Origin of the sequence: Variovorax boronicumulans (genome assembly GCF_019352895.1) — a bacterium.
Taxonomy (GTDB): Bacteria; Pseudomonadota; Gammaproteobacteria; order Burkholderiales; family Burkholderiaceae_C; genus Variovorax; species Variovorax boronicumulans_A.
In genome coordinates, this window is sequence record NZ_JAAAFX010000004.1 from 1,077,858 (window position 1) to 1,134,082 (window position 56,225).

Genomic DNA, 56,225 nt, shown 5'->3' on the forward strand with positions numbered 1-56,225 from the left:
CCCCAGGCCCGCGGCGTGATGGACGGCCTGCTGATGTCGCAGCCCGACATGCCCGATGCGCTGTACGCCAGCGCGCTGCTGGCCTCGGACGCCGGCGACCCGGTGGCCGGCCTGCAGTACCTCGAGCGCGTGCCGGCCGCCACCCGCACCCGCGACATGACCCAGCTGCAGCGCAAGCTCTGGGCGCAGGGCCAGACCCAGCAGGCGCTGGCGCTCGCACGCCAGGGCCAGACCGCGGTGGCGCGCAACCTGCTCGCGCAGACCGAGGCCACGCTGGGCCGCGAGATCCCGGCCGACATCTGGGGCGACCTGGCCACGGCCTACGCCGAGGTCGGCGACGCGCCGCGCGCGCTGGCCATGAGCCGGCAACTGCTCGCGCGCGGCCCCAACCCGAGCATCGGCGACCGGCTGCTCTACGCCTCGATCCTGATGAAGACGCAGCAGGACGTCGAGCTGACCGCCGTGCTGCGCCAGCTGCAGGCCACGCAGATGACGGCCGCGCAGCGCACCGACTTCGACAACCTGCGCAGCGCCTGGAGCGTGCGCCAGGCCGATGCGCTGCGCGAAGCCGGCAACCTCGAAGCCGCCTACAGCGCGCTGGCACCGGTGCTGGCCGAGCGGCCGTCCGACGTGGGCGTGATGGGCGCGCTGGCGCGGCTCTATTCCGCCGCACGCGACGAGCGCCAGGCGCTGGCGCTCTACCAGCGCGTGCTGCAGCGCACGCCGATGGACCTCGACACCCTGCTGGCCGCGGCCGCCAGCGCCAGCGCGCTCAAGGAACACGGCGATGCCGAGAGCTATGTGCTGGCCGCGCTCAAGCAGGCGCCCGACCAGTCGCGCACGCTGGCCGCCACCGGCCGCGTCTACCGCAACGCCGGCGACAACGCGCGTGCCGAGCAGTACCTGCGCGCGGCCGTGATGGCCGAGAACCGGCTGGCCAGCGGCCAGGCCCGTTCGCCGGTGCCGGGCAGTGTCAACGCGCCCGCGGCCAACCCCTTCGCCGGCATGACCGGCGGCGCGCCCTCGGCCGCCGCCGTGCTGAGCGGCCAGGCGGTCGCGGCGCCGCAGCCGGTCGCGTTCCAGGGCGGCGGCGGGGCCCTGCCCTTTGCCGGCGCCCAGGGCGGCCAGTTGCCGCCGCTCGCCGCGCAGGGCTACGCCGGCCCGCCCGCCACCTACGGCAACGTCAACGCACCCGGTGGCACTGCAGGCCTGCCCTGGAGCGAGCCCGCCAGCACGGCCCGCGCACCCGCCACCGGCCGCGCCGCCACCACGGCCAGCAACAACGCCGCACGCCGCACGGCCGCGGTCCCCGCGACGCGCAACGCCCCGGTCAACGCGCCGGCCGCGCCCTTCTATCCGCTGCCCGCGCAGGCCGGCAGCGCGCAGGCCGGTGGCTACGCCCTGCCGCCGCCGCAGCGCGGCCAGCCGCTGATCAACGAAGGCGACTGGAACGGCGCGCTGCGCAACAGCTCGCAGCCGCTCGATCCGCTGCGCTCCGAACTGCAGGCGCTCGAGACCGAGCACGCCACCACCATCACCGCCGGCACCGTCTACCGCAACCGCGCGGGCGAGGCCGGCCTGAGCCAGCTGGCCGACCTGCAGGTGCCGGTGCAGGCCCGCATCCCGGTGGGCAGCGGCAAGATCGTGGTCACGGCCACGCCGACGGTGATCGATGCCGGCCGCGTCCAGGCCGACTATTCGTCGCTGAGCCGCTACGGCGAAGGGCCGCTGGGTGCCCTGGCGCAGACGCAGGGCTATGCCGCACCGCCGGGCTCGCAGAACGCGAGCGGCGTGGGCCTGAGCGTGGGCTACGAGAGCAAAACCCTCAACGCCAGCATCGGCACCACGCCGCTGGGCTTCGAGGAGACCAACGTGATCGGCAACCTCGGCTACACGGCCGCGCTCACCGACACCTTCTCGCTCAAGGGCAACCTCACGCGCCAGCCGATCACCGACAGCCAGCTGTCCTTTGCCGGCACCAAGGACACGCTGAGCGGCGAGCGCCGCGGCGGCGTGGTCGCGACCGGCGGGCGCATCGACGCCACGCGCGACGACGGCACCTACGGCCTCTACGGCTACGGCTCCTACCACGTGCTCACCGGCACCAACGTCGAGGACAACAACCGCACCGAGCTCGGCGGCGGGCTGTACATGCACATCCTGCGCGGCGCCGGCTCGACGCTGACCGCCGGCCTGAACCTGGGCGTGATGGCCTACGACAAGAACCTGAGCTACTTCACCTTCGGCCACGGCGGCTACTTCAGCCCGCAGCGCTATGTGAGCGTGGCCTTCCCGGTGGACTGGAGCGGGCGCAGCAACCGGCTGTCGTGGCGCGTCAACGCCTCGCTGGGCGTGCAGTCCTTCACCCAGGACGACGCGCCCTACTTCCCGACCGACCCGCTGCGCCAGCGCGCGGCCTACGTGGCGGCGGCCGCGGCCAAGGAACTCAACCTCACCAACGCCAACTTCACCGGCATGTACGCGGGCGAGAGCCACACCGGCTTTGCCTACAACTTCGCCGGCATGCTCGAGTACCAGCTCGCGCCGCAGCTCTACCTGGGCGGCGCACTGGGGCTGAGCAACGCGCAGAACTACCGGCAACTGACCGGCAGCATCTACCTGCGCTACCTGTTCGGGGGCTCGAACTTCCTGGGCAATGCGTCGGCGACGCCGAGCTTCAGCCCGCTGAATTCGCCCTACACGCCGCTGCTGTGAAGTGTGGCCGGCCGCCTGCGCGGCCGGTCATTGCGTGCGCGCATCGATGGGCTGATGCCATCACGCGCAGTCGGCTGCGCGGCCCCAGAGCGGCGCGCGTTCGTATTCGGCGATCCAGGCCGGCACCAGCACCGGCTCCATCGGCCGGGCGATGCCGTAGCCCTGGCCCAGCGTGCAGCCCAGCGCCATCAGCGCCTGCCCATGGGCCACCGACTCCACGCCCTCGGCGATGGCCTTGCGCCCCAGCCCGCGCGCCAGCAGCAGGATGCCCCGGACGATGGCCTGGTCCTCGGTGCTGTCGATCACGCCGTTGACGAAGGACTGGTCGAGCTTGAGCGCCGCCACCGGCAGCCGGCGCAGGTAGGTCAGCGACGAATAGCCGGTGCCGAAGTCGTCCATCGCGACCGGCACGCCCAGCACCTTGCAGGCTTCGATGAAGACCGCGACGGTGGCGAAGTCCTTGATGGCGGTGGTCTCGAGGATCTCGAGCTCCAGCACGCCGGGGTGCAGCTGCGGATGGCGCGCCAGGTGCTCGGCCAGCCGCTCGATGAAGTCGGGGCGCTGCATGTGGCGCGGGCTGATGTTGACGCTGACCGAGGTGCTGACGCCCGCCACCTGCCACGCGGCCGCCTGGCGCAGCGCCTCGCCGATGGCCCAGTCGCCCAGTTGCTCGATGAGTTCGTGGTCCTCGACCAGCGGAATGAAATCGGCCGGCTGCAGCGCCCCGTGCTTCGGGTGCTGCCAGCGGATCAGCCCCTCGAAGCCGATCACGCGGCCGCAGCGCATGTCCACCTTGGGCTGGTAGGCCAGCCAGAATTCGTTGCGGGCCACGCCCTCGACGATGTCGCGTCGCAGCGCCAGGCCCTCCTGCTCGTCCAGCGCCTGGCTCGCATCGAAGAAATGCAGCTGCCCGCCGCCCGCGCGTTTGGCGAAGAACACCGCATGCTGCGCATGCTGCAGCATCACTTCGGTGGGCTGCTCGGTGTCGGCCATGAGCGCCACGCCGACGCTGGCGTGCAGCCGGGCCGAACGGTTCTGCAGCCGGTACGGATGGGCCAGCCGCGCCAGCACCTGCTGGATCAGGTCCTCGCACTGCACCCGGCTGCCGAGTGCCACGACCAGCGCGAATTCGTCGCCGCCCACGCGCGCCACGATGGCATCGTGCGGCAGCGCGGCCTTGAGCCGGCGCGCCACCTCGCGCAGGATGGTGTCACCGCCCATCGGGCCGAACTGCTCGTTGATGTCGCGGAAACGGTCGATGTCGAGGTAGCAGACGGCCAGCAGCCGGCCGTCGTCGAGGCGCAGGCGCTGGCGCAATTCGTCGACCTGCGGAATCCGGTTGGGCAGCCGCGTCAGCGCGTCGCGGCGCGCCAGCAGTTCGAGCCGCTGCGCCCGCACGCTGCGGCCCGCCGGGCTGAAGCTCCACAGGGTGCAACGGTCGTCCATCCGCTCGCCGCGCATGTCGACCACCAGGCTGCCGCCGTCGCGCATGTGCAGCACGAAATGGCGGCTGTCGGCGGCACCGCGCGCCGGCACCAGCAGTTCGGCGGCGGATGCGCCGTCCTCGTCGAGCGGCAGCCCGTGCAGGTCGGAAAACGGCAGGTCCGTGAGCGCGCCCTGCGGGTAGTCCAGCAGTTCATGCGCGTCCTCGTCCGCCCAAAGGATCTGCCCGTCGCAGATCTTCAGATGGCCGGCGAGCAGACGGGTGGGCATGGCAGGAACACGAGTGGCGGCACGACGAGGGATGGAAAAATAAGAGCGGCGAAGGGTTCGAAGGGGCCTATTGTTGTCTCAAACCGGCGCGGGGGTGGCACGGCGCGCGTCAACGACGGCGCTCCACGCCCTGCGCATCGTAGTGCACCGCCTTGGCCCGGTACATCGCCTTGTCCGCCCGCAGCAGCGCGCTCTCGAGGGAGTCGCCGAACTCGCAGGTGGCCATGCCGATCGCCAGGCTCAGTGGCTGGCCGCTGCGCCCCGCGTAGAACTGGTTGTTGAGGTCGACCATCGACAGGATGCGTTCGCAGGTCACCTGCGCGCCGCGTTCGTCGGTGGCGGGCAGCAGCACCGCGAATTCGTCGCCGCCGACGCGCGCCGGCCAGGCCGGCGCCTCCACGGCCTTGCCCAGCACTTCGCCGACGCGGCGCAGCATCGCGTCGCCGGCCGCATGCCCGGCGTCGTCGTTGATCTGCTTGAGGCCGTTGAGGTCGATCGACAGCACCGACACCGGCCAGGGCCCCTTGCGCGTCAGGCGGTTGAGCTCCTCGGTGTAGAAGGTGCGGTTGCGCAGCTGCGTGAGCACGTCGTGCTTGCCCAGGTATTCCAGGTAGGCCTCGGCCTTCTTGCGGGCCGTGATGTCCATCAGCGACACCAGCACCAGGTCCCACTCCGCGAGGTGGTCCTCCAGCACGCTGAACTGCATGTGGATGTTGATGAGTTCGCCGTTGAGCGAGTAGTTGATCACCTCGCGGTGCTGCTGCGTCTTGCCGGCCCACAGGTCCTGCAGCTGCTCGGAGAAGGAGTCCTGCATCTCGTCGCGGAACACGCGCGAGATGTTCTCCAGCAGCATCTTGCGGCTGTCGGCGGCGAACATGCGCAGCGTCTCGCGGTTGACGTCGATGACGCGGATCTCCTGGATGCAGCGCGTGATGAACTCCGGGTGCACCTTGAGGAAGGTGTTGAAGTCGGAGATGCCGCGCGCGCGGATGTCATCGAGGAGGCGTTTCACGGCGCTGAAGTCCTCGACCCACAGCGACACCGGCGAGTGGTCGAACAGGCCGCTCGCGTACTGCGAGCTCTGCGCGCGCTCGCGCTCCGCGGTCACGCGGGCCGTGATGTCGTCGAGCGACACCAGCACGCGGCCCCAGCTGCCTTCGTGGCCCGGCAGGATGCGCACGCGCAGCTGCACGTCGAGCCGGCGGCCGTCGAGCGCGTAGTTGACGGTCTGGTTCTCGACCAGCAGCTCGCCGCGCCACAGCTGCTCGAGCTCGTAGATCACGCCGTCGGCCATGTCGCCGCGGAAGATCCGCCCGAGGTTGGCGAGCAGCTCGTCCTGGTCGGCCGCGGCAAACACCCGCAGCGTGGTTTCGTTGACGCGCAGCACCTTGAGCGCCGCCATGCAGGCGCCGACGCGCTGCCGGTCGGCCTTCAGGTAGGCGGCCAGATCCTCCACGCCCTCGGCGCGCCAGCGGTCGAAGAGCTGCCGCAGCCCGCTGTAGTCCTCCAGCCAGAGCGACACCGGCGCCAGGTCGAACATGGATTCGAAATCGGTCGAGAGAGACATGTCTTCTTTCGGGAGGCTTCAGACCGGCGCGCGATCGGCCAGCGGCGGCCGGCGCACGCGCGTGACCCAGTTGAAAAGCGGGGTGGCCATCAGGGTGCTGAGGATCGCCATCAGCACCAGGATCGAGAACAGGCCGGGCAGGATCACGCCCGCCTGCAGGCCGATGTTGATGATGATCAGCTCCATGAGCCCGCGCGCGTTCATGAGCGAGCCGATGGCCATCGCGTCGCGGTTGCTCTCGCCGGAAGCACGCGCCGCGGCCCAGCAGGCCAGGCCCTTGCCGCAGAACGAGGCCGCCAGGATCGCGACGGCGGCCAGCAGGATGCCCGGCGCCATCAGCACCGCCATGTGGGTGTTGAGGCCCGAATAGGTGAAGAACAGCGGCAGCAGGAAGATCACCACGAAGGGCTGCAACTGCGCGCGCAGCTTTTCGGTGAGCGCACCGCGCGGCAGCACCACGCCCAGCAGGAAGCCGCCAAAGACCGCGTGGATGCCGATCGCGTCCATCGCGAAGGCGCTCAGCGCGAACAGCACCAGCACCGTGGCCAGCAGGGTCGAACTCAACGGCGCATCGGGGCGCACATGGGCCGCCAGGCGCTGGAGCAGGCGCGAGCCCACGAAGATCATGAACAGCGCATAGAGCACGCCACCGCCGATCGCGGCATAGGCGCCGCCCCAGGCGCCGCCGAAGCTCGCCAGCACGATGGCCAGGATGCACCAGGCGGCCGCATCGTCGACCGCGCCAGCCGTCAGCGCCAGCGTGCCCAGCGAGGTGCCGGCCAGCCCGCGCTCGTGGATGATGCGCGCCAGCATCGGGAAGGCCGTGATGGCGATCGCGGCTCCGAGGAAGAGCGAGGCTTCCAGCGCCTTGGCCTTCGGCGAGAACAGGCCGGGCACGGTCAGCAGCCAGGGGATCAGCGCGAAGGCCAGCAGGAAGGGCACCACGATGCCCGCGGCCGACACCGAGGCGGCACTGCGGAAGCGGCTCTTGAAGTGGTCGGCCCGGAATTCGGTGCCGACCAGGAACATGTACATCCCCACGCCCAGCTGCCCGCCGACATAGAGCATGCCCAGCGTTTCCTTGGGGAACAGCGCGCGCTGCAGCTCGGGGAACAGCCAGCCCAGCAGCGAGGGCCCGAGCGTGACGCCGGCGATCATCTCGCCCACCACCTGCGGCTGGCCCAGCTTCTGCGCCAGCCGGCCCACCAGCTGGCAGACGGTGATGATGACCGCCACCTGCAGGAAGAAATAGACGGAAAGCTGGGTCGTGGGCATCGAGCGGTCTGGTTCTGTGGACGTTTATGAAATGGGCGTCCGGCGGCGATTATGGGCGCCGCATTCAAGAATCGGGCCGCAGCCCGGTGGCAACTGTGGGATGGCGCAGACGCACCCGCAGCTCCCGCCGCAGCCGCGTGTTGTCCAGCCGCCGCGATTCGCCCATGAAGCTCAGCAGCGAGGCCGGCAGCTGTTCCCGGGCCGCATCGCGCGCGATGCGCGGCGGACGGGGCATGCCATAGAGGTCGGCCGCCAGGTCGAAGTAGTCGCCCATCTTCAGTTCGGTGTCGTCGCTGGCATGGAAGGCCCGCTGCGTGCCGCCGCGCCACAGCGCCGCCACGCAGATGCGCGCCAGGTCGTCGGCATGGATGTGGTTGGTGTAGACGTCGTCCTCGCTGTGCAGCACCGGCGTCCCCTTGCGCAGCCGCTCGTGCGGGGTGCCGCCGACCCGGTCGGGCGCGTAGATGCCCGGGATGCGCAGGATGCGCGTGGCCACGCCCGCGCGGCCGAGCCAGCGCACCGCCTGCTCGGCATCGACGCGGCGCTGAGCGCGCGCGGTGCCGGGCCGCAGCGCACGGGTCTCGTCGATGCGCGCGCCGCCGCAGTCGCCGTAGACGCCGCTGGTCGAGCCGTAGACCAGCGCGTCGGGCAGCGAACGCAGGCGCAGCGCACGCACAAGCGCCAGGGTGCGCGGATCGCGCGCGCCCGAGGTGGTGGGCGGCGGCGCCAGGTGCAGCACCCGCGTGCCCAGCCCGGCCAGCCGGCGCAGGGCCTGCGGCGCATCGAGATCGGCCACCAGCGGGCGCAATCCGGCGGCCCGCAAGGCCGGCACACGCTCGGCCGAGGAGGTCACGGCGATCAGCTGGACACGGCCGCGCAGCAGGGCCGCGGCACGCATGCCGACGTCGCCGCAACCGACGATCAGGAGGCGCTGTCGGCGGAAGCGCGCAGGCAGCGCGCCGGGAGGGTTGTTGATTGAGGGCAAAATCCGGGCTTCCGCGTAGAGACGAGCTCCAAGAATACCCATGACCAGCGCATCGCCGCACGATTCCGGCTTCCAGATCACCGTCGAGCCCAGTGGACGCCAGTTCGTGGCCCAGAGCGACGAAACCATCCTTGCGGCCGGCATCCGCCAGGGCATCGGCCTGCCCTATGGCTGCAAGGACGGCGCCTGCGGCTCCTGCAAGTGCCGCAAGCTCTCGGGCGAGGTCACGCACGGCCCGCACCAGAGCAAGGCGCTGAGCGCCGAGGAAGAGCTGGCCGGCTTCGTGCTGACCTGCTGCGCCCGCCCGACCAGCGACGTGATGCTCGAATCGCGCCAGGTCACCGAGGCCGGCGCCTTCCCGATCCGCAAGATGCCCTCGCGCGTGCTGTCGCTGGGCAAGCAGTCGCACGACGTGATGCTGGTGCGCCTGCAACTGCCGGCCGGCGAGCCGATGCAGTTCCATGCGGGCCAGTACGTCGAGTTCATCCTGCGCGACGGCGCCCGCCGCAGCTACTCGATGGCCAACGCGCCGCACACGCTGGCCGTGCCCGGCACCGGCATCGAGCTGCACATCCGCCACCTGCCCGGCGGCAAGTTCACCGACCATGTGTTCGGCGCCATGAAGGAAAAGGAAATCCTGCGCATCGAAGGGCCCTACGGCAGCTTCTTCCTGCGCGAGGACTCCGACAAGCCGATGGTGCTGCTGGCCTCGGGCACCGGCTTCGCGCCCATCAAGGCGCTGATCGAGCACATGCAGCACAAAGGCATCGAACGCCCGGCCACGCTGTACTGGGGCGGCCGCCGCCCCGAGGACCTCTACATGGACGCCTGGGTGCGCGAGCAGGCCGCGGCCATGCCGCACCTGCGCTACGTGCCGGTGGTGTCGAACGCCGTGCCCGAGGACAACTGGACCGGCCGCACCGGCTTCGTCCACCGCGCGGTGCTGGAGGACTTCCCCGACCTGTCGGGCCACCAGGTCTACGCCTGCGGCGCGCCGATCGTGGTCGATTCGGCCAAGCGCGACTACCTGGCCGAGGCCGCGCTGCCGGAAGAGGAATTCTTCGCCGACGCCTTCACCACCGAAGCCGACAAGGCCCAGCCCTGAGCGCAGCGCGCCGCCCTTCACCGACCCGAGACAAAGACAACAACATGCACACCCGACACTTCCTCTGCACCCTGCTCGCCGGCGCCACCGTGCTGAGCGCCTTCCACGCCGGCGCGCAGCAGCGCCCGATCCGGCTGATCGTCCCGTATGCCGCCGGCGGCCCGATCGACGTCACGGCGCGCGTGCTGGCCGAGCGCGTGAAGGAGTCGCTGGGCACGGTGATCATCGACAACAAGCCCGGCGCGGGCGGCAACATCGGCGCCGATGCGGTGGCCAAGGCCGCGCCCGACGGCCTGACCATCGGCATCGCCGCGACCGCCACCAACGCGGTCAACCCCTGGCTCTACAGCCGCATGCCCTACAACGCGGCGACCGACTTCGCGCCCATCACGCAGATGGTGCGCGTGCCCAACGTGCTGGTGATGAATGCCGAGATCGCCCAGCGGTTGAAGATCAACACCGTGCCCGAACTGATCGCCTACGCCAAGGCCAACCCGGGCAAGCTCAACTACGGCAGCGGCGGCAACGGCAGCGCGGGTCACCTGGCCGGCGAGATGTTCAAGCAGCAGGCCGGCATCTTCGCGGTCCACATCCCCTACAACGGCGGCAACCCGGCGCAGCTGGCGCTGCTGTCGGGCCAGGTCGACTTCAACTTCGACAACCTCGCGACCGCGGCGCCGAACATCCGCTCGGGCAAGCTCAAGGCCATCGCCGTGACCACCGCGCAACCCAGCGCGTCGCTGCCCGGCGTGCCTGCGGTGGCGGCCACGCTGCCGGGCTTCGCGATCGACACCTGGTGGGGCCTGGTGGCGCCCGCCGGCACGCCGCACGAGGTGCTGGCCAAGCTCAACCACGCCTTCGTGGCGGCACTGAACTCGCCCGAGACCAAGACCCGCTTCGCCAACCTGCTGGCCGAACCGGTGTCGAACACGCCCGAGCAGTTCGGCGCATTCATGAAAAGCGAGTTGGCGAAGTACGAGAAGGTCGTGAAGGCGACGGGAGCGAAAGTAGACTGACCCCCGAGGGGCGCGCGCACTGCGTGTCGCAGCGCCTTCCCCCTTCCGGGGGCTACACCGGCGGCCCGGCAAAGCCGGTTCCGCAGCACTGGGATCTCCCCCGAGGCTTGCGCACTGCGTGTCGCTGCGCCTTCCCCCTTCCGGGGGCGACACCAGCGGCCCGGCAAAGCCGGTTCCGCGGTGTCCCTGGAAAAAGCAAAAGCCGCCCTCGGGCGGCTTTTTCATTCGCCCAGGTAGGCAGCCCGGACCTTGGGATCGTCGAGCATGACCTTGGCGTCGCCGCTCATGGTGATCAGCCCGGACTCCATCACATAGCCGCGGTCGGCGATCTGCAGCGCGCGGCTCGCGTTCTGCTCGACCAGCAGCACGGTCACGCCCTGGTCGTAGACGTTCTTCACCACCTCGAAGATCTTGTCGACCATGATCGGCGACAGGCCCATCGAAGGCTCGTCGAGCAGCAGCACCTTGGGGCGCGCCATCAGGGCGCGGCCCATGGCCAGCATCTGCTGCTCGCCGCCCGACATGGTGCCCGCCAGCTGGTCCTTGCGCTCGCGCAGCCGCGGGAAGATCGTGAACATGCGCTCGATGTCGGCCGCGATGCCGCCCTTGTCGTCGCGGATGTAGGCGCCGATCTGCAGGTTCTCGGTGATCGTCATGCGCGTGAACACGCCGCGGCCCTCGGGCACCATCACCAGCCCCTCGCCCACCAGGTCCCAGGCACCGCGGCCCTTGATGCTGCGGCCCAGGAATTCGATGTCGCCGTCGAGGAAGGGCAGCGTGGCGGTGATGGCCTTCATGGTGGTGGTCTTGCCGGCACCGTTGGAGCCGATCAGCGACACCAGCTCGCCCTCGTGCACCTCGAAGTCCACGCCTTTCACGGCCTGGATGCCGCCATACGCGACCTTGAGGCCGCTGACTTTCAGAAGCACCTTGCCCGCGGGCCTGGCGGTGGTCGGCACCGCCACGGGGCTGATCGTTTCGCTCATGTCAATGTCCTCCGGTGCCGAGGTAGGCCTCGATCACCTTTTCGTTCTTCTGCACCTCGGCCGGCGTGCCTTCGGCGATCTGCTTGCCGTAATCGAGCACGGTGAGCCGGTCGCACAGGCCCATCACCAGCTTCACGTCGTGTTCGATCAAGAGGATGGTGCGGTTGTCCTTGCGGATGCGGCTGATGAGCTCGCGCAGCATGATCTTCTCGGTGGCGTTCATGCCTGCGGCGGGCTCGTCGAGCGCGATGAGCTGCGGGTCGGTGGCCAGCGCGCGTGCGATCTCGAGACGGCGCTGGTCGCCGTAGCTCAGCGTCCGGGCCTTGTAGTCGGCGAACTTGCCGATGCCCACGTAGTCGAGCAGTTCGTGCGCGCGCTGCGCGATCGCGGCCTCCTCGGCCTTGAAGCTCGAGGTGCGCAGGATCGCGCCGATCACGCCCGAATGGGTGCGCACATGGCGCCCGACCATCACGTTCTCGAGCGCCGTCATGTCGGCGAACAGCCGGATGTTCTGGAAGGTGCGCGCGATTCCGGCCTTGGCCACCTCGTGCACCGCCGAAGGCTGGTAGGGCTTGCCAGCCAGTTCGAAGGTGCCGCTGTCGGGCGTGTAGAGCCCGGTGATCACGTTGAAGAAGGTGGTCTTGCCAGCGCCGTTGGGGCCGATCAGGCCGTAGACCTGGCCGCGCTGGATCTTGATGCCCACATCGGACAGCGCCTGCAGGCCGCCGAAGCGCTTGGAGATGCCGCGGACCTCGAGGATGGTTTCAGTCATTGGAGCTTCCTTCCTGCCATCTCAGGGATTGATCGACATCGGACGCGAAGGCGAACCGGGCACCGCATCGGCCGGGCTGTCGACGCCCGGAGCCTCGATCGGCGTGACCGGCGTGGCATCGCTGCCCTTGCGCTTGAGCGACTTGCCATGGTCGGGCGAGGGCCAGAGGCCGCGCGGGCGCACCAGCATGATCACGATCATCGCCAGCGCGATGAAGAGCTGGCGCAGGATGGAGGCGTCGAGCCGGCCGTCGGTCATGGCCTGCAGCGGGCCGGCCACGTAGCGCAGCACCTCGGGCAGCGCCGCCAGCAGCACCGCGCCCAGGATCACGCCCGGCAGGTGGCCGATGCCCCCCAGCACCACCATCGCGACGATCATCACCGACTCCATCAGGCTGAAGGACTCGGGCGACACGAAGCTCTGGAAGGCCGCGAACATCGCGCCCGACATGCCGCCGAAGCTCGCGCCCATGCCGAAGGCCAGCAGCTTGAGGTTGCGGGTGTTGATGCCCATCGCCTTGGCCGCGATCTCGTCCTCGCGGATCGCCATCCAGGCCCGGCCCACGCGCGAGAGCTGCAGCCGGTGCGAGATGATCACCGTGACGATCACCAGCGCCAGGAACAGGTAGTAGTAGAGCGAGACCGAGGAGATCGTGTAGTCGCCCAGCTTCAACGGCTTGCCCAGGTTCAGGCTCCAGAAGTGCACCGGGTCGATCGCGTCCAGGCCCTTGGGACCGTTGGTGATGTTGTAGGGATGGTCCAGCGTGTTGAGGAACACGCGGATGATCTCGCCGAAACCCAGCGTGACGATCGCCAGGTAGTCGCCGCGCAGCCGCAGCGTCGGCGCGCCCAGCAGCACGCCGAACACCCCGGCCAGCCCCAGTGCCAGCGGGATCACGATCAGCAACGAGGTGTGCAGCCCGTTGGGGAACATCGCCTTGAAGGCCGGGAAGGTCTCGGTCAGGTGCGGCGAACCCATCAGCGCGTAGAGGTAGGCCCCGATGGCGAAGAAGGCCACGTAGCCCAGGTCGAGCAGGCCGGCGTAGCCGACAACGATGTTCAGGCCCAGCGCCAGCAGCACGTAGAGCAGCGCGATGTCGACGATGCGCACCCAGGCATTGCCCTGGGTCTGCAGCAGCAGCGGCAGCGCCAGCAGCGCGAGCGCCGCGATGAGGAAGACGATGAGGTTCTTGCTTTTCATGATGGCTGTTCCTCAGGCTCGGTCCGCCACGCGCTCGCCCAGCAGGCCCGAGGGCCGCACGGTCAGCGTCAGGATCAGGATGACGAAAGCGAAGATGTCGCTGTGCTGGCTGCCCAGCACGCCGCCGGTGACCGTGCCCAGGTAGCCCGCGCCGATGGCCTCGATCAGGCCCAGCAGGATGCCGCCGACCACCGCGCCGGCCAGGTTGCCGATGCCGCCGAAGACCGCGGCCGTGAAGGCCTTGAGGCCCGGGCCGAAGCCCATGGCGTGCTGCGCGATGCCGTAGTTGGAGGCGTACATCACGCCGGCGATGGCCGCCAGCACGGCGCCGATGATGAAGGTCGCCGAGATCACCATGTCGGGCCGGATGCCCATCAGCGCGGCCACCCGCGGGTTCTCGGCCGTGGCGCGCATCGCGCGGCCCAGCTTGGTGTAGTTCACGACCCAGGTCAGGATCGCCAGCGACACCGCGGTCACGACCAGGATCATGATCTGGGTGGGCGAAATCGAGGCACCGGCCACCACGATCGACTCGCTGGGCAGCAGCGTCGGATAGGCCTTGTTGGTGGGACGCCAGATGATCATGGCCAGCGTCTGCAGCAGGATCGACATGCCGATGGCGGTGATCAGCGGTGCCAGCTTGGGGCTGTTGCGCAGCGGCCGGTAGGCCACCTTCTCGATCACGAAGTTGAGCGTGGCCGCCACCACGCAGGCGATGATCAGCGCGATCAGCAGCATGAGCCAGCCCGGGAGCCAGGGCATCGATTCCCGCATCATGCCGATGATGGTCCAGCTGGTCAGGGCCCCGACCATCAGGACTTCGCCGTGCGCAAAGTTGATCAAGTTGATGATGCCGTACACCATGGTGTAGCCCAAGGCTATCAAGGCATACATGCTGCCGAGGACCAGACCGTTGATGATCTGCTGCAGCAATATTTCCATAACGAGCGTCCCTATGTGATGGCACCTTTGGATGGCGCTTGCGCTTCACGGCGGCCCCGGATGGGCCCCGTGGCTTCATCTAGCAAAAAACCCGCCAACAGGTAGCTCCCGACGGGTTTGGCCGGATTGTAGTCACGGGTTCGGGCCGAATCGGCGCCCCCCTGCCCGGTGCTTTACCCATTGACTTCGGGGTGTTCACAGAGGTCATCGGCGCGTTTTGCGCCCAGCCGAAGGCGCGGCGCTCAGTTGTCGGCGTCGGTGTTGCGCTTTTGCAGGCTGCGCAGTTTTTCGGCGATGCGGATCTCCAGACCCCGCTCTACCGGCCGGTAGAAACCGGGCGACGCCATGCCCTCGGGCAGGTAGGTCTCGCCCGCGGCGAAGCCGTCTTCCTCGTCGTGCGCGTAGCGGTAGCCCTTGCCGTAGTCGAGCTCTTTCATGAGCTGGGTCGGCGCATTGCGCAGGTGCATGGGCACCGGCCGGGTACCGTCCTTCTTGATGAAGGCCTTGACCTCGTTGTAGGCCTTGTAGACCGCGTTGGACTTGGGCGCCACCGCGAGGTAGATCACGCATTCGGCCAGTGCCAGCTCGCCCTCTGGCGTGCCCAGCCGCTCGTAGACCTCGGCGGCATCGAGCGCCAGCCGCAGCGCGCGCGGGTCGGCCAGGCCGATGTCCTCGCTGGCCATGCGCACCAGCCGGCGCGCCATGTAGCGCGGGTCGGCACCACCGTCGAGCATGCGCACGAACCAATACAGCGCAGCGTCCGGGTCGCTGCCGCGCACCGATTTGTGCAGCGCGCTGATGGTGTCGTAGAACTGCTCGCCGCCCTTGTCGTAGCGCCGCATGCGCTCGCCGAGCACACGCAGCAGCCATTCGTCGGTGATCTGCGCGAGCTTCTCCGCGCCCGCGGCGACCGCCAGCGTTTCCAGCGTGTTGAGCAGCCGGCGCGCATCGCCGTCGGCATAGGCCACCAGGCGGTCGATGGCGTCTTCCTCGATCGCCGGCACCGCGTCGATGGCCTGGGCCTTGGCAACGATCTGTTTCAGGTCTTTCTCTTCGAGCGACTGCAGCACATACACCGCGGCACGGGACAGCAGCGCCGAGTTGACCTCGAAGGATGGGTTCTCGGTCGTGGCACCGATGAAGGTGAACAGCCCCGACTCCACATGCGGCAGGAAGGCGTCCTGCTGGCTCTTGTTGAAGCGATGCACCTCGTCGACGAAGACGATGGTGCGACGCTGCTCGAGGCCGTCGCGCGCCACGGTGGCGCGCTCGACCGCCTCGCGGATGTCCTTCACACCGCCGAGCACCGCGCTGATGCTCAGGAACTGGGCGTCGAAGGCATCGGCCATGAGCCGCGCGATGGTGGTCTTGCCGGTGCCCGGCGGGCCCCAGAGGATGCAGGAATGCGGCTGGCCGGATTCGAAGGCGATGCGCAACGGCATGCCCGGGCCCAGCAGGTGCTGCTGGCCGATCACTTCGGCCAGGGTCTTGGGGCGCAGCCGTTCGGCAAGAGGAGGCAGGGAGGAAATGGCCATGACAGGGTCAGCATTCTCGCCGCGGCGACCACGTCACGGCGGCTGCCGCACAAAGCCTGTTCAGGGCTTGAGGACGTCGGCGCCGGCCGGCGCCTTGAAGACGAAGGTGCCCGCGGGCAGGGCCGGGTTGACCTCCACCTTGCTGAACTTGAGCACCGAGCGCTGGCCGAAGCTGTCCTGGATCTCGAGCGCCGCCAGCGCATCGCCCTGGAAGCCGACCTGGATGCCCTGCAACTGGCCGTCCTTGGTCTTGGGCGTGGCCTTGACCCATTGCAGGCCGTCGCGCTCGGGGGCCGATTCCAGCGTGAAATCGGCCTGCAGCGCGCGCAGGTCGGGCGCGGCCGCGATCAGTGCGGCCGGGGTCGAACCCAGGGCCTGGGCCTGCGCGCGCTGCGTGACCTGGTTGAGGTCGACGTCGTAGAGCCAGAGGTTCTTGCCGTCGGCCACGATGGTCTGCGCGAAGGGCTTCTGGTAGTCGAACTTGAACTGGCCCGGGCGCTGGAAGGCGAAGGTGCCGGTCGACACCTTGGCGCGCGCGGGCTCGCCCTCCCGGGTCGGCGCCGTCACGGTCTGCGTGAACTCGGCCCGTCCGGACTTCACGTTCTTCACGAAGGCTTCGAGGCTTTCCATGCCGCCGGCCCAGACGCTCAGCGTCGCGCCCGCCATGCCGAGGCCGATCAGTGACTTCTTCAAAAACAACAACATCCCGCTCCGTTCACTCGGTGCGCGCAGGCACCAGGATTTCGCGCTGGCCGGCACCACTCATGGCGCTGACCAGCCCGGCTTTTTCCATGTCCTCGACCAGCCGCGCCGCGCGGTTGTAGCCGATCTTCAGGTGGCGCTGCACCAGCGAGATGCTGGCCTTGCGGTTCTTGAGCACGACCTCGACCGCCTGGTCGTACATCGGGTCCTTCTCGGCATCGCCACCTTCACCCAGTAGATCGCCCTCGCCGTCGACGGTTCCGCCTTCGAGCACGCCTTCGATGTAGTCGGGCTCGCCCTGGCTCTTGAGGTAGGCCACCACGCGGTGCACTTCCTCGTCGCTCACGAACGCACCATGCACGCGGATCGGCAAGCCCGTACCGCTCGGCATGTAAAGCATGTCACCCATGCCCAGCAGCGCCTCGGCGCCCATCTGGTCGAGGATGGTGCGGCTGTCGATCTTGCTCGAGACCTGGAATGCGATGCGGGTCGGGATGTTGGCCTTGATCAGGCCGGTGATCACGTCCACGCTGGGCCGCTGGGTGGCCAGGATCAGGTGGATGCCGGCGGCGCGCGCCTTCTGCGCGAGGCGGGCAATGAGTTCCTCGATCTTCTTGCCGACCACCATCATCAGGTCGGCCAGTTCGTCGATCACCACCACGATGTGCGGCTCGCGCTTGAGCGGCTCGGGATCGTCGGGCGTCAAGCTGAAGGGGTTGTAGATGAACTCCTCGCGCGCCTTGGCCTCGTCGATCTTCACGTTGTAGCCGGCCAGGTTGCGCACGCCGAGCTTGCTCATGAGCTTGTAGCGGCGCTCCATCTCGGCCACGCACCAGGTCAGGCCGTGGGCGGCCTGGCGCATGTCGGTGACCACCGGCGCCAGCAGATGCGGGATGCCTTCGTAGACCGACATCTCGAGCATCTTGGGGTCGATCATCAGCAGGCGCACGTCGCGCGCCTCGGCCTTGTAGAGCAGGCTCAGGATCATCGCGTTGATGCCCACCGACTTGCCCGAACCGGTGGTGCCGGCCACCAGCACGTGCGGCATCTTGGCCAGGTCGGCCACCACCGGGTTGCCGATGATGTCCTTGCCCAGGCCCATGGTCAGGAAGGACTTGCCTTCGTTGTAGACCTGCGAGCCCAGGATCTCGCTGAGCTTGATCGACTGGCGCTTGGCGTTGGGCAGCTCCAGCGCCATGTAGTTCTTGCCGGGGATGGTCTCGACCACCCGGATCGACACCAGCGACAGCGAGCGCGCCAGGTCCTTGGCCAGGCCGACGATCTGCGAGCCCTTGACGCCGGTGGCGGGTTCGATCTCGTAGCGCGTGATCACCGGGCCGGGCGAGGCCAGCACCACGCGCACCTCGACGCCGAAGTCCTTGAGCTTCTTCTCGATCATGCGCGAGGTCATCTCGAGCGTGTCGCTGGAGACGGTCTCCTGGCGCAGCTGCGCCGCGTCGAGCAGGTCGACCTGCGGCAGCTTGCTGTCGGGCAGTTCGCGGAACAGCGGCTTCTGCCGCTCTTTGGCCACGCGCTCGCTCTTGGGCACCTCGGCCAGCGCGGGCTCGATCTGCACCGGCGGCGACGCGGGCCGGCGGCGCGGCCGGGGCTCGGCCGCTTCGTCGAGCATCGGCTCGTTGGCCCGGGGATCGTCCAGTGCACCGACCTCCTCGCGCTCGCGCGCCGCCTGGCGACCCAGCTTGATGTCTTCGGCGATCTCGCGCTTCTCGCGGCGCGACTCGAACAGCGAATAGACCCGCTCGCCGATGCGCTCGGCGATGTGGCTCCAGGAAAAACGGAAGACCAGCGCCGAGCCGATCACGCCGGCCGCGATCGCGATCAGCGCCGAACCGGTGAAGCCCATCCACTTCACGCTCATCGGGCCGACGAAATAGCCCAGCACGCCGCCGCCATGACCGGGCAGCCGGAATTCGAGCCGGTAGAGGCGCGACCATTCGAGCATCGCGCTGGCGCACAGCAGCAGCACCAGGCCGAACCAGAAGGCCAGGCGGCTGCGGTTGAAGCGGCCCAGGGGCGCGGGTGGCGTCCCGCCACCGGCCTCGCCGCCGCGCAACCAGCCGGCCAGCGACGACAGCCAGACCCGCAGCCCTGCCGCCAGGCACCACCAGACCGAATACCCGGCCAGGAAGTAGCTGCCGTCGGCCACCCAGGCGCCGATGCGCCCGCCCCAGTTCTTGATGTCGCCGCCGGTGCCGGAGGTGGACCAGGCCGCATCGGAGGGCGTGAAGCTCAGCATGGCGATCAGCCAGAAGAGCAGCACCACGAAGCCCGCGATCAGCGTGATCTCGTGGGCGAAGCGCATGGCGCGCAGGCGAACCGGCGGCGGCTCACCGGAATTGGAGGACTGGAGTGTGTTCAGCGAATAGGTCATGTATGGCGCAACGCCCCATCGGCGAAAAGTATCCGCGGGCGCATGGAGCCTACAACGGAAAACGCCACGGTCCGAGCAGGAGCGTGGCGGTTACACACGGGCACAGCGAGGCTGAACGGGCCTTTGCCCCTCGGGGACTCACGCCAGCGAGGCGAGCCGTTCCTTGACGATCATCGAGCCATCAACTTGTGTCTGAACGAAACCACGCTCTTCGAGGTCCTTCATGACGCGACTGACCATCTCGCGCGAAGCGCCGACCATCTTGGCCAGGTCCTGCCGGGAGATCTTGTCGCGGATCTTGAGGTTGCCCTGGCCGTCGTCGACCGCGAACTCGATCAGCGAGCGCGCGACGCGCCCGTAGACGTCCATCAGCGCCAGCGATTCGATCTTGCGGTCGGCGTGGCGCAGGCGCTGCACCAGGCCGCGCATGATGTTGTACGACATCGAGGAGTTCTCCGGCAGGCAGCGGGAGAAGGCATCGCGGTCGAGCATCAGCACGTCGGTCTGGACCTCGGTGCGCACGGTGGCCGAATGCGGCTCGTCGTCGATCAGGCTCATCTCGCCGATGTAGTCACCCGGCTGCAGCGTGGCCAGGATGACCTCGCGGCCCCGGCTGTCGGTGCTCATCACCCGGGCCCGACCGGTCAGGATGATGAAGAGAGAATCCGACTTCTTGCCCTGCTCCACCACCATCTCGGCGCGCTTGAAACGCTTCTTGACGATGGCATCGGCAATGCTGGCCGATTGCGTCGGCGTCAGGGCCGCGAACAAAGGCACACGCCTGAGCAATTCAAGATTGGACAGCATCGACATTCATCAGTCCCCGTAGAGCGCGCGATTTCAAATCTATCGATTAATACAATCGCACGCATTGAAAACGCCTCCCACCGGAGGCGGCCCTGCAAGTGATACTCCTAGGCTATCACCCCTCAAAATGTACACCCTGATACAGGAAGAACGCCAAGTTTTCCACATATGACGTCGCCAACACACGCAAAGGTCCTTATCCTGGGCTCCGGCCCCGCCGGCTACACGGCCGCCGTCTACGCCGCCCGGGCCAATCTGCAGCCCCTGCTGATCACCGGCATGGCCCAGGGCGGACAGCTCATGACCACGACGGAAGTCGACAACTGGCCGGCCGACGTCCACGGCGTGCAGGGCCCCGAACTGATGCAGCGTTTCCTGGAGCATGCCGAACGCTTCAAGACCCAGATCGTGTTCGACCACATCAACAAGGTCGACTTCAGCCAGCGCCCGTTCACGCTGACCGGCGACAGCGGCACCTACACCTGCGACGCCCTGATCATCGCGACCGGCGCCTCGGCCAAGTACCTGGGCCTGCCCTCCGAGGAAGCCTTCATGGGCCGCGGCGTCTCGGGCTGCGCGACCTGCGACGGCTTCTTCTACAAGAACGAGGAAGTCTGCGTGATCGGCGGCGGCAACACGGCCGTGGAAGAAGCGCTGTACCTGTCGAACATCGCGAGCAAGGTCACGCTGGTGCACCGCCGCGACAAGTTCAAGGCCGAGCCGATCCTGGTCGACAAGCTGCACGAGAAGGTGGCCGAAGGCAAGATCGAACTCAAGACCCACAACACGCTCGACGAAGTGCTGGGCGACAGCACCGGCGTGACCGGCATCCGGCTCAAGAGCACCGAGACCGGCGCCACCGAGGACCTCACGCTCAAGGGCTGCTTCATCGCCATCGGCCACCACCCGAACACCGACATCTTCGAAGGCCAGCTCGACATGAAGGGCGGCTACATCGTCACCCGCTCGGGCCTGCAGGGCTTCGCCACGATGACCAGCGTGCCCGGCGTGTTCGCCGCCGGCGATGTGCAGGACAACATCTACCGCCAGGCCATCACCAGCGCCGGCACGGGCTGCATGGCGGCCCTCGACGCCCAGCGCTTCCTCGAGCAGGAATAGGCTTGTTTTTCGGCGCGAAGGCGGCCCCGTCTTCGCGCCGAAGCACAACAGCAGGCGCAAAAGCCGCGCTGCGCTATAATCTCAGGCTTTGCCGAAATCTGCGCACGTTGAAAAACGTCGACGTGTGAGCGGCAGCCGGGGTACCGCCACCCGTTTCTGGCGAGGTCAAGCTGCAAAACATCCCGCAACGCCCTGTTGTGTGCGAGCCCTCCTGCTTCAGGCAAGGCTCCATGGGTGCCAGCTGTTTATGAAAGAAGTGTCCACATGGCACGCGTATGTGACGTCACGGGCAAAGGCCCGATGGTCGGGAACAATGTTTCCCACGCCAACAACAAAACCAAGCGCCGGTTCCTCCCGAACCTGCAATACCGTCGTTTCTGGGTCGAAACCGAAAACCGTTGGGTTCGCCTGCGGGTTTCGAGCGCTGCACTGCGCCTGATCGACAAGAACGGCATTGATGCCGTGCTCGCAGACCTGCGCGCACGCGGCCAAGCTTAAGGAGCTGAATCATGGCAACGAGCAAAGGCGGACGCGAGAAGATCAAGCTGGAATCCACCGCGGGTACCGGTCACTTCTACACCACGAGCAAGAACAAGAAGACGATGCCTGAAAAGATGTCGATCATGAAGTTCGACCCCAAGGCACGCAAGCATGTCGAATACAAGGAAATCAAGCTGAAGTAATTCAGCCTGAAGCCCACGAAAAACCCGCTGTGATCCAGCGGGTTTTTTTGCGTCTGCTTTGGCGGCGGTTTTGCTGTCTGCGCTTCGGAGAAGCCAGGGGAGCAGTGAGGCGATCCAGCCCTGGCCCCCTGCCGCCACGGCCCATCAGGAGCCGCATCCGCCGCACGCTTCGCCCCAGCAGCCGCCAATGAAAAAGCCGGCTCGCAAGCCGGCTTTGAAGCAGAGGCGCAGAACGCTCAGCCGCGGGCGGCGCGCAGGCGAACCGAGAACTCGTGCAGCGCAGCGATGCCGCTGGCCTCGGCGCGGTGGCACCAGGCGGCCAGGTCGACGGCCAGCTGCTCGCGCGATTGCGAGGTGTTGAGCCATAGCTGACGCAGCTCTTCGCGCATCGTCACCATCTTGTCGAGCACCGGATGTGCCTCGCGGGCCTGCACCAGGTTCGGCTTGGCGGCCGCCGGCACCTTGTCGTCGTCGCGGTGCAGCCAGCGGTTCGCGGCCTTGAGCACCGACAGGTCGGCGCCCTTGGCCTTGAGCTGCGCGAGCTCGTCCTTGACGGTGCTGCGCATGCCGCGGGCATAGCCGGCCATGACTTCGTAGCGGTTGGCGATCACGGCCTCGAGCGTCTTCTCGTCGGCCACCGGGCGCACCTCGCCGATCAGCATCTTCGGCGGCACCTTCTTGACCTTGGCCCAGCCGATGGCCTGGAAGGCCTGGATGTAGAGCCAGCCGATGTCGAACTCGTACTTCTTGACCGAGAACTTGGCCGAGGTCGGGTAGGTGTGGTGGTTGTTGTGCAACTCTTCGCCGCCGATGATCAGGCCGATCGGCGAGATGTTGCGGCTGGCGTCCACCGCCTCGAAATTGCGGTAGCCCCAGAAGTGACCGATGCCGTTGACCACGCCGGCCGCCCAGAACGGGATCCAGAGCATCTGCACGGCCCAGACAGCCGCGCCGGCCGCGCCGAACAGGCCGAGGTTGATCACCAGCATCAGGCCCACACCCTGCCAGCTGAAGCGCGAATACAGGTTGCGCTCGATCCAGTCATCGGGCGTGCCATGGCCGTAGCGCGCCATGGTTTCCTTGTTCTTCGATTCCTTGCGGTACAGCTCGGCGCCGCGCCACATGACTTCGTCGATGCCCTTGACCTGCGGGCTGTGCGGATCTTCCTCGGTCTCGCACTTGGCGTGGTGCTTGCGGTGGATGGCGACCCATTCCTTGGTCACCATGCCCGTGCCCAGCCACAGCCAGAAGCGGAAGAAATGCGAGGGGATGGGCCCCAGATCCATGGCCCGGTGCGTCTGCGTGCGGTGCAGGAAGATCGTCACACCGGCGATGGTGATATGCGTGGTGACGAGCGTGTACAACACGATCTGCCACCATGCGATGTCCCACAAGCCGTGTCCGAGCCAGTCGATGGCCGCGCTCAGGACGGCAGAGTCAGGAAGCAACATTGAATTCGGTACTCCATGGCCGCACGAAGGTGCAGCCTCCAGGTAACCTGTGATTTTAAGGGTTGGGCCCCTCAAAGAGGCCTAAATCCTTGATGCCACAGGCGTTTTCCCCTACTTTGGAGTGCCGAACCTAGCCCCGGTTCCCTATTTCCGTGTCCAGACGGCCGCGAAGAAGCCGTCGGTCGCATGCCGGTGCGGCCAGAGCCGCAGGTAACGGGTGGCGCCCTCGCCGCCGGCCCCCAGTTGCTCCGCGCCGGCCACCTTCAGGTCCGTCAGCAGGGCCGTCGCCTCCTGCGGCTCGAAATCCGGGTTGGCGGCACTGAAGGCTTCGGCAATGGCTTCGTTCTCCTCGGGCAACACGCTGCATGTTGCGTAGACGAGACGGCCGCCCGATTTCACGAGCCGCGCGGCGCTCTGCAGGATCGCCGTCTGCTTGGCGGTCAGTTCCTCGACCGACTTCGGCGACTGGCGCCACTTGAGGTCCGGGTTGCGCCGCAGCGTGCCCAGGCCGGAACAGGGGGCATCGACCAGCACCCGGTCGATCTTGCCGGCCAGGCGCTTGATGCGCTCGTCGCGCTCGTGCGCGATGGCCGCCGGATGAACATTCGACAGCTTGCTGCGCGCCAGCCGCGGCTTGAGCGCGTCGAGCCGGTGCGCCGAGGTGTCGAAGGCGTAGAGCCGGCCGGTGTTGCGCATGGTGGCGCCGATCGCCAGCGTCTTGCCACCGGCGCCGGCGCAGAAGTCCACCACCATCTCGCCGCGCTTGGCATCGAGCAGCAGGGCCAGCAACTGCGAGCCTTCGTCCTGCACCTCGACCGCGCCGCGCGCGAAGGCGTCGAGCTTGGTCAGCGCCGGCTTGCCGTCGATGCGCAGGCCCCACGGGGAAAAGGGGGTGGGCAGGGCTTTGATCGACGCCAGCGCCAGTTCCTTCTGAACGTCGGGGCGCTTGTCGTGCAGCACGTTCACGCGCAAGTCGAGCGGGGCCGGCTGCTGCAGGCTCTCGACCAGGGGCCAGAACTGGTCGCCCAGCTGCGCCTTGAGCGGCGCGACCAGCCACTCGGGCAGGTTGTGGCGATGGCGCTCGAGCAGATCGTCGGGACGGACCGCGTCGCAGTTGTCGAGCCAGCGCTTTTCGGTGTCGTTGAGTGCGCTCTTGAGGAAATCGCGCGGGCCGTGAAAGCCCAGGATCGCCATGCGGCGCTCCTTCGAGCCGGTGCCCGAGGGGGACAGGTGGTCGAACAGCAGCTTCTTGCGCAGGACCGTGAAAACGGTCTCTGCCAGGGTGGCGCGCTCGCGCGGGCCGAACTCGCGGTGCTCGCGGAAAAATCGGGAAACGACCTGATCGGCCGGGTGATCGAACTTCAAGACAAGGCCGACCAGATCGGCGCAGGCTTCCAACAGGGCTTTGGGGTGCATGCCCCGATTGTCTCAGCCGCGGGACCTCGCCTGCTTCCAGGCCGGCCGCGCGCACGAAAATGCGTGCATGAACGACACCGACCTGCCGCCCCTGATCGAAACGCCACCCGGGCGCTACCGCCACTACAAAGGAGGCGAATACGACGTCGTCGGCACCGTGCGGCACAGCGAAACCCTCGAGCCGATGACGCTCTACCGCGCGCTCTACGGCCAGCGCGGCCTGTGGGTGCGCCCGGCCGCCATGTTCGGGGAAGAGATCGTCTTCGAGGGGCGTGCGCAGCCCCGCTTCCGCAAGATCGACTGAAGCCGCCGGGGCGTGCTCAGCCGCAACGAACGGCGGTCACGCGGCTGCGCGCATCGACCTCGAGATTCAGGCGCGCGGCATTGAACTCCAGGGTCACGGCCTGACCGGGCCTGAGCACGCGCGACACCGTCGCGTTGGCGCGGGTGCGGGCGGCGGCTTCGAGCTGCGGCGACAGCGTCTGGCCCACCGCGAACCGGGCACCCGCGGCGCTGCACTCGGGCTGCGGCACGGGCGCGGGCACCGGTGCCGGCCTGGCCACCACCGGCGCCTCGACCACCGGCGCAGGCGCCGGCGCGGGCGCCGCACAGGCGGTCAGCAGGCCGATCGCCAGGGCGGCGATGGAAAAACCGATCGTTCTTCGGGTCATTCGGGCACTCCCTGAAAAACCGGATTGTGTCATCGGGACTGCGCCAGCCAGCGGGCGATCGCACGCGGATAGAGCCGGTGCTCCTGCGTCAGCACGCGTGCGGCCAGGGCCTCGGGCGTGTCGTCGGCGAATACGGGCACCACGGCCTGGTCGACGATCGGGCCATGGTCGAGCACGGCCGTGACCTGGTGCACCGTGGCGCCCGCCACGCGGCAGCCCGCCTCGAGGGCGCGCCGGTGCGTGTCCAGGCCCGGAAAGGCCGGCAGCAGCGAGGGATGGATATTGAGCAGCCGCCCCTCGTAGCGCGCCACGAAGCCCGGCGTGAGGATGCGCATGAAGCCTGCGAGCACCACCAGCGCCGGCGCATGGACATCGATGGCTTCGGCCAGCGCCGCATCGAAGGCCTCGCGCGTCGCGAAGGCCTTATGCGACAGCACCGCCGTGGCGATGCCCTCGGCCTGCGCGAAAGCCAGTCCGCCTGCGTCGGCCTTGTTGCTCACGACGGCGGCGATGCGCGCGTCGAAGCGCTCGGCCCAGCGTTCTTGGGCCGCCGCGCGCACGATGGCGGCCATGTTGGAGCCTCCGCCCGAAATCAGGATCACGATGTTTTTCATGGGTCGCGGGATTATCCGTGCGCCTGCACCGCGGTCCTGGCGTGCCCGGTTGTCGCAGCGCGGACACCCGAATCACGCACGACCGTGCTAAAAAGTCGGATTCCGGAGACACGCCGCCCTCCTCGCGGCGACGGAATCAACCATTCGAGGCAAGCATGGATTTGAGCTTCACACCCGAAGAACAGAAGTTCCGCGAAGAGGTTCGCGCCTGGGTCAAGGAAAACCTTCCGCACGAGATTTCGCACAAGGTGCACAACGCGCTCGAACTCACGCGCGACGATCTGCAAGGCTGGGCCAAGATCCTCGGCAAGAAGGGCTGGCTGGGCTACGGCTGGCCGAAGGAATTCGGCGGCCCCGGCTGGACCGCGATCCAGCGCCACCTGTTCGAGGAAGAGACCGCACTGGCCGGCGCGCCGCGCATCATCCCCTTCGGCCCCGTGATGGTGGCCCCGGTGATCATGGCCTTCGGCAACGCCGAACAGCAGAAACGCTTCCTGCCCGGCATCGCCAGCGGCGAAGTCTGGTGGAGCCAGGGCTACAGCGAACCCGGCTCGGGCTCCGACCTGGCGTCGGTCAAGACCAAGGCCGAGCGCCAAGGCGACAAGTACATCGTGAACGGCCAGAAGACCTGGACCACGCTGGGCCAGTACGGCGACTGGATGTTCAACCTCGTGCGCACCAGCAACGAAGGCAAGCCGCAGACCGGCATCAGCTTCCTGCTGCTCGACATGAAGTCGCCCGGCGTCACGGTGCGCCCGATCAAGCTGCTCGACGGCGGCCATGAAGTGAACGAAGTGTTCTTCGACAACGTCGAAGTGCCGGCCGAGAACCTGATCGGCGAAGAGAACAAGGGCTGGACCTACGCCAAGCACCTGCTCTCGCACGAACGCACCAACATCGCCGACGTGAACCGCGCCAAGCGCGAGCTCGAGCGCTTGAAGCGCATCGCCAAGAGCGAAGGTGTCTACGACGAGCCGCGCTTCCGCGACGAGGTCGCCAAGCTCGAGGTCGACATCGTCGCGCTCGAGATGATGGTGCTGCGCGTGCTGTCGGCCGCCACCTCGGGCAAGAACTCGCTCGACGTCGCAGGCCTGCTCAAGATCCGCGGCAGCGAGATCCAGCAGCGCTACAGCGAACTGATGATGCTGGCCGGCGGCCCGTATTCGCTGCCGCTGATCCGCGAAGCCATGGAAGCCGGCTGGCAGGGCAACTTCCCGGGCGGCAACCCGGCGCTCGCGCCGCTGACGTCGACCTTCTTCAACATGCGCAAGACCACCATCTACGGCGGTTCGAACGAAGTGCAACGCAACATCGTCGCGCAGACGGTCCTGGGCTGAGGAGACACGAACATGGACTTCAATTTCACCGACGACCAGGAACAGCTGCGCGACGCGGTCCGCAAGTGGGTCGACAAGGGCTACGACTTCGAGCGCCGCCGCGGCATCGAGGCCAAGGGCGGCTTCTCGCGCGAGGCCTGGGACGAACTGGCCGAACTCGGCCTGGGCGGCCTGTACATCTCCGAAGACGACGGTGGCCTGGGCATGGGCCCGGTGGCCGGCATGGTCGTGATGGAAGAACTGGGCCGCGGCATCGTGCTCGAGCCCTTCGCGCAAACGCTGATCGCGGGTGCGGTGCTCGGCGGCTATGCCGACGGCAACCTCAAGGACAACTGGCTGCCGCGCATCGCGGGTGGCCAGGCCATCGTGGTGCTGGCCTACCAGGAGCGCAAGGCGCGCTACCGCCTCGACGTGTGCGAGGCCACGGTCGTGAAGTCGGGCAGCGGTCATTCGCTGACCGGCGCCAAGAGCCTGGTGGCGGTGGGTGACGAGGCCGATGCCTTCATCGTGCCCGCCAAGGTCGACGGCAAGATCGCCCTGTTCCTGGTCGAGCGCAGCGCCAGCGGCGTCGAAGCCCGCGGCTACGGCACGCAGGACGGCAGCCGCGCGGCCGAGGTCGTGTTCGACAAGGCCGATGCCGCGCTGATCACGGCCGACGGCCTGGCTGCGCTGGAGTACGCGGTGGACGTCGGCATCGCCGCCACCTGCGCCGAAGCCGTCGGCGTGATGGACAAGACCGTCGCCCTGACCATCGACTACATGAACCAGCGCAAGCAGTTCGGTGTGGTGATCTCCAGCTTCCAGGCGCTGCGCCATCGCGTCGCCGACATGAAGATGCAGCTCGAACTCGCACGCTCGATGAGCTACTACGCGACGCTCAAGCTCAACGCACCGGCCGACGAGCGCCGCCAGGCGCTGGCGCGCGCCAAGTACCAGCTGGGCACGTCGATGCGCTATGTGGCCGCGAACTCGGTGCAGCTGCACGGCGGCATCGGCGTGACCGACGAATACATCGGCAGCCACTACTTCCGCAAGCTCACGCAGCTGGAACTGACCTTCGGCGACACGCTGCACCACCTGGGCGAAGTGTCGGCCCGCATGCAGGACACGGCCGGCGTCTTCGCCTGACGGTCTTTCCCTCTTAGCATCCAACGCCCGCCCGCTTCTGCGCCGGCGGGCGTTTTCACGTGGACCCCAGCCCCAGGAACGCAACATGCCATCCCGCCGCACCCTCCTCGCCATGGCCGTCCTCGGGACCGCCGCCACCGCCATGCTGACCGCCTGCGCAACGTCCTCCCCGCCATCGACCACCGAACGCCCGCCGATCGTCTTCATGCACGGCAACGGCGATTCGGCCGCACTGTGGCAGACCACGCTCTGGCGCTTCGAATCCAACGGCTGGCCGCGCGATCGGCTGTTCGCGGTCGACCAGCCCACGCCGCTGGCACGCGACGACGATGCCGTGGCGCAGCCCGGCCGCAGTTCGAGCGCCGAATCGGCCGCCTTCCTGAAGGCCGAGGTCGACCGGGTGCTCAAGGCGACCGGCGCCAGCAAGGTGGTGCTGATCGGCAACTCGCGCGGCGGCAACACGATCCGCAACTACGTGCAGAACGGCGGCGGCGCGGCCGTGGTGAGCCACGTGGTGCTGGGCGGCAACCCGGCGCACGGCATCTGGGCGGTCAGGGGCTTCCGCGAGAACAACGAGTTCTCGGGGCTCTCGCGCTTCATGCAGCAGCTCAATGCGCCCAAGGGCCCGAACGGCGACGAGGTCACGCCGAGCGTGAAATGGCTGACCCTGCGCTCGGACAACAACGACAAGTACGCGCAGCCCGACGGTGCGTGGATCGGCGCGCCGGGCCAGCCGACGAACATCGGCTTCGACGGACCGGCGCTCAAGGGGGCGACCAACCTCGTGCTGCCGCGCGCCGACCACCGCGAGGTCTCGTTCTCGCCGGCCGCCTTTGCCGCCACCTGGCAGTTCCTCACGGGCGAGGCGCCACGCAGCACGGCCATCGCGCCCGAAGCCAGTGTGGTGCTCGGCGGCCGCGTGCTCAACGCGGAGAACCTGCCGCTGGCCGGTGCGCAGCTCGCCATCTACGCGGTCGACCCGGCCACGGGCGTGCGGCGCGGCGAGGCGGTGCACCGCCAGGACATCGGCGCCGACGGCCGCTGGGGCCCCTTCGCCGCACGCGGCGACACGTTCCATGAGTTCGCCGTCAGCGCCGCGGGCGGCGTGACCCACATCTACCGCAGCCCCTTCCCGCGCAGCAGCAGCGTGGTCCACCTGCGCCCCGAACGCCTCGCGGCCGCCGACAGCGGCGCGAATGCGGTCGTGGTCTTCACGCGGCCGCGCGGCTACTTCGACGTGCAACGCGACACCCTGCGCTTCGACGGCCAGAGCCCGCCGGCCGGCGTGCCGCCCAAGGGCGCGGGCGTGTCGAGTTCCAGGCTGCGCATCGCGGCGGATGCGCCGCAACGCGCGGTCAGCGGCGAGTTCAACGGCGAACGCATCGCCGGCCAGACCTGGCCCGCGGCACAGGGCCATGTGACGGTGCTCGAACTCACCTACTGACGCCATGGACGCCACCCCGACGCCCTGCCTGCTGCAGACGCGCGACGCGCGCGGCGTGGTCACGCTGACGCTGAACCGGCCCGCGGCCTTCAACGCGCTGTCGCAAGCCCTGATCGAGGCGCTCGAGCAGGCGCTGGACGGTATCGCAGAAGACGAGCAGGTGCGCGCGGTCGTGATCGCCGGCGCCGGCAAGGCCTTCTGCGCCGGGCATGACCTCAAGGAGATGCGCGCAGAGCCCTCGTTGAACTACTACCAGCAGCTGTTCGAGCGCTGCGGCGCGATGATGCTGCGGATCCAGCGCCTGCCGGTGCCCGTGATCGCGCGCGTGCACGGCATCGCCACCGCGGCCGGCTGCCAGCTGGTGGCGATGTGCGACCTGGCGGTGGCCGCGAGCGATGCGCGCTTCGCGGTCAGCGGCGTCAACGTGGGCCTGTTCTGCGCCACGCCCAGCGTCACGCTGTCGCGCAACCTGGGGCGCAAGGCGGCCTTCGAGATGCTGGTGACGGGCGAGTTCATCGGCGCCGAGGAGGCCCGGGACAAGGGGCTGGTCAACCGCGTGGCGCCGCCCGAGGCCCTCGACGCCGAGGTCGAATCGCTGGTCGCGAGCATCGTCGCCAAGCCGCGCATCGCGCTGGCGCTCGGCAAGGGCCTGTTCTACCGCCAGCTCGAAACCGGCATCGAGGCTGCGCTGGCCGACGCCAGCCAGACCATGGCCTGCAACATGATGGACGAGAGCGCGCTGGAAGGCGTGCAGGCCTTCATCGAGAAGCGCCCGCCCGACTGGCGCTAGCTGTCGTGCAGCCGCGAACTCTGCGGCAGGTGCGCCATCAGGAACTCCATCTGGTCCGCCAGGATGCGGCGGTTGCGCAGGATGAAGTCCTCCCAGAGGCTGGGCACGTAGGGCGTGTAGAGCAGCGGCATGTTGGCCTGCTCGGGCGTGCGGCTGCTCTTGCGGTGGTTGCAGGGCTTGCAGGCCGTGACCACGTTCATCCACACGTCGATGCCCTGCTGCGCGAAGGGGATGATGTGCTCGCGCGTGAGTTCGTCCTCGTGGAAATGGCCGCCGCAATAGGCGCAGACATTGCGGTCGCGCGCGAACAGCTTGCTGTTGCTCAGGCCGGGCCGCTGCGTGAACGGATTGATGCGGGGCACACCCTTGGTGCCGATGATGCTGTTGATCGCGATCTGCGACTGCAGGCCGGTGACCGCATTGTGGCCGCCACGGAAGACCGCCACCTGCGCGCCGACCTCCCAGCGCACCTCGCCCGCCGCGTAGTGGAGCACCGCCTCTTCAAGCGAAATCCACGACTGGGGCAGCCCTTGGGCCGACAGCTTCAAGACCTTCACACACGCCTCCTGACAACAGGGAAGAACACGGAGAGACCCGGACCACGGCAGCACCCCGGAGGGCACGCACCGCGACGCACTGCGTCACAATATACCGGCTTTGTGACAACACGCCCTGCCGTGGCCCCATTCCGCGGGCTTGCAGCGCTCTCAAAAACAGATCGATCCATGCAGGTTTTTCGCGGATTCCGGCATCCTGGCGTGGCTTCGGCCTGCGCCCTCACCATCGGCAATTTCGACGGCGTGCACCGTGGCCACCAGGCCATGCTGGCGCTGCTGCAGACCGAAGCGCGCCAGCGCGGCCTGCCCAGCTGCGTGCTGACCTTCGAACCCCACCCGCGCGACTACTTCTCGGCGCTCACCAAGCAGCCGGCGCTGGCGCCCGCGCGCATCGGCACGCTGCGCGACAAGCTGGGTGAGCTGGCGGCCTGCGGGGTGGCGCAGACCATCGTGCTGCCCTTCGACGCCCGGCTGGCCGCGCAATCGCCCGAGGAATTTATCCGGAACGTGCTGATCGAGGGCCTGGGCACGCGCTACGTGCTGGTGGGCGATGACTTCCGCTTCGGCGCCAAGCGGGCCGGCGACTACGCGATGCTCGACGCCGCCGGTGAACAACATGGCTTCGACGTGGCGCGCATGAACAGCTATGAAGTCCGCGGGCTGCGGGTGTCGAGTTCGGCGGTGCGCGAGGCGCTGGCCGAGGGCCGCATGGCCGACGCCCAGACCCTGCTGGGCCGGCCCTACGCCATCTCGGGCCATGTGGTGCACGGCCGCAAGCTGGGGCGCGCGCTGGGCGCCACCGCGCCGGGCCAGGACGACGGCTTCCGCACGCTCAACCTGCGCTTCAAGCACTGGAAGCCGGCCGCCAGCGGCATCTTCGCGGTGCTGGTGCACGGGCTGGCCGAGCGCCCGCTGCAGGGCGTGGCGAACCTCGGCGTGCGCCCCTCGCTGGACCCGAACGACGTCAACGCGGGCCGCGTGCTGCTGGAAACCCATTGCCTCGATTGGCCCGCCGAACTGGGGCGAGAAGGCGGCTACGGTAAAATCGTCCGCGTGGAACTGCTGCACAAACTGCACGACGAATTGCGCTACACCAGCCTCGAAGCCCTCACCGCGGGCATCGCCAAGGATGGCGACGACGCACGCGCCTTCTTTGCGTCCACCCACCGTCAGACCACGCGCGACCGAATTTAAAGCGGAACCGTCTTCCGCCGCGCGCGGCCGCCCTTGTGTCACATCGGCGCCGCACCCTCCCCCGATTCTTCGAGCGCTGCCCCGCAGCGCAGACACCTGGAAACCCCATGGCTGACAACAAAACCGCAGGCGGCACCGATTACCGCGCCACCCTCAACCTGCCCGACACCCCCTTCCCGATGCGCGGCGACATGTCCAAGCGCGAGCCGGGCTGGGTCAAGGAGTGGGAAGACCAGGGCCTCTACAAGCGGCTGCGCGACGCCCGCATCGGCAAGCCGAAGTTCATCCTGCACGACGGCCCGCCCTACGCCAACGGCCAGATCCACATGGGCCATGCGGTCAACAAGATCCTCAAGGACATGATCACCAAGGCGCGCCAGCTCGAAGGCTTCGACGCGCTCTACGTGCCCGGCTGGGACTGCCACGGCCTGCCGATCGAGAACGCGATCGAGAAGAAGCACGGCCGCAACCTGAGCCGCGACGACATGCAGGCCAAGAGCCGCGCCTTCGCGACCGAGCAGATCGCGCAGCAGATGGCCGACTTCCAGCGCCTGGGCGTGCTGGGCGAGTGGGACCACCCGTACAAGACCATGGACTTCGCCAACGAGGCCGGCGAGCTGCGCGCCTTCAAGCGCGTGATCGAGCGCGGTTTCGTCTACCGCGGGCTGAAGCCCGTGTACTGGTGCTTCGACTGCGGTTCCTCGCTGGCCGAGTTCGAGATCGAGTACGCCGACAAGAAGTCGCAGACCATCGACGTGGCCTTCAAGGCGCACGAGCGCGCCAAGGTGCTCGAAGCCTTCGGCCGCCCCGATGTGCTGGGCGACATCTTCGCGGTCATCTGGACCACCACCGCCTGGACCATCCCGGCCAACCAGGCCATCAACCTGAACCCCGAGCTCGAGTACTCGCTGGTCGACACCGAGCGCGGCCTGCTGATCCTGGCCAATTCCCTGGTCGAGATGTGCATGACGCGCTATGCGCTCGACGGCAAGGTGCTGGCCACGGTCAAGGGCGAGGCACTGGGCGGGCTGGAATTCGAGCATCCGCTGTACGACGTGGATGCCGGCTACCAGCGCCTGTCGCCGGTCTACCTGGCCGACTACGCCACCGCCAGCGACGGCACCGGCCTGGTCCACTCGTCGCCCGCCTATGGCGTGGACGACTTCAACTCCTGCATCGCCCACGGCGTCGCCTACGACGACATCCTGAACCCGGTGCAGGGCAACGGCACCTACGCCCCGGACTTCCCGCTGTTCGGCGGGCAGCACATCTGGAAGGCCGTGCCGGAGATCATCGCCGCGCTGCGCGACGCCAACCGCCTGCTGGCCACCGAGGGCATCACCCACAGCTACCCGCACTGCTGGCGCCACAAGACGCCGGTGATCTACCGCGCCGCGGCGCAGTGGTTCATCCGCATGGACGAGGGCGAAGGCGTGTTCACCAAGGACAAGGCGCCCAAGACGCTGCGCCAGACCGCGCTCGACGCCATCGAGCAGACCAGCTTCTACCCGGAGAACGGCAAGGCGCGCCTGCACGACATGATCGCCGGCCGGCCCGACTGGTGCATCTCGCGCCAGCGCAGCTGGGGCGTGCCGATCCCCTTCTTCCTGCACAAGGATTCGGGCGAGCTGCATCCGCGCACCATGGAGATCCTCGACCAGGCCGCCGACATCGTCGAAAAGGGCGGCATCGAGGCCTGGAGCCGCGTCACGACCGAGGAGATCCTCGGCGCCGAGGACGCGCCCAGCTACACCAAGAGCACCGACATCCTCGAGGTGTGGTTCGACTCCGGCTCGACCTTCTATCACGTGCTGCGCGGCACCCACCCCAACGTGCACCACGACGTCGGCCCCGAGGCCGACCTGTACCTCGAAGGCCATGACCAGCACCGCGGCTGGTTCCATTCGTCGCTGCTGATCGCCTCGGCGCTCGAGGGCCGCGCGCCCTACAAGGGCCTGCTGACGCACGGCTTCACGGTCGACAGCCAGGGCCGCAAGATGAGCAAGTCGCTGGGCAACGGCATCGACCCGCAGGAGGTCAGCAAGAAGCTGGGCGCCGAGATCATCCGCCTGTGGGTGGCGGCCAGCGACTACTCGGGCGACATCGCGGGCGACGACAAGATCCTGGCGCGCGTGGTCGATGCCTACCGCCGGATCCGCAACACGCTGCGCTTCCTGCTGGCCAACACCAGCGACTTCGACATCGCCAAGGACGCGGTGCCGCTCGACCAGCTGCTCGAGATCGACCGCTACGCGCTGGCGCGCGCGGCCGAGTTCCAGGCCGAGATCCTGGCCCACTACCAGGTCTACGAGTTCCACCCGGTGGTGGCCAAGCTGCAGATCTACTGCTCCGAAGACCTGGGCGGCTTCTACCTCGACGTGCTCAAGGACCGGCTCTACACCACGGCACCCGGCTCGCAGGCGCGCCGCAGCGCGCAGACCGCGCTGTGGCACATCACGCAGGCGATGCTGCGCTGGATGGCGCCCTTCCTGAGCTTCACCGCCGAAGAGGCGTGGAAGCTGGTGGGCACGGGCGCGCCCGGCACCTCGATCTTCACGCAGGTCTACAGCGACCTGGGCACGCCCGACGACGGCCTGCTGGCCAAGTGGACGCGCATCTGCGAGATCCGCGACAGCGTCAACAAGGAGATCGAGACGGTGCGCGCCACCGGCCAGGTCGGCTCCTCGCTGCAGGCCAACGTGGTGCTCACCGCCACGCCGGAAGACCATGCGCTGCTGGCCTCGCTGGGCGAAGACCTGAAGTTCGTGTTCATCACCTCGGCCGTCACGCTGGTGGCCGGCGACGCACCCTCGGTGCTGGTCACGCCCAGCGCCGACACCAAGTGCGAGCGCTGCTGGCACTGGCGTGCCGACGTGGGACACGATGCGGCGCACCCGACGCTGTGCGGCCGCTGCACCAGCAACCTCTACGGCGCCGGCGAAGCGCGGAGCGTCGCCTGATGGCCCGCGCCGTCACCGCCAAGCGGGGTGCGGGCAAGAGCCTGGCCAACAGCATCTGGCCCTGGCTGGGCCTGGCGCTGGTGCTGTTCATCCTCGACCAGTTCACCAAGACGCTGATCCTGGGCTACTACCGGCTCGGCGACTGGACCCAGATCACCGGCTTCTTCAACATCGTGCGTGCGCACAACACCGGCGCGGCCTTCTCCTTCCTGGCCGACAGCTCGGGCTGGCAGCGCTGGCTGTTCACCGGCATCGGCCTGGCGGCTGCGGTGTTCATCGTCTGGATGCTGAAGTCGCACGCGGGCCAGAAGCTGTTCAGCTTCGCCATGGCCTGCATCCTGGGCGGCGCCGTGGGCAACGTGGTCGACCGCATGATGCACGGCTACGTGGTGGACTTCCTGGACTTCCACCTCGCCGGGCGCCACTTCCCGGCCTTCAACGTGGCCGATGCGGCGATCACCATCGGCGCCATCTGCCTGATCCTGGACGAGCTGCGGCGCGTCAAACGCGGCAAGTAAGCCATCTCCCTTCGCTTCTCACGAAAACCGCGTCGACCCTCCTAGGGTTTACGCGGTTTTCTCGTTCGTCATCACAGGGTCATACTGCCGTGGTGCAATGTAATCGATTACATATCGCCACCACAGATGAACATCCAGATCGTTGCCGAACGTGCCGGCGTCTCCGTCGCCACGGTTTCACGTGCATTCAATTTCCCGGACAAGGTCGCGCCCGCCACCCGTGAGCTGGTCGAGCGCGTGGCCAAGGAGCTGGGTTACCTGCCCAACGCCAGCGCCCGCACGCTGCGCACCCAGCGCAGCCGCGTGCTGGGCGTGGTGCTGCCCACGCTGCTGAACCCGACCTTCGCCGAATGCCTGCAGGGCATCGCCGAGGCTGCGGCGGCCGGCGGCTATGCGATCATCCCGGTCACCACCGGCTACGAGGTCGAGGAGGAGCAGCGCTCGGTCCACCAGCTGCTGGCCGGCAATGTCGACGGGATGATCCTGGTGGTCTCCAACCCCTCGAACTCGGTCGCGCTGCAGCGGCTGCACGGCGCGGCCGTGCCCTACGTGCTGGCCTACAACCGGCACCCGGCCCATCCCTGCGTCTCGGTCGACAGCGAGCGCGCCTCGGCCGAGGTGGTCGAGCGGCTGGTGCGGCTGGGCCACCGGCGCATCGCCATGGTCAGCGGCACGCTGGCCGCGTCCGACCGCTCGCAGCAACGCTTTCGTGGCTACCTCCAGGGCATGGCCGACGCCGGCCTGGACGCGCTGCCGCTGCTCGAGGTGCCCTTCGTCGAGACGGCGGTCGAGGCCGTGCGCCACTACCTCGAGGCCGCGCCGCGCCCCAGCGCCCTGTTCTGCTCGAACGACCTGCTGGCGATCCGCTGCATCCGCGCCGCGCACCGCAACGGCCTGCGCGTGCCGCAGGACCTGGCGGTGGTGGGCTTCGACGGCATCGCGCTCGGCGAGGACCTGACGCCCGCCCTGAGCACCGTGACCCAGCCCAACCACGACATCGGCCGCCATGCGGTGGAACTGCTGGTGAAGGCGCTGGCCGCCGGCACCGCGCCCGGCGCCGACGCCAGCCTGCTGCTGCCCCATGCCTTCCGCGAAGGCGAGTCCTATGCGGCGGCGCCGGCCTGACCTCTTTCGTTTTCTCTTTCTCCCCACCCGATCCCTTCAGACCAAGGAGCCTTCCATGTCTTCGACCCTTCGACGCATCGCCCGCCTGGGCGTGCTGGCCGCCGGCCTCGCCGCCGCCAGCGTGACCATGGCCCAGACGGCCATCTGCTACAACTGCCCGACCGAATGGGCCGACTGGGGCACGCAGCTGCGCGCCGTCAAGGCCAAGACCGGCGTCACCGTGCCGGCCGACAACAAGAACTCGGGCCAGGCGCTGGCGCAGATGGTGGCCGAGAAGGCCAGCCCGGTGGCCGACGTGACCTACCTGGGCGTGACCTTCGCCATCCAGGCGCAGAAGGAAGGCGTGGTCGCGCCCTACCAGCCGGCCAACTTCAAGGACATCCCCGACGGCCTCAAGGACCCGGCCGGCAACTGGTTCAGCATCCACTCGGGCACGCTGGGCTTCATGGTCAACGTCGACGCGCTCAAGGGCAAGCCGGTGCCGAAGTCGTGGGCCGACCTGCTCAAGCCCGAATACAAGGGCCTGATCGGCTACCTCGACCCGGCCTCGGCCTTCGTCGGCTACGTCGGCGCGGTGGCAGTCAACGAAGCGCGCGGCGGCAACCTCGACAACTTCGGCCCGGCCATCGACTACTTCAAGGCGCTGCAGAAGAACGAACCCATCGTGCCCAAGCAGACTTCGTACGCGCGCGTGCTGTCGGGCGAGATCGCGATCCTGCTCGACTACGACTTCAACGCCTACCGCGCCAAGTACAAGGACAAGGCCAACGTGGCCTTCGTGATCCCGGCCGAAGGCACGGTGGTCGTGCCCTATGTGATGAGCATGGTGGCCAAGGCCCCGCACGCGGCCGAGGCGAAGAAGGTGCTGGACTTCACGCTGTCCGACGAAGGCCAGGCGATCTGGGCCAAGGCCTACCTGCGCCCGGTGCGCGCCAGCGCCATGCCCAAGGACGTCGAGGCCCAGTTCCTGCCCGCCGCCGAATACGCGCGCGCCAAGACCGTCGACTACGGCCGCATGGCCGCGGCGCAGCGCGCCTTCTCCGACCGCTACCTGAAGGACGTGCGTTGAAGTCCAGGCAGCACTGGCTGCTGCTGGGCTGTGCAGCCCCGGCCGCCGCTTTCTTCCTGATGTTCTGGCTGTTGCCGGTGCTCCGCCTGATGGCGCTGCCGGCGGAGAAGGGCTGGGCCACCTATTTCGCGGTGCTGACCGACGGCCGCTATGTGCAGAGCATGGTCAACACCGTGCTGCTGTCCCTGGGCGTCACGCTGGCCACCCTGATCCTCGGCGGCGCGGTCGGCGTCTACCTGGCGCGGCGCGAGTTCGTCGGCAAGCGCATGCTGCTGTCGCTGCTGACGCTGCCGCTGTCCTTCCCCGGCGTGATCATCGGCTTCTTCGTGATCCTGCTGGGCGGCCGGCAGGGCCTGGTGGCCGACCTGTCCGACGCACTGGTCGGCGAGCGCATCACCTTCGCCTATGGCCTGCTGGGCCTGTTCCTCGCGTACCTCTACTTCTCGCTGCCGCGCGCCATCGCCACCTACGCCGCGGCCGCGGAGTCGATGAACATGCAGCTCGAGGAAGCGGCCCGTTCGCTGGGCGCCTCGCGCCTGCGCGTGGTGCGCGACGTGTGGCTGCCCGAGCTGGCGCCCACCACGCTGGCCTGCGGCGCGATCCTGTTCGCGACCTCGATGGGCGCCTTCGGCACGGCCTTCACGCTGGCCAGCAAGTTCGAGGTGATCCCCATCACCATCTACAACGAGTTCACCAACTACGCCAACTTCGCGCTGGCCGCCTCGCTGTCGATCGCGCTGGGCGTCGTGACCTGGCTGGTGCTGTTCGTGGCGCGCCATTTCGGCGGCAACCCAACCGTGCGCTGAGGGCGAGGAGCAAGCATGCGAAAGAACACGCAACCCAAGGCGCCCTTCCTGTTCGCGGTGACGGCCATCGTGAGCTTCTTCATGATCGCGCCGATGCTGCTGTCGGTAATGGCGGGCCTGGTCAACAACTACAGCGTGGGCCTCAAGAGCGGCCTCACGACCCGCTGGCTCGGCGAGGTGTGGGAGGTCTACGGCGGCACCGTCGGCTGGTCGCTCGCGCTGGCGCTGGTCTGCGTCGCGGGCACCGTCGTGCTCGGCGTGCCCTGCGCCTACGCGCTGGCGCGCAGCCGCTCGCGCACCGCACGCATCTTCGAGGAGCTGCTCACGCTGCCGGTGGCGGTGCCGGGCCTGGCGACCGCGCTGGCGCTGATCCTGGCCTACGGCCAGATCACGGCCTTCCGCCAGAGCTTCGCCTTCATCCTGGTCGGCCACATCGTCTTCACCCTGCCCTTCATGGTGCGCACCGTGGCCTCGGCCTTCCAGCGCAACGACCTGGTCGCACTGGAAGAAGCCGCGCGCACGCTGGGCGCGAGCTTTCCCCAACGCTTCCTCGGCGTGCTGGTGCCGGCGGTGTTCCCGGCCATCGTCGCGGGCAGCCTGATGGTCTTCACGCTCTCGGTCGGCGAATTCAACCTGACCTGGATGCTGCACACGCCGCTCACGCGCACGCTGCCCGTGGGCCTGGCCGACAGCTACGCCTCGATGCGCATCGAAGTCGGCTCGGCCTACACGCTGGTCTTCTTCATCGTCATTCTCCCGGTGCTGTGGGGCCTGCAGTCCCTCGCCCATCTCATGCAGAAACGCTATGGAACTTGAACGCATCCCGGTCGACGTCGAGAACGTCGCCAAGACCTACGCCGACGGCACCCGCGGCCTGCAACCCACGCACCTCCATGTCGAGCCGGGCGAAGTGCTCGCGCTGCTCGGCCCCTCGGGCTGCGGCAAGACCACGCTGCTGCGCCTGATCGCCGGCCTCGAGACGCTGGACGCGGGCGGCCGCATCCGCTTCGGCGACCAGGACGTGACGAACAAGCCCGTCGAGCAGCGCGGCGTGGGCATGGTGTTCCAGAGCTACGCGCTGTTCCCGCAGCTGAGCGTCGCCGCCAACATCGGCTACGGCCTGCGCATCCGCGGCGTGAGCGCGGCCGACGAGCGCCGCACGGTGGGCGAACTGGTCGAACTCACGCGCCTCACGGGCCTGGAGAACAAGCGCCCGGCCGAACTCTCGGGCGGCCAGCGCCAGCGCGTGGCCCTGGCCCGCGCCGTGGCCGTGCGCCCGCGCGTGCTGCTGCTCGACGAGCCGCTGGCCGCGCTCGACGCCAAGCTCAAGGAGTCGCTGCGCGACGAGCTGGCCGAGCTGCTGCGCCGGCTGCACATCACGGCCATCCACGTCACGCACGACCAGCAGGAAGCCATGGCCATCGCCGACCGGCTGGCCGTGATGCGCGCCGGCCGCATCGTGCAGATCGGCCGCGGCGAAGACCTCTACCGCGCGCCCAGCCATCCCTTCGTGGCCGAGTTCCTGGGCCGGGTGAACCGGCTCGAGCGTTCGGCGCAGGCCATCGCGCAGGGCGTGCTCGCCTTCGGCGGCACGACCATTGCATGCCCTGCCGACTGGATGAACCACCCGACCCTGCTGCTGCGCCCCGAAGACGTCGAGATCGGCGCGCCCGGCCAGGCCGGCTGGGGCACCGCCCGCGTCGAACAGCGCACCTTCCTCGGCGACCGCGTGCAGCTGCGCCTGAGCCTGGCCGACCAGCCGGGCCTGCTGGCCGACGCGGTGCGAGACACGCCCTTCAACGCCGGCGATGCCATCGGCATCCGTGTCCAACCCCACCGCCTCATGACCTCGCAGGAGGAGGTCAGCGCATGACCTACACCGTTCTCGTTCAACTGACCGATCTCCACATCCGTGAACCGGGCCGCCTGGCCTACGGCCGGATCGACACCGCGCCCTACCTGAAGCGCGCGGTGCAGAGCGTGCTGCGCCTGCGCCAGGCGCCCGATGCGGTGGTGATCACCGGCGACCTCAGCGACTTCGGGCGCGCGGCCGAGTACGCGCACATGGCCGAGCTGCTGGCGCCGCTGACCATGCCGGTCTACCTGATGCCCGGCAACCACGACGACCGCGACCAATTGCGCCGCAGCTTCCCCGGCCACAGCTACCTCGGTGCGATCGGCGAGTTCGTGCAGTACAGCGTGAAGGTCGGTGCGCTGCGCCTGCTCACGCTCGACACCTGCGTGCCCGGCCACAGCCACGGCACGCTCGACGCCGAGCGCCTGGCCTGGCTCGAAGCGCAGCTCGCGGCCTGCAAGGGCGAGCCGGTGGTCATCGCGATGCACCATCCGCCCTTCCGCACGCTGATCGGCCACATGGACGACATCGGCCTGCTCGAGGGCCGGGCCGAGCTCGAAGCACTGGTGGCGCGCCATCCCAACGTCGAGCGCGTGATCTGCGGCCACCTGCACCGCACGATCGACGTGCGCTTCGGCGGCACCATCGCCTCGACCTCGCCGGCACCGGGCCACCAGGTCACGCTCGATCTCGACCCGCAGGCGCCCTCCTCCTGGGGCCTCGAGCCGCCGGGCTTCCGCGTGCATGCGTGGGACGGCGAACGGCTGGTCACGCACCTGGCCGCATCGGGCGAATTTGAAGGTCCCTACCCTTTCCATGAGAATGGGGCCTTGATCGACTGAACCCGGCGTCCCTCGCTGACGCCTTGCCGCACATCCCGTGTTGACAATAGAGGCTCACTGAACAACAAAGAAGAGAAAGCCATCCGCCGCCCATGAAACATCTGCTGAACCTGCTGGCAGCAGTCGCACTCCTCGTCTGGGGCACCCACCTGGTCCGTACGGGCGTGCTGCGCGTGTTCGGCGCCAACCTCCGTACCCTGCTCGCGCGCAGCATGCGCAACCGTTTCACGGCGGCACTGTCGGGCATCGGCGTGACGGCGCTGGTGCAGTCGAGCACGGCCACCTCGCTCATGACCTCGTCCTTCGTGGGCCAGGGCCTGATCGCGCTGCCGGCCGCGCTGGCCGTGATGCGCGGCGCCGACGTGGGCACGGCGCTGATGTCGGTGCTGTTCTCGACCGACCTCTCCTGGCTGTCACCGCTGTTTATCTTCACCGGCGTGGTCTTCTCCATCACCCGGCCCGCGAGCGCCGCCGGGCGCTTCGGCCGCATCCTGATCGGCCTGGGCCTGATGCTGCTGGCACTGCAACTGGTGGTGCAGGCCACTGGCCCGCTGTTCGACTCGCCGGCCATGCGTGCGATCCTGGTGTCGATCAGCAGCGACATCCTGCTCGAGATCACCATCGGCGCGGCGCTCGCCGTGGTGGCCTATTCGAGCCTGGCCGTGGTGCTGCTGGTGGCCGCGATGGCGACCTCGGCCGTGGTGCCGCTCGACGTGGCGCTGGGCCTGGTGCTGGGTGCCAACCTGGGCAGCGGCATCCTCGCGGTGCTGACCACCGCCAAGTCCGAGATGTCGGTGCGGCAGGTGACGGTCGGCAACCTGCTGTTCAAGCTGATGGGCGTGGCCGTCGCGGCGCCCTTCGTCGGGCTGTACCTGACGCACGTGCGGGCCTACGTGTCCGATGCGACGCAGCTGGTGGTGCTCTACCACCTGGCCTTCAACGTCGTGGTGAGCATCGGCTTCATCGGCCTGACCGACTGGGTGGCGCGGCTGGTGAAGAAGCTGCTGCCGGTGCCTCAGGAAGGCTCGACCACCGCGCGGCCGCAGCACCTGGACCCCTCGGCGCTGTCCACGCCCACGCTGGCCATCTCCAACGCGGCGCGCGAGGCGCTGCACCAGGCCGACATCGTCGAGACCATGCTGATCGGCATGCTCAACGTGATCCGCAACAACGACCTGCGGCTGGCCGACGAACTGCGCAAGCTCGACGACGTGGTGGACCGGCTCTACTCCGACATCAAGTACTACCTCACCAAGATCTCGCGCGAGGCGCTGGGCGAGGAAGAGAGCAAGCGCTGGACCGACATCATCAGCTTCACCATCAACATGGAGCAGGTGGGCGACATCATCGAGCGCGTGATCATCGACATCGAGGACAAGAAGATCAAGCCGCAGCGCAACTTCTCCGAGGCCGGCATGGCCGAGATCGTCGAGCTGCACGAGCGCCTGGTGGCGAACCTGCGGCTGGGCATGAGCGTGTTCCTGAACGGCAACGTGCGCGATGCGCAGAAGCTGCTCGAAGAGAAGGCGCGCTTCCGCGACCTCGAGCGCGCCTACGCCAACACCCACCTGACCCGGCTCATGGACCGCACCACGCCGAGCATGGAGACCAGCTCGCTGCACATCGACCTGATCAGCGACCTGAAGCGCATCAATTCGCACATCTGCTCGATCGCCTACCCGATCCTCGACTCGGCCGGCGCGCTGGCACCCAACCGGTTGCGCGAGGCGCAGCTCACGCCGGTCAAGGAATCCTGAGAACGGATCAGGCGGCGCGGGCCGCGGCCGCTTCCACGGCCTCGTCGGCCGGCCGGCGCGCATAGCGCTGCGCCAGCACCGCACACACCATCAGCTGCATCTGGTGGAACAGCATCAGCGGCAGCACGATGGCGCCCACCGCGCCCGAGGCGAACAGCACGTGCGCCATCGGGATGCCGCTGGCCAGGCTCTTCTTGGAGCCGCAGAACACGATCGTGACCTCGTCGGCCTTGTCGAAGCCCAGCTTGCGCGCGGTCCAGGTGGTGGCGAACAGCGCCAGCGCCAGCAGCACCGCGCAGACCACGAACAGCCCGGCCAGCGCGCTCAGCGGCACTTGGCGCCACAGGCCTTCGATCACGGCCGCGCTGAAGGCGGTGTAGACCACCAGCAGGATCGAACCGCGGTCGACGAAGCTCAGCACCGAGGCGCGCTGCTTGATCCAGGCGCCGATCCAGGGCCGCAGCAGGTGGCCGACGACGAAGGGCACCATGAGTTGCAGCAGGATGCGGCCGATGGCATCGAGCGAAGAAGACGCGGCGCCGCCCGAGACCACCAGCAGGTTCACCAGCAGCGGCGTGACGAACACGCCCAGCAGGGTCGAGGCCGAGGCGCTGCAGACCGCCGCCGGCACGTTGCCGCGCGCCAGCGAGGTGAAGGCGATGGCCGACTGCACCGTGGCCGGCAGCACGCACAGGTACAGCACGCCGGTGTAGAGCTCGGGCGTCACCAGCGGCTGCAGCACGGGCCGCAGCGCGAGCCCGAGCAGCGGGAACAGCACGAAGGTGCTGAGGAACACCAGCAGGTGCAACCGCCAGTGGCCCACGCCGGCCACGATGGCCTCGCGCGGCAGCTTGGCGCCATGCAGGAAGAACAGCAGGCCGATGGCCACCGTCGTGAGGCCCTCGAAGAAGTGCGCCGTGCGGCCGGCAGCGGGCAGCAGCGAAGCGAGCGCCACGGTCGTGACCAGGGCGAGGGTGAAGTTGTCGGGGAGGAAGCGTGATCGGGCCATGGCGCGATTGGGCCCGGGTTCGGCTCAAATGAGAAATGGATTTATCTGATGGATATATGATTTCTCCTCATGAACATCAGCCTGCGCCAGCTCCGCGTGTTCCTGGCGGTGGCCGAGGAGCGCAATTTCAGCCGTGCCGGCGATGCGATCGCGCTCACCCAGCCCGCGGTGAGCCGCTCGATCCTCGAACTCGAAACGCAGCTGGGCCTGAAGCTGCTCGACCGCACCACGCGCGAGGTGGTGCTGACCGAGGCCGGCCAGTCGCTGGCCGCGCGCCTGGGCCGGGTGCTCGACGAGCTCGACCAGACCCTGCTCGACGTGCAGGGCATGGCCCATGCGCGACGCGGCAAGGTGCGCGTGGCCAGCAGCCCCACGCTGTCGGCCCAGCTCATGCCGGCCTGCATCGCGGCCTGCGCACGCCAGGAGCCCGAGATCCAGCTGGTGCTGCTCGACCGCATCCAGCAGGACGTGCTCGACAGCGTGCGCAGCGGCGAGGTCGACTTCGGCGTGGTGATCGAGCCCTCGGCGGCCGAGGACCTGCAGACCGAGACCATCCTCGACGACCCCTTCGTGCTGGTGGTGCCACGCGGCCATGCGCTGGCGGGGCACCGCAGCGTGCGCTGGTCGATGCTGCGCGGCCACGCGCTGGTGCTGCTCGACCATGCCTCGGGCAGCCGCCGTCTGATCGACGAGGCGCTGCTCGCGCATGGCGTGCAGGCCGAGGTGGCGCAGCAGCTGGGCCACCCGACCACGGTGTTCCGCATGGTCGAGGCCGGCATCGGCATCAGCGTGATGCCCGCGCTGGCCGTGCCGCCGCAGGGGCTGGGCGCGCTGGTCGCATTGCCGCTGACGCCGCGGGTGCAGCGCCAGGTGATGCTGGTGCACCGGCGCAACCGCGCGCCCTCGCCGCTGGCGCAGCGGGTGTGGCGGCTGGTGCGCGAGATCGCGCGGCAGGATACGGCGGCTACAGCGTGAGGATGGTGCAGCCGGTGGTCTTGCGTGCCTCGAGGTCGCGGTGTGCCTGCTGCACGTCTTCCAGCGCGTAGCGCTGGGCGATCGGGATCTTCACCGCGCCGCTCTGCACCACCGCGAACAGGTCGTCGGCCATGGCCTGGGTGGCCTCGCGCGAGGACATGTGGGTGAACAACGTGGGCCGCGTGACGTAGAGCGAGCCCTTGGAGGCCAGCGTGCCCAGGTTGATCGGCGGCACCGGGCCCGAACCGTTGCCGAACACCGCCAGCAGGCCGAAGGGCCGCAGGCAGTCGAGCGAGCCTTCGTAGGTGTCCTTTCCCACCGAGTCGTAGACCACCTTCACGCCCTTGCCGCCGGTGATCTCCTTCACCCGCGCCGCAAAGTTCTCGGTGCTGTAGTTGATCGCGTGCGCCGCGCCGTGTTCGAGCGCGAGCTGGCACTTGGCATCGCTGCCGGCCGTGCCGATCAGCTGCAGGCCCAGCGCCTTGGCCCATTGGCAGGCGATCAGGCCCACGCCGCCCGCGGCCGCATGGAACAGGACGAAATCGCCGGGCTGCAGGCCTTCGGCCGGCAGCGTCTTCTTCAGCAGGTACTGCGTGGTCAGGCCCTTGAGCATCATGGCCGCGCCGGTCTCGAAGGAGATCGCGTCGGGCAGCCGGCAGACGTTCTTGGCGGGCAGCACGCGCAGCTCGCAGTACGCGCCCGGTGGCGGGCTGGCGTAGGCAGCGCGATCGCCGACCTGGAGGTGCGTCACGCCCGCGCCCACCGCCTCGACGATGCCGGAGGCTTCCATGCCCAGCTGCAGCGGCATCGCGAAGGGGTACAGGCCGCTGCGCTGGTAGGTGTCGATGAAGTTCAGGCCCACGGCCTGGTGGCGGATGCGGATCTCACCGGGGCCGGGCTCGCCGACGTCGACCTCGACGATCTTCAATTCTTCGGGACCGCCATGGCGGTCGATACGGACGGCTTTGCTCAACATCGTTGCTATCTCCACACGCAGAAAAGAGAGGCGCATCGTGCCACGTTTGGCCTGGCCCCGAGGGCGCAGGACATTGCCCTGTCAGGCCGGTGGCGGCTCTGGCGCGAACTCGATGCGGTAGCCCCTGCGCTCGAACATCTGCAGGATCTCGCGCTCGCCGTACCAGTGGTCGAGCTGCGACAGCGGAATCTGCGAGCGCAGCGTGAGCGGCGCCAGCGACACCAGCTGGCGCACCCGCGCATGGTGGCCGAACAGCCGCATCGGGTCGTAGCCATGGTGCAGTTGCGGCCCTGCATGCTCGATGGCGAAGTCGCGCGCCAGCGCCAGCGGCGCGAAGCGCAGGCCGACGGCCTCGAGCGCAGGGCGCAGCACGCCGCTGAGCTGCACGTCTTCCAGCAGCGCGTTGTGATGCCAGTGCATCCGAAGCGGGTCACCCCCCACCGCATCGGGCGGCGGGATCTCCACGCGGATCTGCGGATGGTCGACCAGCGCCTGCATGAAGCGCCGGCTGCGCAGGCTGAAGCCGCCGTTCTGGACCGGCGTGACGGCGAGCTCGGGCTGCTGCAGTTCCCGCACCCAGTCGAAGGAGGTGCGCCAGACCGTGCCCTCGGGCCCGTCGATGCGCGCGAGGTGGATCGGCGCGCCGATGTAGTCGCAGTCCAGGAAATCGTCGCGCCACTGGGCGGCATCGACGACCCAGCCGTCGTCCTGCACCACCAGCGCGAACTCGCTCTGCACCACGCGCCAGAGCGCGAACATCATGAACCAGCTGTACTCGTGGTAGTTCAGCGGGGCGATCGCCAGGTGCACGATGCCGGGCGCCAGGTCGGGCGGCGCCTGCGGGCAGCACAGCAGGGCCCGCGCGCCCGGCATCTGCTGCAGGCTCCACTGCAGCGCCAGCGCGGCGCCGCGCGCGTCGGGCAGCCCGGTGACCGACACCAGGGTGATCTGCCGGAACGCCTGCCCGCTCATGCGCGCCTTCGTCGGGCCTAGTAGGTGCCCGGGTACGCGCCGCCGTCGGTCAGCACGTTCTGGCCCGTGATGTAGCCGGCCTGCAGGCTGCAAAGGAAAGCGCAGACGGCACCGAACTCCTCGGCGGTGCCGAAACGGCCGGCGGGAATGTTCTTCTGGCGCGCCGCGCGCAGCACCTCGACGTCCTGGCCGGTCTTCTTCGCCGCGCCAGCCATGGTGCCCTTGAGACGGTCGGTGTCGAAGGCGCCCGGCAGCAGGTTGTTGATCGTCACGCCCTTGGCCGCGATCGGCGTGCGCGCCACGCCCGCCACGAAGCCGGTCAGGCCGCTGCGCGCGCCGTTGGACAGGCCCAGGATGTCGATCGGCGCCTTCACCGAACTCGAGGTGATGTTGACGATGCGGCCGTAGCCGCGTGCGGCCATGCCGTCGACCGTGGCCTTGATGAGTTCGATCGGCGTGAGCATGTTGGCGTCGACCGCCTTGATCCAGGCTTCGCGGTCCCAGTCGCGGAAATCGCCGGGCGGCGGGCCGCCGGCGTTGGTCACGACGATGTCGTAGTCCGCATGCGCGGCAAAAGCCGCGGCGCGGCCTTCGGGCGTCGTGATGTCGGCCGCCACGGCCTTGACGAAGGGCTTGTTCGCCACGCCCGCAGCCAGGGCTTCGAGCTGCGCCGCCGCGGCGTTCAGCACTTCGGCGCCACGCGCCACCACCACCACGTTCACGCCTTCGCGCACCAGGGCTTCGGCACAGCCCAGGCCCAGCCCCTTGCTCGCGCCGCACACCAGGGCCGTCCTGCCTGCAATTCCGAGGTCCATTCAAATTCTCCTGCGGGCTCAGCGCCCGCTACGCGTAAAGACAAAAATTCCGGTAATGACCAGCACGGTGCCGGCCGCAATCCAGACGGTGAAAGGTTCGCCGAGCAGCACCACGCCCATGAGAATAGTCGAGAGCGGCCCGACCATGCCGGTCTGCGCCGCCATGGCCGCACCGATGCGCTCGATCGCCATCATCACGGCCAGCACCGGCACCGCCGTGCACAGCGTCGCATTGAGCACCGACAGCCAGATCACCTCGGGCGCCACGTTCAGCGCCACGTCGATCGGCCGCAGCAGCAGGAACTGCGCGATGCACAACACGCAGGCCACGCTGGTCGCCAGCCCGACCAGCCGCAGCGAGCCCAGGCGCTTGACGAACTCGCCGCTCGCCACGAGGTAGACCGCATAGCTCACCGCACTCAGGAAGACCAGCAGCGTGCCCCAGGCCGCGGTGCTGCTCTGACCCAGCTGCACCTCGTGGCCGAACACCAGCAGCACGCCCGCGTAGCTGATCGCCATGCCGATCAGTTGCTGGCGCACGATGCGGCGGCGGTAGACGATCCAGCCGAACAGCAGCACCAGCGTGGGGTTGAGGTACAGGATCAGCCGCTCCAGGCTGGCCGTGATGTAGGCCAGCCCGGCGAAGTCGAGGAAGCTCGACAGGTAATAGCCCGAGAAGCCCAGCCCGATCACCCCCAGCCAGTCGCGCAAGGTCAACGCCGCCTTGCCCCGCCCCGCCCACCACGCCATCGCCAGGAACAGCGGCAACGCGAACAGCATGCGCAGCATGATCAGCGTGACCGCGTCCACGTTGTGGCGGTAGGCCAGCTTCACGATGATCGCCTTGCCGCTGAACGCGATGGCGCCGAAGGTGGCGAGGATCAGGCCGGTGCGGATCGATTTGGGGGCCGTGGCCGAGGGAGCAGTAGATGAGGTCAAGTTTTCTTATTCCAGAGACACCGCGGATCCGGCGCTGCCGGACTGCTGGCGTCGCCCCAAAGGGCACACAGCGCCAATTCTCTCTCTCGCGCGCACTCTCTTAGTTCCAGGGACACCGCGGAACCGGCTTTGCCGGGCCGCCGGTGTCGCCCCCGGAAGGGGGAAGAGCGACGCGACACGAAGTGCGCGAGCTCCTCGGGGGAGAGCCAATGCGGCCCCTTGAGGGGAGACGGCGACACGCAGTGCGCCGTTTCGGGGTGGTCCTAGTACCCTGCAGCAAGGCCGTCGCGCCGCGGATCGCTCGCCGCCACATAGCCTTCGACCGCCGGATCGCCCGCGCGCCAGATGAACTGGCCGGCACCGAAGTCCTGGTACGAGTCGTTGATCACGTCGACTTTGTGGCCCAGCGCGCTCAGCCCCTGCAGGACCTGCGGATCCATCGCGGCCTCGGCGTTGATCTCGAGCCCGCTGTTGAAGCGCCAGCGCGGCGCATCGCAGGCCGCCTGCGGGTTCTGGCCGTGGTCGAGCATGCGCACCAGCGTCTGCATGTGGCCCTGCGGCTGCATGTTGCCGCCCATCACGCCGAAGCTCATGACCGGCTGGCCGTCCTTGGTGAGGAAGGCCGGGATGATGGTGTGGAAGGGGCGCTTGCCCGGTGCCGCGACGTTGGGGCTGGCCGCGTCCAGGCTGAAGCCGTGGCCGCGGTTCTGCAGGCTGATGCCGAAGTCGGGTTCGACGCAGCCCGAGCCGAAGCCCATGTAGTTGCTCTGGATGAAGCTCACCATCATGCCGCTCTCGTCGGCCGCCGTGAGGTAGATCGTGCCGCCCTTGACCGGGTTGCCCGCCTTGAAATCTTGTGCCTTGTTCACATCGATGAGTTTGGCACGCGAAGCCAGATAGGCGCCATCGAGCATTTGCGCGGGCGTCGTCTCCATCGACGAGGGCTCCGACACATAACGGTAGACGTCGGCGAAGGCCAGCTTCATGGCTTCGATCTGCAGATGCTGCGAAGCCACCGAGTCGACCGGCATCGAGGCCAGGTCGAAGTTCTTCAAGATGCCCAGCGCGATCAGCGCCGCGATGCCCTGCCCGCTGGGCGGGATCTCGTGCAGCGTGTGGCCGGCGTAGTCCTGCGAGATCGGCGTGACCCATTCGGGCTTCCAGTTCGCGAGGTCGCGCACCTTGAGGCTGCCGCCGTTGGCATTGGAGAATTTCTCCAGCGCCTCGGCGATCTCGCCGCTGTAGAAGGCCTCGCCACGGGTCGCGCCGATGGCACGCAGCGCGCGCGCCGCGGCGGGGAAGCGGAACAGTTCACCCACCTCGGGCGCGCGGCCCCAGGGCAGGAAGCTCTGGGCGAAGCCGGGTTGGTTCTGCAGGATCGGCGTGGCCGCGGCCCACTTCTGCTGTACCACGGGCGGCACCAGGTAGCCGCGCTCGGCGACCTCGATGGCCGGCGCCATCAGCGCCTCGAAGGGCAGCTTGCCGAAACGCTCCGACAGTGCGACCCAGCCGCCGACCGCGCCCGGCACCGTGACCGAATCCATGCCGCGCTGCGGCGGCGTGGCGGCGCCGTCGCCGTGCTTGCGCCGGAAGTACTCGGGCGTCCAGGCCTGCGGTGCGCAGCCCGAGGCGTTCAGGCCATGCAGTTCCTTGCCGTCCCACAGGATGCAGAAGGCGTCGCTGCCCAGGCCGTTGCTCACCGGCTCGACCAGCGTCATCACGGCTGCGGTGGCGATCGCGGCATCGACCGCGTTGCCGCCCTGCTGCAGGATGCGCAGGCCGGCCTGGGCCGCGAGGGGATGGGAGGTCGAGACGACGTTGCGTGCGAAGACCGGGATGCGGGTGGAGCGGTAGGGATTGGCGTAGTCGAATTTCATGAGAAGGGTCAAGGCTGGGTCGGTCGGTTCAGTCGCCGACGATGCGGCGTTCGGTGATGATCTTTTTCCACTTGGCGGCGTCCTGCGCCACCATGCTCGCCAGTTCGGCCGGCGTGCTGGTCGTCGGCTCGATGCCCAGGCGCGAGAGCTTGTCGCGCACCTCCGGGTCAGCCAGCGACTGGTTGGCCGCGGTGTTGATGCGCGCCACCATCTCGGCCGGCAGGCCCTTGGGGCCATAGAGCCCGAACCAGGTGTTCGACTCGAAGCCCGGCAGCACGTCGGCGATGGCCGGCAGATCGGGTGCGAGCGGGCTGCGCTTGAGCGAGGTCACGCCCAGCGCGCGCAGCCGGCCGTCGCGCACGTGCGGCATGCCGGTGGGCAGGGAATCGAAGAGCACATCGACCTTGCCGCTGATCAGGTCGGGAATGGCCAGCGCCGTGCCCTTGTACGGGATGTGCGTGACGAACACGCCGGCCTGCGACTTGAACAGCTCGGCCGTCAGCTGGACGATGGTGCCGTTGCCGCTCGAGGCGTAGTTGAGCTTGCCGGGGTTCTTCTTCGCGTAGTCGATCCACTCGCGCACCGTCTTCGCGGGCGAGCTGTTGGGCACCAGCATGATGCTGGGCGCATCGCCCACGTGCGCGATGGGCGTGAAGTCGCGCACCGTGTCGTAGGGCAGCTTGTTGATGGCCGGGCCGATCGAATGCGTGCTGGTGGTGGCCAGCAGCAGCGTGTAGCCGTCGGGCGCGGCCTTGGCCGCCTGGTCGGAGCCGATCGCGCCGCCGGCGCCCGGCTTGTTGTCGATCACGATCGTGGTGCCGAGCTTCTCGCCCATCTTCTGCGACAGCGTGCGTGCGAACAGGTCGGTGGCACCGGCCGCGGGGAACGGCACGATCAGCCGGATCGGCTTGGCCGGGTAGCCCTGCGCCAGGCTGGCGGACGACGCGACCACGCACAGCGCAATGGCCACCCCTTGAAGGAACTGGATTCTTTTCATGGTGCTGATTCTGGCCCCGTGGAGGAAAGCTCGCATGCTATGCAGCGCCCGTGCATCAAGCCAGATAATTCCACTTATTCAACTATGAGCGCTGCTTATGACAAAGAACGCCACGGAAGAGGTCTCGCTGCAGCAGTTGCGGGCGCTGGCGGCCGTCGCCGAATCGGGCAGCTTCACGCTGGCGGCGGAAGCCCTGCAGCTGACGCAGCCCGCCATCAGCCACCTGATCAAGCGCATGGAGCAGGAACTGGGGCAGCCGCTGGTGGTGCGGGGCCGCCGCATCCAACTGACGAGCGCCGGCCAGGTGATGGTTGAAACCGCCGTGCGCGCGCTGCGCCTGATCGACGAATCCGTCGGGGCCTGCCGCTCGCAGTCGCAACTGCGCGAGGGACGCGTGGTGCTGGCGGTGGGCCATCTCACGGCGGGCGCCCTGCTGCCGCCGGTGCTGGGGCGTTTTTCCCGGACGCATCCCACGCTCGCGGCGACGCTGCTCGACAGCACGGCCGAGCAGATGATCTCGCGCATCCTTTCGCAGGAGGCCGACCTGGGTTTCGGCTCGGACATCGGGCAGAAGCATTCCGAGCTGGCGACCGAGCCGCTGTTCACCGAGCGCATGGCGCTGTTCGTGCGCGACGACCATCCGCTGGCGCAACGCGTGGTGGTCGATGCCAGGCACCTCGAGCCGCTGCCCTTCATCCACGTCAACCCCGATGCCAACGTGTGGCGCGCGGTCAGCCGCCAGCTCTCGAGCGTGGCCAACGTGTACCCGCATGTGGTGCATCACGTGTCGATGCTGTCGACGGCCTTCGGCCTGATCCAGGCGGGTGCGGGCGTGGCGCTGCTGCCGCGCTATGTGGAAGTGCTGATGCCGGGCAACCTGCGCGCCGTGGCCGTGACGCGCCCGACGCTGGAATACCCGGTGGTCGCCATCCGGCTGGCCAAGCATCCGCTGAGCCCGGCGGCGATGGCCTTCCTGGCCATGGCCAGGCAGCACATGAAACCGCCGCGCGGCGGCAGGCCCTGAGCGAACGCCGGGTGCTCCAAAGCAAAAAAAACGGCGCCCGAAGGCGCCGTCCTGTGGAGGGGCAAAGCCTCCCCGCTCAATCCTCGACGAAGGCCTCTTCGCGCTTGGACTTCACGGCCGGCAGCAGCACGATGATCAGCAGCAGCAGCGCGGCGGCCAGCAGACCGGCAGAGATCGGACGGCTCACGAACACGCTCCAGTCGCCACGCGACAGCAGCAGCGCACGGCGCAGGTTCTCCTCCATCATCGGGCCCAGGATGAAGCCCAGCAGCAGCGGCGCGGGTTCGCAGCCCAGCTTGAAGAAGGCATAGCCGATGAAGCCGAAGGCACCCACCATCCAGATGTCGAAGGTGTTGTTGTTGGTCGAGTACACGCCGATCGCGCAGAACAGCACGATGGCCGGGAACAGGTACTTGTAGGGCACCGACAGCAGCTTGATCCACATGCCGATCAGCGGCAGGTTCAGGATGATCAGCATCGCGTTGCCGATCCACATCGAGGCGATCAGGCCCCAGAACAGTTCGGGGTTGCTGGTCATGACCTGCGGGCCGGGCTGGATGTTGTGGATGGTCATCGCACCCACCATCAGCGCCATCACGGCGTTGGGCGGGATGCCCAGCGTCAGCAGCGGGATGAACGACGTTTGCGCGCCGGCGTTGTTGGCCGACTCGGGCGCGGCCACGCCGCGGATGTTGCCCTTGCCGAAGGGCACTTCGCCCGGCTTCAGCTTGGTCTTCTTCTCGATCGTGTAGGCCGCGAAAGCCGCCAGCAGCGCGCCGCCGCCGGGCAGGATGCCGAGGGCCGCACCGAGTGCCGTGCCGCGCAGCACGGCCGGGATCATGCGCTTGAAGTCTTCCTTGGTCGGGAACAGGCCGGACACCTTGGCGGTGAACACTTCACGCTCTTCTTCGGGGCGCGACAGGTTGGCGATGATTTCGCCGTAGCCGAACACGCCCATGGCGATGGCCACGAAGCCGATGCCGTCGGTCAGTTCAGGAATGTCGAAGCTGAAGCGGGCCACGCCCGAGTTCACGTCGGTGCCGACCAGGCCCAGCAGCAGGCCCAGCACGATCATCGCGATGGCCTTGAGCAGCGAGCCCGAAGCCAGCACCACGGCGCCGATCAGGCCCAGGATCATCAGCGAGAAATATTCGGCCGGGCCGAACTTGAAGGCGATCTCGGTCAGCGGCGGCGCGAAGGCCGCGAGGATCAGCGTGCCCACGCAGCCGGCGAAGAAGGAACCCAGCCCGGCCGCGGCGAGTGCCGGTCCGGCCCTGCCCTTGCGCGCCATCTGGTAGCCGTCGATCACGGTCACCACCGAGGACGATTCGCCCGGCAGGTTGACCAGGATGGCGGTGGTCGAGCCACCGTATTGCGCGCCGTAGTAGATGCCGGCCAGCATGATCAGCGCCGACACGGGGGGCAGCGCGTAGGTGGCGGGCAGCAGCATCGCGATGGTCGCGACCGGGCCGATGCCGGGGAGCACGCCGATCAGCGTGCCGAGAATGCAACCGACCAGGCAGTACAGCAGGTTCGTGAAAGTGAACGCGACGCCGAAGCCGATCGAGAGGTTGTTGATCAGATCCATTTTTTGTTCCTCAGGCCGTGATGAAGGTCGGCCAGACCTGGATCTGCAGCTTGAGCGCCCAGATGAAAGCCACGTAGCTGCCGACGGCCAGCACGGTCGCGAGGGCCAGCACCTTCTTCAGATCGAACTCGGTGCCGGCCAGGCTGGAGATGATCACCAGCGCATAGATGGCGATGATCATTCCCATGGCCGGGATGCCGACGCTCGGCAGGCCGCCCAGCAGGATGCCGAAGGCCAGGTTGGCGCCGATGATGTAGACCACCTGCTTCCAGGCCCACTTGCCGATCTTTTCACCGTCTTCGGTCTCGACCGTCAGGCCGGTGAACATGATGCCCAGGCCGATCAGCGCCATGACGATGCCCAGCATCAGCGGGAAGTAGCCCGGGCCCATGCGGGCGCCGCTGCCGACGTTGTAGGTCGATGCACCCCATGCGAAGGCGATGCCCACCACGGCGAACATCAGCCCTGCAAAAAAGTCGCGTTGACTTTTGATTTTCACGAACAGTCTCCTCGAACAAATCGAACGGGAGATTGTCTGGTCAGCTTCCGGTCAGGTCGATGTGGATTCCACCTAGCGAACACCTAGGGTTAGACCCGAGAGCAACGGCTCTCCCCCGAGGGCCTTGCGCACTGCGTGTCGCTTGCCTTCCTTCCGGGGCGCGACAGCTGCGGCCCGGCAAAGCCGGTTCCGCGGTGTCCCTTGAAGGGGACACGCGGAACCGCGCTACTCGAGGGGCGGCGTGGCGCTCAGCACTTCCTCGATGGTGGTCACGCCCTCGGCCACGCGCAGCGCACCGGCCAGGCGCAGCGGGCGCATGCCGTCGGCCACGGCCTGGCGGCGCAGGGCGGCGAGGTTGGGCTCCTTGGTGATGCGGGCCTTGAAGTCCTCGCTGAGGCTCAGCAGTTCGTACAAACCCATGCGCCCCATGTAACCGGTCATGCGGCAATCGACGCACCCCACGGGCTTGTAGGCGCGCACAGAGCCGGTGATCTGCCAGGGCGCAACGAAGGCCGCGAGCTTCTCGCGCGTGACCGATTCGTCGGGCTGCTTGCACAGCGGGCACAGCGTGCGCACCAGGCGCTGCGCAAGCACGCCCAGCATCACGGCGTTGATCAGGTAAGAGGGCACGCCGAGCTCCATCAGCCGCGTAATGGCACTGGGCGCGTCGTTGGTGTGCAGCGTGCTGAACACCAGGTGGCCGGTGAGTGCCGACTGCACCGCCATCTCGGCGGTGGCGAGGTCGCGGATCTCGCCGACCATGATGATGTCCGGGTCCTGGCGCATCAGCGCGCGCAGCCCCTCGGTGAAGCCGAAGTCGAGCTGCGGCTGCACCTGTGTCTGGTTGAACGAAGGCTCGATCATCTCGATCGGGTCCTCGATGGTGCTCACGTTGACCTGCTCGGTCGCCACGCGCTTGAGCGTGGAGTACAGCGTGGTGGTCTTGCCCGAACCCGTAGGCCCGGTCACGAGGACGATGCCGTGCGGCCGCGTGACCAGTTGCTCCCAGCGCTTGGCATCGTGCTGCGAGAAGCCCAGCGCATCGAGGTCCTTGACCGCGGTGTCGGGGTCGAAGATGCGCATCACCATCTTCTCGCCGAAGGCCGTGGGCAGCGTCGACAGCCGCATCTCGACCTCGTCGCCGCGCATGTTGCGGGTCTTGATGCGGCCGTCGAGCGGGCGGCGCTTCTCGACCACGTCCATGCGGCCCAGCAGCTTGATGCGCGCGACCATCGCGTTCATCACGCCCATCGGCATCTGGTAGGCCGGGTGCAGCACGCCGTCGATGCGGAAGCGGATCACGCCCTGGTCGCGCCGCGGCTCGAGATGGATGTCGCTGGCGCGCTGGTCGAAGGCGTACTGCCAGAGCCAGTCGACCACCTGCACCACGCTCTGGTCGTTGGCATCGAGCTGCTTGTTGCTCTTGCCCAGCTCGACCAGTTGCTCGAAGCTCGCGCCGCCCGCGTTGCCGCCGGCCTTCTGCGCCGCGCGCACCGACTTGGCGAG

50 protein-coding genes (2 of these 50 cut by a window edge) are annotated in these 56,225 nt (G+C 68.3%); 23 read left to right on the forward strand and 27 right to left on the reverse strand.

Annotation, left to right across the window (positions count from 1 at the left end; genetic code table 11):
* Positions 1–2,715 carry the 3' portion of a cellulose synthase subunit BcsC-related outer membrane protein gene (locus K0H49_RS06540; protein ID WP_219210447.1) on the forward strand. 1,587 nt of this gene lie to the left of the window's left edge, so 2,715 of the gene's 4,302 nt are visible here — the last part of the coding sequence; the start codon falls outside the window, past its left edge; its stop codon occupies positions 2,713–2,715.
* A 60-nt stretch (positions 2,716–2,775) separates the two neighbouring features.
* Here the strand turns inward: K0H49_RS06540 and K0H49_RS06545 are convergent, their stop codons facing one another.
* The 4 genes from K0H49_RS06545 to K0H49_RS06560 form a co-directional block, all read right to left on the reverse strand.
* Positions 2,776–4,428 carry a putative bifunctional diguanylate cyclase/phosphodiesterase gene (locus K0H49_RS06545; protein ID WP_219210449.1) on the reverse strand — a complete coding sequence of 551 codons (1,653 nt, stop codon included), beginning with the start codon at positions 4,426–4,428 and terminating at the stop codon, positions 2,776–2,778.
* Between the two features lie 109 nt (positions 4,429–4,537).
* Positions 4,538–5,995, reverse strand: a complete 1,458-nt coding sequence (locus K0H49_RS06550) for a sensor domain-containing diguanylate cyclase (RefSeq protein ID WP_257624608.1) — start codon at positions 5,993–5,995, stop codon at positions 4,538–4,540.
* 18 nt (positions 5,996–6,013) lie between these two features.
* Entirely contained in the window at positions 6,014–7,270 is a 1,257-nt protein-coding gene (locus tag K0H49_RS06555; RefSeq protein ID WP_219210458.1) for a cation:proton antiporter, read from the reverse strand.
* Positions 7,271–7,334: 64 nt separating this feature from the next.
* Positions 7,335–8,255: an NAD-dependent epimerase/dehydratase family protein gene (locus K0H49_RS06560; protein ID WP_219210469.1), complete on the reverse strand. Its 921-nt coding sequence runs from the start codon at positions 8,253–8,255 to the stop codon at positions 7,335–7,337.
* Positions 8,256–8,295: 40 nt separating this feature from the next.
* Between K0H49_RS06560 and K0H49_RS06565 the strand changes: the two genes are divergently transcribed.
* Positions 8,296–9,360 (forward strand): CDP-6-deoxy-delta-3,4-glucoseen reductase, encoded by a 1,065-nt coding sequence (locus K0H49_RS06565; protein WP_219210471.1) that lies wholly within the window; start codon positions 8,296–8,298, stop codon positions 9,358–9,360.
* Between the two features lie 44 nt (positions 9,361–9,404).
* Positions 9,405–10,376, forward strand: a complete 972-nt coding sequence (locus K0H49_RS06570; protein WP_219210473.1) for a Bug family tripartite tricarboxylate transporter substrate binding protein — start codon at positions 9,405–9,407, stop codon at positions 10,374–10,376.
* A 221-nt stretch (positions 10,377–10,597) separates the two neighbouring features.
* Here K0H49_RS06570 and K0H49_RS06575 read toward each other — a convergent pair whose 3' ends face one another.
* The 8 genes from K0H49_RS06575 to K0H49_RS06610 all read right to left on the reverse strand — a co-directional run bounded on the left by K0H49_RS06575 (position 10,598) and on the right by K0H49_RS06610 (position 19,718).
* Positions 10,598–11,362: an ABC transporter ATP-binding protein gene (locus K0H49_RS06575; protein ID WP_219210474.1), complete on the reverse strand. Its 765-nt coding sequence runs from the start codon at positions 11,360–11,362 to the stop codon at positions 10,598–10,600.
* A 1-nt stretch (position 11,363) separates the two neighbouring features.
* A complete protein-coding gene (locus K0H49_RS06580; RefSeq protein WP_219210475.1) occupies positions 11,364–12,134 on the reverse strand; it encodes an ABC transporter ATP-binding protein in 771 nt (256 codons plus the stop codon).
* 21 nt (positions 12,135–12,155) lie between these two features.
* Positions 12,156–13,334 carry a branched-chain amino acid ABC transporter permease gene (locus tag K0H49_RS06585; protein WP_257624609.1) on the reverse strand — a complete coding sequence of 393 codons (1,179 nt, stop codon included), beginning with the start codon at positions 13,332–13,334 and terminating at the stop codon, positions 12,156–12,158.
* Between the two features lie 12 nt (positions 13,335–13,346).
* Positions 13,347–14,276, reverse strand: a complete 930-nt coding sequence (locus K0H49_RS06590) for a branched-chain amino acid ABC transporter permease (RefSeq protein WP_183024582.1) — start codon at positions 14,274–14,276, stop codon at positions 13,347–13,349.
* A gap of 242 nt (positions 14,277–14,518) precedes the next feature.
* Positions 14,519–15,811, reverse strand: coding sequence for a replication-associated recombination protein A (locus tag K0H49_RS06595; protein WP_219210476.1), 1,293 nt, complete (start codon positions 15,809–15,811; stop codon positions 14,519–14,521).
* Between the two features lie 60 nt (positions 15,812–15,871).
* Positions 15,872–16,477 carry an outer membrane lipoprotein chaperone LolA gene (gene lolA / locus K0H49_RS06600; protein ID WP_257624759.1) on the reverse strand — a complete coding sequence of 202 codons (606 nt, stop codon included), beginning with the start codon at positions 16,475–16,477 and terminating at the stop codon, positions 15,872–15,874.
* 49 nt (positions 16,478–16,526) lie between these two features.
* Positions 16,527–18,905, reverse strand: coding sequence for a DNA translocase FtsK (locus K0H49_RS06605; RefSeq protein WP_219210478.1), 2,379 nt, complete (start codon positions 18,903–18,905; stop codon positions 16,527–16,529).
* 138 nt (positions 18,906–19,043) lie between these two features.
* Positions 19,044–19,718, reverse strand: a complete 675-nt coding sequence (locus K0H49_RS06610) for a Crp/Fnr family transcriptional regulator (RefSeq protein WP_183024585.1) — start codon at positions 19,716–19,718, stop codon at positions 19,044–19,046.
* Positions 19,719–19,880: 162 nt separating this feature from the next.
* Between K0H49_RS06610 and trxB the strand changes: the two genes are divergently transcribed.
* The 3 genes from trxB (at position 19,881) to rpmG (ending at position 21,514) form a co-directional block, all read left to right on the forward strand.
* On the forward strand, positions 19,881–20,831 hold the full coding sequence (gene trxB / locus K0H49_RS06615) for a thioredoxin-disulfide reductase (RefSeq protein ID WP_219210486.1): 951 nt from the start codon (positions 19,881–19,883) through the stop codon (positions 20,829–20,831).
* 264 nt (positions 20,832–21,095) lie between these two features.
* The gene (gene rpmB, locus K0H49_RS06620) at positions 21,096–21,329 is read left to right on the forward strand and encodes a 50S ribosomal protein L28 (protein WP_007830293.1); all 234 of its coding nucleotides are present in this window, start codon (positions 21,096–21,098) and stop codon (positions 21,327–21,329) included.
* Between the two features lie 11 nt (positions 21,330–21,340).
* The gene (gene rpmG / locus K0H49_RS06625; protein ID WP_007830291.1) at positions 21,341–21,514 is read left to right on the forward strand and encodes a 50S ribosomal protein L33; all 174 of its coding nucleotides are present in this window, start codon (positions 21,341–21,343) and stop codon (positions 21,512–21,514) included.
* Positions 21,515–21,750: 236 nt separating this feature from the next.
* On the opposite strand, the gene K0H49_RS06630 is transcribed toward rpmG, so the two are convergent.
* Positions 21,751–22,965, reverse strand: coding sequence for a DesA family fatty acid desaturase (locus tag K0H49_RS06630; RefSeq protein WP_219210488.1), 1,215 nt, complete (start codon positions 22,963–22,965; stop codon positions 21,751–21,753).
* A 144-nt stretch (positions 22,966–23,109) separates the two neighbouring features.
* Positions 23,110–24,381, reverse strand: coding sequence for an RsmB/NOP family class I SAM-dependent RNA methyltransferase (locus tag K0H49_RS06635; RefSeq protein ID WP_219210490.1), 1,272 nt, complete (start codon positions 24,379–24,381; stop codon positions 23,110–23,112).
* A gap of 67 nt (positions 24,382–24,448) precedes the next feature.
* Between K0H49_RS06635 and K0H49_RS06640 the strand changes: the two genes are divergently transcribed.
* Positions 24,449–24,685, forward strand: coding sequence for a DUF1653 domain-containing protein (locus K0H49_RS06640; RefSeq protein ID WP_219210492.1), 237 nt, complete (start codon positions 24,449–24,451; stop codon positions 24,683–24,685).
* Positions 24,686–24,701: 16 nt separating this feature from the next.
* On the opposite strand, the gene K0H49_RS06645 is transcribed toward K0H49_RS06640, so the two are convergent.
* Complete coding sequence (locus K0H49_RS06645; RefSeq protein ID WP_219210494.1) at positions 24,702–25,052, reverse strand: I78 family peptidase inhibitor; 351 nt, start codon at positions 25,050–25,052, stop codon at positions 24,702–24,704.
* Between the two features lie 29 nt (positions 25,053–25,081).
* Positions 25,082–25,666 (reverse strand): phosphoribosylglycinamide formyltransferase, encoded by a 585-nt coding sequence (gene purN / locus K0H49_RS06650; protein ID WP_219210496.1) that lies wholly within the window; start codon positions 25,664–25,666, stop codon positions 25,082–25,084.
* 155 nt (positions 25,667–25,821) lie between these two features.
* Here purN and K0H49_RS06655 point away from each other — a divergent pair, with 155 nt between their 5' ends.
* The 4 genes from K0H49_RS06655 to K0H49_RS06670 all read left to right on the forward strand — a co-directional run bounded on the left by K0H49_RS06655 (position 25,822) and on the right by K0H49_RS06670 (position 30,365).
* On the forward strand, positions 25,822–27,003 hold the full coding sequence (locus K0H49_RS06655; protein WP_219210498.1) for an acyl-CoA dehydrogenase family protein: 1,182 nt from the start codon (positions 25,822–25,824) through the stop codon (positions 27,001–27,003).
* A gap of 12 nt (positions 27,004–27,015) precedes the next feature.
* Positions 27,016–28,131: an acyl-CoA dehydrogenase family protein gene (locus K0H49_RS06660; protein WP_219210500.1), complete on the forward strand. Its 1,116-nt coding sequence runs from the start codon at positions 27,016–27,018 to the stop codon at positions 28,129–28,131.
* An 85-nt stretch (positions 28,132–28,216) separates the two neighbouring features.
* Positions 28,217–29,575 (forward strand): alpha/beta fold hydrolase, encoded by a 1,359-nt coding sequence (locus K0H49_RS06665; RefSeq protein ID WP_219210502.1) that lies wholly within the window; start codon positions 28,217–28,219, stop codon positions 29,573–29,575.
* 4 nt (positions 29,576–29,579) lie between these two features.
* Positions 29,580–30,365, forward strand: a complete 786-nt coding sequence (locus K0H49_RS06670; protein ID WP_219210504.1) for an enoyl-CoA hydratase — start codon at positions 29,580–29,582, stop codon at positions 30,363–30,365.
* On the opposite strand, the gene K0H49_RS06675 is transcribed toward K0H49_RS06670, so the two are convergent.
* Entirely contained in the window at positions 30,362–30,922 is a 561-nt protein-coding gene (locus K0H49_RS06675; RefSeq protein ID WP_219210510.1) for an HNH endonuclease, read from the reverse strand. The two genes, K0H49_RS06670 and K0H49_RS06675, sit on opposite strands and share 4 nt — an antisense overlap.
* A gap of 168 nt (positions 30,923–31,090) precedes the next feature.
* On the opposite strand from K0H49_RS06675, the gene K0H49_RS06680 reads away from it, so the two are divergent.
* The 10 genes from K0H49_RS06680 (at position 31,091) to K0H49_RS06725 (ending at position 43,048) form a co-directional block, all read left to right on the forward strand.
* Entirely contained in the window at positions 31,091–32,116 is a 1,026-nt protein-coding gene (locus K0H49_RS06680; RefSeq protein WP_219210512.1) for a bifunctional riboflavin kinase/FAD synthetase, read from the forward strand.
* A 107-nt stretch (positions 32,117–32,223) separates the two neighbouring features.
* Positions 32,224–35,076 (forward strand): isoleucine--tRNA ligase, encoded by a 2,853-nt coding sequence (gene ileS / locus K0H49_RS06685; RefSeq protein WP_219210514.1) that lies wholly within the window; start codon positions 32,224–32,226, stop codon positions 35,074–35,076.
* Positions 35,076–35,594: a signal peptidase II gene (gene lspA / locus K0H49_RS06690; protein WP_219210517.1), complete on the forward strand. Its 519-nt coding sequence runs from the start codon at positions 35,076–35,078 to the stop codon at positions 35,592–35,594. The genes ileS and lspA overlap by 1 nt, the downstream gene beginning before the upstream one ends.
* Before the next feature lie 126 nt (positions 35,595–35,720).
* Positions 35,721–36,719, forward strand: coding sequence for a LacI family DNA-binding transcriptional regulator (locus tag K0H49_RS06695; RefSeq protein ID WP_219210519.1), 999 nt, complete (start codon positions 35,721–35,723; stop codon positions 36,717–36,719).
* 55 nt (positions 36,720–36,774) lie between these two features.
* Positions 36,775–37,788 (forward strand): ABC transporter substrate-binding protein, encoded by a 1,014-nt coding sequence (locus K0H49_RS06700; protein WP_219210521.1) that lies wholly within the window; start codon positions 36,775–36,777, stop codon positions 37,786–37,788.
* Positions 37,785–38,594: an ABC transporter permease gene (locus tag K0H49_RS06705; RefSeq protein ID WP_257624611.1), complete on the forward strand. Its 810-nt coding sequence runs from the start codon at positions 37,785–37,787 to the stop codon at positions 38,592–38,594. Before K0H49_RS06700 ends, K0H49_RS06705 begins: the two co-directional genes overlap by 4 nt.
* Positions 38,595–38,609: 15 nt before the next feature.
* Complete coding sequence (locus tag K0H49_RS06710; RefSeq protein ID WP_219210524.1) at positions 38,610–39,410, forward strand: ABC transporter permease; 801 nt, start codon at positions 38,610–38,612, stop codon at positions 39,408–39,410.
* Entirely contained in the window at positions 39,400–40,467 is a 1,068-nt protein-coding gene (locus tag K0H49_RS06715) for an ABC transporter ATP-binding protein (protein ID WP_219210526.1), read from the forward strand. The genes K0H49_RS06710 and K0H49_RS06715 overlap by 11 nt, the downstream gene beginning before the upstream one ends.
* Positions 40,464–41,291 (forward strand): phosphodiesterase, encoded by an 828-nt coding sequence (locus tag K0H49_RS06720; protein WP_219210528.1) that lies wholly within the window; start codon positions 40,464–40,466, stop codon positions 41,289–41,291. Before K0H49_RS06715 ends, K0H49_RS06720 begins: the two co-directional genes overlap by 4 nt.
* Before the next feature lie 92 nt (positions 41,292–41,383).
* Positions 41,384–43,048, forward strand: a complete 1,665-nt coding sequence (locus K0H49_RS06725) for a Na/Pi cotransporter family protein (protein WP_219210530.1) — start codon at positions 41,384–41,386, stop codon at positions 43,046–43,048.
* A 7-nt stretch (positions 43,049–43,055) separates the two neighbouring features.
* Here the strand turns inward: K0H49_RS06725 and K0H49_RS06730 are convergent, their stop codons facing one another.
* On the reverse strand, positions 43,056–44,057 hold the full coding sequence (locus tag K0H49_RS06730; protein WP_219210531.1) for a bile acid:sodium symporter family protein: 1,002 nt from the start codon (positions 44,055–44,057) through the stop codon (positions 43,056–43,058).
* Between the two features lie 69 nt (positions 44,058–44,126).
* Here K0H49_RS06730 and K0H49_RS06735 point away from each other — a divergent pair, with 69 nt between their 5' ends.
* On the forward strand, positions 44,127–45,032 hold the full coding sequence (locus tag K0H49_RS06735; protein WP_219210532.1) for a LysR family transcriptional regulator: 906 nt from the start codon (positions 44,127–44,129) through the stop codon (positions 45,030–45,032).
* Here the strand turns inward: K0H49_RS06735 and K0H49_RS06740 are convergent.
* From K0H49_RS06740 to K0H49_RS06765, 6 genes are all read right to left on the reverse strand, one after another.
* Complete coding sequence (locus tag K0H49_RS06740) at positions 45,022–46,008, reverse strand: quinone oxidoreductase family protein (RefSeq protein ID WP_219210533.1); 987 nt, start codon at positions 46,006–46,008, stop codon at positions 45,022–45,024. The two genes, K0H49_RS06735 and K0H49_RS06740, sit on opposite strands and share 11 nt — an antisense overlap.
* 81 nt (positions 46,009–46,089) lie before the next feature.
* Positions 46,090–46,980, reverse strand: coding sequence for a DUF5672 family protein (locus K0H49_RS06745; protein WP_219210534.1), 891 nt, complete (start codon positions 46,978–46,980; stop codon positions 46,090–46,092).
* Positions 46,981–46,997: 17 nt separating this feature from the next.
* On the reverse strand, positions 46,998–47,795 hold the full coding sequence (locus K0H49_RS06750) for an SDR family oxidoreductase (RefSeq protein WP_219210535.1): 798 nt from the start codon (positions 47,793–47,795) through the stop codon (positions 46,998–47,000).
* Positions 47,796–47,813: 18 nt separating this feature from the next.
* On the reverse strand, positions 47,814–48,734 hold the full coding sequence (locus K0H49_RS06755) for a DMT family transporter (RefSeq protein WP_219210537.1): 921 nt from the start codon (positions 48,732–48,734) through the stop codon (positions 47,814–47,816).
* Positions 48,735–48,997: 263 nt separating this feature from the next.
* Positions 48,998–50,611, reverse strand: a complete 1,614-nt coding sequence (locus K0H49_RS06760) for a gamma-glutamyltransferase family protein (protein ID WP_219210539.1) — start codon at positions 50,609–50,611, stop codon at positions 48,998–49,000.
* A 28-nt stretch (positions 50,612–50,639) separates the two neighbouring features.
* Positions 50,640–51,608, reverse strand: coding sequence for a Bug family tripartite tricarboxylate transporter substrate binding protein (locus tag K0H49_RS06765; RefSeq protein ID WP_219210541.1), 969 nt, complete (start codon positions 51,606–51,608; stop codon positions 50,640–50,642).
* A gap of 97 nt (positions 51,609–51,705) precedes the next feature.
* On the opposite strand from K0H49_RS06765, the gene K0H49_RS06770 reads away from it, so the two are divergent.
* A complete protein-coding gene (locus K0H49_RS06770) occupies positions 51,706–52,632 on the forward strand; it encodes a LysR family transcriptional regulator (protein ID WP_219210543.1) in 927 nt (308 codons plus the stop codon).
* Positions 52,633–52,708: 76 nt separating this feature from the next.
* Here the strand turns inward: K0H49_RS06770 and K0H49_RS06775 are convergent, their stop codons facing one another.
* The 3 genes from K0H49_RS06775 to K0H49_RS06785 form a co-directional block, all read right to left on the reverse strand.
* Positions 52,709–54,220, reverse strand: coding sequence for a tripartite tricarboxylate transporter permease (locus K0H49_RS06775; protein ID WP_219210545.1), 1,512 nt, complete (start codon positions 54,218–54,220; stop codon positions 52,709–52,711).
* 10 nt (positions 54,221–54,230) lie between these two features.
* Entirely contained in the window at positions 54,231–54,719 is a 489-nt protein-coding gene (locus K0H49_RS06780) for a tripartite tricarboxylate transporter TctB family protein (RefSeq protein ID WP_219210547.1), read from the reverse strand.
* Positions 54,720–54,944: 225 nt separating this feature from the next.
* Positions 54,945–56,225, reverse strand: partial view of a GspE/PulE family protein gene (locus K0H49_RS06785; protein ID WP_219210549.1) — the 3' portion only. The gene runs 513 nt beyond the window's last position; 1,281 of the gene's 1,794 nt are visible here — the last part of the coding sequence; its start codon lies off the right edge, out of view — the gene reads right to left on this strand; it ends in the stop codon at positions 54,945–54,947.

What these genes read in the sequence shown, in the direction of transcription:
- K0H49_RS06545 (WP_219210449.1), bottom strand. Translation starts at nt 4,428, where the DNA reads ATGCCCACCCGTCTGCTCGCCGGCCATCTGAAGATCTGCGACGGGCAG.
- K0H49_RS06550 (WP_257624608.1), bottom strand. Translation starts at nt 5,995, where the DNA reads ATGTCTCTCTCGACCGATTTCGAATCCATGTTCGACCTGGCGCCGGTG.
- K0H49_RS06555 (WP_219210458.1), bottom strand. Translation starts at nt 7,270, where the DNA reads ATGCCCACGACCCAGCTTTCCGTCTATTTCTTCCTGCAGGTGGCGGTC.
- K0H49_RS06565 (WP_219210471.1), top strand. Translation starts at nt 8,296, where the DNA reads ATGACCAGCGCATCGCCGCACGATTCCGGCTTCCAGATCACCGTCGAG.
- K0H49_RS06570 (WP_219210473.1), top strand. Translation starts at nt 9,405, where the DNA reads ATGCACACCCGACACTTCCTCTGCACCCTGCTCGCCGGCGCCACCGTG.
- K0H49_RS06575 (WP_219210474.1), bottom strand. Translation starts at nt 11,362, where the DNA reads ATGAGCGAAACGATCAGCCCCGTGGCGGTGCCGACCACCGCCAGGCCC.
- K0H49_RS06580 (WP_219210475.1), bottom strand. Translation starts at nt 12,134, where the DNA reads ATGACTGAAACCATCCTCGAGGTCCGCGGCATCTCCAAGCGCTTCGGC.
- K0H49_RS06585 (WP_257624609.1), bottom strand. Translation starts at nt 13,334, where the DNA reads ATGAAAAGCAAGAACCTCATCGTCTTCCTCATCGCGGCGCTCGCGCTG.
- K0H49_RS06590 (WP_183024582.1), bottom strand. Translation starts at nt 14,276, where the DNA reads ATGGAAATATTGCTGCAGCAGATCATCAACGGTCTGGTCCTCGGCAGC.
- K0H49_RS06595 (WP_219210476.1), bottom strand. Translation starts at nt 15,811, where the DNA reads ATGGCCATTTCCTCCCTGCCTCCTCTTGCCGAACGGCTGCGCCCCAAG.
- lolA (WP_257624759.1), bottom strand. Translation starts at nt 16,477, where the DNA reads ATGGCGGGCGCGACGCTGAGCGTCTGGGCCGGCGGCATGGAAAGCCTC.
- K0H49_RS06605 (WP_219210478.1), bottom strand. Translation starts at nt 18,905, where the DNA reads ATGACCTATTCGCTGAACACACTCCAGTCCTCCAATTCCGGTGAGCCG.
- K0H49_RS06610 (WP_183024585.1), bottom strand. Translation starts at nt 19,718, where the DNA reads ATGTCGATGCTGTCCAATCTTGAATTGCTCAGGCGTGTGCCTTTGTTC.
- trxB (WP_219210486.1), top strand. Translation starts at nt 19,881, where the DNA reads ATGACGTCGCCAACACACGCAAAGGTCCTTATCCTGGGCTCCGGCCCC.
- rpmB (WP_007830293.1), top strand. Translation starts at nt 21,096, where the DNA reads ATGGCACGCGTATGTGACGTCACGGGCAAAGGCCCGATGGTCGGGAAC.
- rpmG (WP_007830291.1), top strand. Translation starts at nt 21,341, where the DNA reads ATGGCAACGAGCAAAGGCGGACGCGAGAAGATCAAGCTGGAATCCACC.
- K0H49_RS06630 (WP_219210488.1), bottom strand. Translation starts at nt 22,965, where the DNA reads ATGTTGCTTCCTGACTCTGCCGTCCTGAGCGCGGCCATCGACTGGCTC.
- K0H49_RS06635 (WP_219210490.1), bottom strand. Translation starts at nt 24,381, where the DNA reads ATGCACCCCAAAGCCCTGTTGGAAGCCTGCGCCGATCTGGTCGGCCTT.
- K0H49_RS06640 (WP_219210492.1), top strand. Translation starts at nt 24,449, where the DNA reads ATGAACGACACCGACCTGCCGCCCCTGATCGAAACGCCACCCGGGCGC.
- K0H49_RS06645 (WP_219210494.1), bottom strand. Translation starts at nt 25,052, where the DNA reads ATGACCCGAAGAACGATCGGTTTTTCCATCGCCGCCCTGGCGATCGGC.
- purN (WP_219210496.1), bottom strand. Translation starts at nt 25,666, where the DNA reads ATGAAAAACATCGTGATCCTGATTTCGGGCGGAGGCTCCAACATGGCC.
- K0H49_RS06655 (WP_219210498.1), top strand. Translation starts at nt 25,822, where the DNA reads ATGGATTTGAGCTTCACACCCGAAGAACAGAAGTTCCGCGAAGAGGTT.
- K0H49_RS06660 (WP_219210500.1), top strand. Translation starts at nt 27,016, where the DNA reads ATGGACTTCAATTTCACCGACGACCAGGAACAGCTGCGCGACGCGGTC.
- K0H49_RS06665 (WP_219210502.1), top strand. Translation starts at nt 28,217, where the DNA reads ATGCCATCCCGCCGCACCCTCCTCGCCATGGCCGTCCTCGGGACCGCC.
- K0H49_RS06670 (WP_219210504.1), top strand. Translation starts at nt 29,580, where the DNA reads ATGGACGCCACCCCGACGCCCTGCCTGCTGCAGACGCGCGACGCGCGC.
- K0H49_RS06680 (WP_219210512.1), top strand. Translation starts at nt 31,091, where the DNA reads ATGCAGGTTTTTCGCGGATTCCGGCATCCTGGCGTGGCTTCGGCCTGC.
- ileS (WP_219210514.1), top strand. Translation starts at nt 32,224, where the DNA reads ATGGCTGACAACAAAACCGCAGGCGGCACCGATTACCGCGCCACCCTC.
- lspA (WP_219210517.1), top strand. Translation starts at nt 35,076, where the DNA reads ATGGCCCGCGCCGTCACCGCCAAGCGGGGTGCGGGCAAGAGCCTGGCC.
- K0H49_RS06695 (WP_219210519.1), top strand. Translation starts at nt 35,721, where the DNA reads ATGAACATCCAGATCGTTGCCGAACGTGCCGGCGTCTCCGTCGCCACG.
- K0H49_RS06700 (WP_219210521.1), top strand. Translation starts at nt 36,775, where the DNA reads ATGTCTTCGACCCTTCGACGCATCGCCCGCCTGGGCGTGCTGGCCGCC.
- K0H49_RS06710 (WP_219210524.1), top strand. Translation starts at nt 38,610, where the DNA reads ATGCGAAAGAACACGCAACCCAAGGCGCCCTTCCTGTTCGCGGTGACG.
- K0H49_RS06715 (WP_219210526.1), top strand. Translation starts at nt 39,400, where the DNA reads ATGGAACTTGAACGCATCCCGGTCGACGTCGAGAACGTCGCCAAGACC.
- K0H49_RS06720 (WP_219210528.1), top strand. Translation starts at nt 40,464, where the DNA reads ATGACCTACACCGTTCTCGTTCAACTGACCGATCTCCACATCCGTGAA.
- K0H49_RS06725 (WP_219210530.1), top strand. Translation starts at nt 41,384, where the DNA reads ATGAAACATCTGCTGAACCTGCTGGCAGCAGTCGCACTCCTCGTCTGG.
- K0H49_RS06730 (WP_219210531.1), bottom strand. Translation starts at nt 44,057, where the DNA reads ATGGCCCGATCACGCTTCCTCCCCGACAACTTCACCCTCGCCCTGGTC.
- K0H49_RS06735 (WP_219210532.1), top strand. Translation starts at nt 44,127, where the DNA reads ATGAACATCAGCCTGCGCCAGCTCCGCGTGTTCCTGGCGGTGGCCGAG.
- K0H49_RS06740 (WP_219210533.1), bottom strand. Translation starts at nt 46,008, where the DNA reads ATGTTGAGCAAAGCCGTCCGTATCGACCGCCATGGCGGTCCCGAAGAA.
- K0H49_RS06745 (WP_219210534.1), bottom strand. Translation starts at nt 46,980, where the DNA reads ATGAGCGGGCAGGCGTTCCGGCAGATCACCCTGGTGTCGGTCACCGGG.
- K0H49_RS06750 (WP_219210535.1), bottom strand. Translation starts at nt 47,795, where the DNA reads ATGGACCTCGGAATTGCAGGCAGGACGGCCCTGGTGTGCGGCGCGAGC.
- K0H49_RS06760 (WP_219210539.1), bottom strand. Translation starts at nt 50,611, where the DNA reads ATGAAATTCGACTACGCCAATCCCTACCGCTCCACCCGCATCCCGGTC.
- K0H49_RS06765 (WP_219210541.1), bottom strand. Translation starts at nt 51,608, where the DNA reads ATGAAAAGAATCCAGTTCCTTCAAGGGGTGGCCATTGCGCTGTGCGTG.
- K0H49_RS06770 (WP_219210543.1), top strand. Translation starts at nt 51,706, where the DNA reads ATGACAAAGAACGCCACGGAAGAGGTCTCGCTGCAGCAGTTGCGGGCG.
- K0H49_RS06775 (WP_219210545.1), bottom strand. Translation starts at nt 54,220, where the DNA reads ATGGATCTGATCAACAACCTCTCGATCGGCTTCGGCGTCGCGTTCACT.